General features: G+C 71.8%; 51 protein-coding genes, 1 tRNA gene, 1 pseudogene and 1 riboswitch (2 of these 54 only partly in view). Of the genes and pseudogenes, 23 read left to right on the top strand and 30 right to left on the bottom strand.

The features are described from left to right. From O3597_RS24315 to O3597_RS24325, 3 genes are all read left to right on the top strand, one after another. Window positions 1-176, top strand: partial view of a cation:proton antiporter regulatory subunit gene (locus O3597_RS24315; RefSeq protein ID WP_164446722.1) — the final stretch only. Its footprint begins 325 nt before the window's first position; the window shows 176 of its 501 coding nt (coding positions 326-501); the start codon falls outside the window, past its left edge; the stop codon is at window positions 174-176. Between the two features lie 7 nt (window positions 177-183). Further along, a complete protein-coding gene (locus O3597_RS24320; RefSeq protein WP_164446723.1) occupies window positions 184-1,395 on the top strand; it encodes a cation:proton antiporter in 1,212 nt (403 codons plus the stop codon). A 169-nt stretch (window positions 1,396-1,564) separates the two neighbouring features. Further along, window positions 1,565-1,993, top strand: a complete 429-nt coding sequence (locus O3597_RS24325; RefSeq protein WP_164446724.1) for a hypothetical protein — start codon at window positions 1,565-1,567, stop codon at window positions 1,991-1,993. A 56-nt stretch (window positions 1,994-2,049) separates the two neighbouring features. Here O3597_RS24325 and O3597_RS24330 read toward each other — a convergent pair whose 3' ends face one another. The 5 genes from O3597_RS24330 to dnaK form a co-directional block, all read right to left on the bottom strand. Then, window positions 2,050-2,277 (bottom strand): hypothetical protein, encoded by a 228-nt coding sequence (locus O3597_RS24330; RefSeq protein WP_281602489.1) that lies wholly within the window; start codon window positions 2,275-2,277, stop codon window positions 2,050-2,052. A gap of 181 nt (window positions 2,278-2,458) precedes the next feature. Further along, window positions 2,459-2,896 carry a MerR family transcriptional regulator gene (locus O3597_RS24335; protein ID WP_164446726.1) on the bottom strand — a complete coding sequence of 146 codons (438 nt, stop codon included), beginning with the start codon at window positions 2,894-2,896 and terminating at the stop codon, window positions 2,459-2,461. Between the two features lie 28 nt (window positions 2,897-2,924). Then, window positions 2,925-4,097, bottom strand: coding sequence for a molecular chaperone DnaJ (dnaJ, locus tag O3597_RS24340; protein ID WP_164446727.1), 1,173 nt, complete (start codon window positions 4,095-4,097; stop codon window positions 2,925-2,927). 85 nt (window positions 4,098-4,182) lie between these two features. Next, window positions 4,183-4,944: a nucleotide exchange factor GrpE gene (grpE, locus tag O3597_RS24345; protein WP_164446728.1), complete on the bottom strand. Its 762-nt coding sequence runs from the start codon at window positions 4,942-4,944 to the stop codon at window positions 4,183-4,185. A 46-nt stretch (window positions 4,945-4,990) separates the two neighbouring features. Then, on the bottom strand, window positions 4,991-6,868 hold the full coding sequence (dnaK, locus tag O3597_RS24350; protein ID WP_281602490.1) for a molecular chaperone DnaK: 1,878 nt from the start codon (window positions 6,866-6,868) through the stop codon (window positions 4,991-4,993). Between the two features lie 220 nt (window positions 6,869-7,088). On the opposite strand from dnaK, the gene O3597_RS24355 reads away from it, so the two are divergent. From O3597_RS24355 to O3597_RS24400, 10 genes are all read left to right on the top strand, one after another. Next, complete coding sequence (locus O3597_RS24355) at window positions 7,089-8,954, top strand: GTPase domain-containing protein (RefSeq protein WP_281602491.1); 1,866 nt, start codon at window positions 7,089-7,091, stop codon at window positions 8,952-8,954. Window positions 8,955-8,959: 5 nt separating this feature from the next. Next, on the top strand, window positions 8,960-10,636 hold the full coding sequence (locus tag O3597_RS24360; RefSeq protein ID WP_281604626.1) for a GTPase: 1,677 nt from the start codon (window positions 8,960-8,962) through the stop codon (window positions 10,634-10,636). A 51-nt stretch (window positions 10,637-10,687) separates the two neighbouring features. Further along, a complete protein-coding gene (locus O3597_RS24365) occupies window positions 10,688-11,908 on the top strand; it encodes a hypothetical protein (protein WP_281602492.1) in 1,221 nt (406 codons plus the stop codon). 82 nt (window positions 11,909-11,990) lie between these two features. Continuing rightward, window positions 11,991-12,806, top strand: a complete 816-nt coding sequence (locus O3597_RS24370; protein WP_281602493.1) for a hypothetical protein — start codon at window positions 11,991-11,993, stop codon at window positions 12,804-12,806. A 636-nt stretch (window positions 12,807-13,442) separates the two neighbouring features. Then, window positions 13,443-14,618 carry a pyruvate dehydrogenase (acetyl-transferring) E1 component subunit alpha gene (gene pdhA, locus O3597_RS24375; protein WP_164448689.1) on the top strand — a complete coding sequence of 392 codons (1,176 nt, stop codon included), beginning with the start codon at window positions 13,443-13,445 and terminating at the stop codon, window positions 14,616-14,618. Continuing rightward, the gene (locus tag O3597_RS24380; protein WP_164448690.1) at window positions 14,618-15,607 is read left to right on the top strand and encodes an alpha-ketoacid dehydrogenase subunit beta; all 990 of its coding nucleotides are present in this window, start codon (window positions 14,618-14,620) and stop codon (window positions 15,605-15,607) included. Before pdhA ends, O3597_RS24380 begins: the two co-directional genes overlap by 1 nt. Before the next feature lie 5 nt (window positions 15,608-15,612). Next, window positions 15,613-17,085, top strand: a complete 1,473-nt coding sequence (locus tag O3597_RS24385; protein ID WP_281604627.1) for a dihydrolipoamide acetyltransferase family protein — start codon at window positions 15,613-15,615, stop codon at window positions 17,083-17,085. A gap of 217 nt (window positions 17,086-17,302) precedes the next feature. Then, on the top strand, window positions 17,303-17,440 hold the full coding sequence (locus O3597_RS24390; RefSeq protein ID WP_165521953.1) for a hypothetical protein: 138 nt from the start codon (window positions 17,303-17,305) through the stop codon (window positions 17,438-17,440). Window positions 17,441-17,782: 342 nt separating this feature from the next. Then, window positions 17,783-20,263, top strand: coding sequence for a hypothetical protein (locus O3597_RS24395; protein WP_281602494.1), 2,481 nt, complete (start codon window positions 17,783-17,785; stop codon window positions 20,261-20,263). A gap of 212 nt (window positions 20,264-20,475) precedes the next feature. Further along, a complete protein-coding gene (locus tag O3597_RS24400; RefSeq protein ID WP_164448691.1) occupies window positions 20,476-22,311 on the top strand; it encodes an NHL domain-containing thioredoxin family protein in 1,836 nt (611 codons plus the stop codon). Between the two features lie 29 nt (window positions 22,312-22,340). Here the strand turns inward: O3597_RS24400 and O3597_RS24405 are convergent, their stop codons facing one another. From O3597_RS24405 to O3597_RS24415, 3 genes are read right to left on the bottom strand one after another with little or no spacing between them, the layout of a single operon-like run. Further along, the gene (locus O3597_RS24405) at window positions 22,341-23,090 is read right to left on the bottom strand and encodes a 5-oxoprolinase subunit PxpA (RefSeq protein ID WP_281602495.1); all 750 of its coding nucleotides are present in this window, start codon (window positions 23,088-23,090) and stop codon (window positions 22,341-22,343) included. Next, window positions 23,074-23,931, bottom strand: a complete 858-nt coding sequence (locus O3597_RS24410) for a biotin-dependent carboxyltransferase family protein (RefSeq protein ID WP_281602496.1) — start codon at window positions 23,929-23,931, stop codon at window positions 23,074-23,076. Before O3597_RS24410 ends, O3597_RS24405 begins: the two co-directional genes overlap by 17 nt. After that, on the bottom strand, window positions 23,928-24,605 hold the full coding sequence (locus tag O3597_RS24415; RefSeq protein WP_281602497.1) for an allophanate hydrolase subunit 1: 678 nt from the start codon (window positions 24,603-24,605) through the stop codon (window positions 23,928-23,930). Before O3597_RS24415 ends, O3597_RS24410 begins: the two co-directional genes overlap by 4 nt. A 106-nt stretch (window positions 24,606-24,711) precedes the next feature. On the opposite strand from O3597_RS24415, the gene O3597_RS24420 reads away from it, so the two are divergent. Then, window positions 24,712-25,389, top strand: a complete 678-nt coding sequence (locus tag O3597_RS24420; protein ID WP_164448695.1) for a hemolysin III family protein — start codon at window positions 24,712-24,714, stop codon at window positions 25,387-25,389. Between the two features lie 73 nt (window positions 25,390-25,462). Here the strand turns inward: O3597_RS24420 and O3597_RS24425 are convergent, their stop codons facing one another. Continuing rightward, entirely contained in the window at window positions 25,463-25,747 is a 285-nt protein-coding gene (locus O3597_RS24425) for a DUF6458 family protein (RefSeq protein ID WP_164448696.1), read from the bottom strand. Window positions 25,748-25,864: 117 nt separating this feature from the next. On the opposite strand from O3597_RS24425, the gene O3597_RS24430 reads away from it, so the two are divergent. Beyond that, entirely contained in the window at window positions 25,865-26,404 is a 540-nt protein-coding gene (locus tag O3597_RS24430; protein ID WP_164448697.1) for a histidine phosphatase family protein, read from the top strand. Window positions 26,405-26,432: 28 nt separating this feature from the next. On the opposite strand, the gene O3597_RS24435 is transcribed toward O3597_RS24430, so the two are convergent. From O3597_RS24435 to O3597_RS24450, 4 genes are all read right to left on the bottom strand, one after another. Continuing rightward, a complete protein-coding gene (locus tag O3597_RS24435; RefSeq protein WP_043961115.1) occupies window positions 26,433-26,702 on the bottom strand; it encodes a DUF6458 family protein in 270 nt (89 codons plus the stop codon). 199 nt (window positions 26,703-26,901) lie between these two features. Next, window positions 26,902-28,758 carry an acyl-CoA dehydrogenase gene (locus tag O3597_RS24440; RefSeq protein WP_281602498.1) on the bottom strand — a complete coding sequence of 619 codons (1,857 nt, stop codon included), beginning with the start codon at window positions 28,756-28,758 and terminating at the stop codon, window positions 26,902-26,904. 145 nt (window positions 28,759-28,903) lie between these two features. Beyond that, window positions 28,904-30,031, bottom strand: a complete 1,128-nt coding sequence (locus tag O3597_RS24445; RefSeq protein WP_164448699.1) for a PP2C family protein-serine/threonine phosphatase — start codon at window positions 30,029-30,031, stop codon at window positions 28,904-28,906. Between the two features lie 100 nt (window positions 30,032-30,131). Beyond that, a complete protein-coding gene (locus O3597_RS24450; protein ID WP_281602499.1) occupies window positions 30,132-30,761 on the bottom strand; it encodes a septal ring lytic transglycosylase RlpA family protein in 630 nt (209 codons plus the stop codon). A 179-nt stretch (window positions 30,762-30,940) separates the two neighbouring features. Here O3597_RS24450 and O3597_RS24455 point away from each other — a divergent pair, with 179 nt between their 5' ends. Continuing rightward, the gene (locus tag O3597_RS24455) at window positions 30,941-31,492 is read left to right on the top strand and encodes a phosphoribosyltransferase family protein (RefSeq protein ID WP_281602500.1); all 552 of its coding nucleotides are present in this window, start codon (window positions 30,941-30,943) and stop codon (window positions 31,490-31,492) included. Window positions 31,493-31,592: 100 nt separating this feature from the next. On the opposite strand, the gene O3597_RS24460 is transcribed toward O3597_RS24455, so the two are convergent. Then, window positions 31,593-32,108, bottom strand: a complete 516-nt coding sequence (locus O3597_RS24460; RefSeq protein ID WP_164448702.1) for an alpha/beta hydrolase — start codon at window positions 32,106-32,108, stop codon at window positions 31,593-31,595. A gap of 117 nt (window positions 32,109-32,225) precedes the next feature. Between O3597_RS24460 and O3597_RS24465 the strand changes: the two genes are divergently transcribed. Next, window positions 32,226-32,657 carry an ASCH domain-containing protein gene (locus O3597_RS24465; RefSeq protein WP_281602501.1) on the top strand — a complete coding sequence of 144 codons (432 nt, stop codon included), beginning with the start codon at window positions 32,226-32,228 and terminating at the stop codon, window positions 32,655-32,657. Window positions 32,658-32,709: 52 nt separating this feature from the next. On the opposite strand, the gene O3597_RS24470 is transcribed toward O3597_RS24465, so the two are convergent. From O3597_RS24470 to O3597_RS24480, 3 genes are all read right to left on the bottom strand, one after another. Next, window positions 32,710-33,612, bottom strand: a complete 903-nt coding sequence (locus O3597_RS24470; protein WP_281602502.1) for an LLM class flavin-dependent oxidoreductase — start codon at window positions 33,610-33,612, stop codon at window positions 32,710-32,712. A 98-nt stretch (window positions 33,613-33,710) separates the two neighbouring features. Next, window positions 33,711-34,631, bottom strand: coding sequence for a hypothetical protein (locus tag O3597_RS24475; RefSeq protein ID WP_281602503.1), 921 nt, complete (start codon window positions 34,629-34,631; stop codon window positions 33,711-33,713). A gap of 476 nt (window positions 34,632-35,107) precedes the next feature. Continuing rightward, a tRNA-Gly gene (locus tag O3597_RS24480) sits at window positions 35,108-35,178 on the bottom strand. Window positions 35,179-35,491: 313 nt separating this feature from the next. Between O3597_RS24480 and O3597_RS24485 the strand changes: the two genes are divergently transcribed. Continuing rightward, complete coding sequence (locus O3597_RS24485) at window positions 35,492-36,496, top strand: zinc metalloprotease (protein ID WP_281602504.1); 1,005 nt, start codon at window positions 35,492-35,494, stop codon at window positions 36,494-36,496. Window positions 36,497-36,564: 68 nt separating this feature from the next. On the opposite strand, the gene O3597_RS24490 is transcribed toward O3597_RS24485, so the two are convergent. After that, on the bottom strand, window positions 36,565-37,101 hold the full coding sequence (locus O3597_RS24490; RefSeq protein ID WP_164448707.1) for a pyridoxamine 5'-phosphate oxidase family protein: 537 nt from the start codon (window positions 37,099-37,101) through the stop codon (window positions 36,565-36,567). Between the two features lie 77 nt (window positions 37,102-37,178). Between O3597_RS24490 and dcd the strand changes: the two genes are divergently transcribed. Further along, complete coding sequence (dcd, locus tag O3597_RS24495) at window positions 37,179-37,757, top strand: dCTP deaminase (protein ID WP_093409429.1); 579 nt, start codon at window positions 37,179-37,181, stop codon at window positions 37,755-37,757. A 12-nt stretch (window positions 37,758-37,769) separates the two neighbouring features. Here dcd and O3597_RS24500 read toward each other — a convergent pair whose 3' ends face one another. From O3597_RS24500 to O3597_RS24515, 4 genes are all read right to left on the bottom strand, one after another. Beyond that, a complete protein-coding gene (locus O3597_RS24500) occupies window positions 37,770-38,804 on the bottom strand; it encodes an NlpC/P60 family protein (RefSeq protein WP_281602505.1) in 1,035 nt (344 codons plus the stop codon). A 12-nt stretch (window positions 38,805-38,816) separates the two neighbouring features. After that, window positions 38,817-38,951: riboswitch (cyclic di-AMP (ydaO/yuaA leader) on the bottom strand. Between the two features lie 192 nt (window positions 38,952-39,143). Beyond that, window positions 39,144-40,139, bottom strand: a complete 996-nt coding sequence (locus tag O3597_RS24505; RefSeq protein WP_164448709.1) for a C40 family peptidase — start codon at window positions 40,137-40,139, stop codon at window positions 39,144-39,146. Between the two features lie 268 nt (window positions 40,140-40,407). Beyond that, window positions 40,408-42,603, bottom strand: a complete 2,196-nt coding sequence (locus tag O3597_RS24510; protein ID WP_164448710.1) for a (Fe-S)-binding protein — start codon at window positions 42,601-42,603, stop codon at window positions 40,408-40,410. Window positions 42,604-42,878: 275 nt separating this feature from the next. Then, on the bottom strand, window positions 42,879-43,145 hold the full coding sequence (locus O3597_RS24515) for a cell division protein CrgA (RefSeq protein ID WP_093409169.1): 267 nt from the start codon (window positions 43,143-43,145) through the stop codon (window positions 42,879-42,881). Window positions 43,146-43,372: 227 nt separating this feature from the next. Here O3597_RS24515 and O3597_RS24520 point away from each other — a divergent pair, with 227 nt between their 5' ends. From O3597_RS24520 to O3597_RS24535, 4 genes and pseudogenes are all read left to right on the top strand, one after another. Continuing rightward, the gene (locus tag O3597_RS24520) at window positions 43,373-44,182 is read left to right on the top strand and encodes a DUF881 domain-containing protein (protein WP_164448711.1); all 810 of its coding nucleotides are present in this window, start codon (window positions 43,373-43,375) and stop codon (window positions 44,180-44,182) included. 1,528 nt (window positions 44,183-45,710) lie between these two features. Beyond that, window positions 45,711-46,640: pseudogene (locus O3597_RS24525) on the top strand (class E sortase); the annotation flags it as partial. Window positions 46,641-46,642: 2 nt separating this feature from the next. After that, on the top strand, window positions 46,643-46,945 hold the full coding sequence (locus O3597_RS24530) for a hypothetical protein (RefSeq protein ID WP_164448713.1): 303 nt from the start codon (window positions 46,643-46,645) through the stop codon (window positions 46,943-46,945). 5 nt (window positions 46,946-46,950) lie between these two features. After that, window positions 46,951-47,601 (top strand): aminodeoxychorismate/anthranilate synthase component II, encoded by a 651-nt coding sequence (locus O3597_RS24535; RefSeq protein WP_164448714.1) that lies wholly within the window; start codon window positions 46,951-46,953, stop codon window positions 47,599-47,601. Between the two features lie 41 nt (window positions 47,602-47,642). On the opposite strand, the gene O3597_RS24540 is transcribed toward O3597_RS24535, so the two are convergent. The 8 genes in view from O3597_RS24540 to O3597_RS24575 are tightly spaced (at most 26 nt apart) and all read right to left on the bottom strand, a layout consistent with a single transcriptional unit that may run on beyond the window. After that, window positions 47,643-48,311, bottom strand: coding sequence for an ElyC/SanA/YdcF family protein (locus O3597_RS24540; protein WP_281602506.1), 669 nt, complete (start codon window positions 48,309-48,311; stop codon window positions 47,643-47,645). A 26-nt stretch (window positions 48,312-48,337) separates the two neighbouring features. Continuing rightward, a complete protein-coding gene (pknB, locus tag O3597_RS24545; RefSeq protein WP_281602507.1) occupies window positions 48,338-50,158 on the bottom strand; it encodes a Stk1 family PASTA domain-containing Ser/Thr kinase in 1,821 nt (606 codons plus the stop codon). Continuing rightward, the gene (locus O3597_RS24550) at window positions 50,155-51,525 is read right to left on the bottom strand and encodes a serine/threonine-protein kinase (protein ID WP_281602508.1); all 1,371 of its coding nucleotides are present in this window, start codon (window positions 51,523-51,525) and stop codon (window positions 50,155-50,157) included. The genes pknB and O3597_RS24550 overlap by 4 nt, the downstream gene beginning before the upstream one ends. Window position 51,526: 1 nt before the next feature. Further along, the gene (locus O3597_RS24555) at window positions 51,527-53,032 is read right to left on the bottom strand and encodes a penicillin-binding protein 2 (protein ID WP_164448717.1); all 1,506 of its coding nucleotides are present in this window, start codon (window positions 53,030-53,032) and stop codon (window positions 51,527-51,529) included. After that, on the bottom strand, window positions 53,029-54,516 hold the full coding sequence (locus O3597_RS24560; protein WP_164448718.1) for an FtsW/RodA/SpoVE family cell cycle protein: 1,488 nt from the start codon (window positions 54,514-54,516) through the stop codon (window positions 53,029-53,031). The genes O3597_RS24555 and O3597_RS24560 overlap by 4 nt, the downstream gene beginning before the upstream one ends. 26 nt (window positions 54,517-54,542) lie before the next feature. Further along, a complete protein-coding gene (locus O3597_RS24565; protein WP_281602509.1) occupies window positions 54,543-56,018 on the bottom strand; it encodes a protein phosphatase 2C domain-containing protein in 1,476 nt (491 codons plus the stop codon). Continuing rightward, complete coding sequence (locus O3597_RS24570) at window positions 56,015-56,503, bottom strand: FHA domain-containing protein (protein WP_111242783.1); 489 nt, start codon at window positions 56,501-56,503, stop codon at window positions 56,015-56,017. The genes O3597_RS24565 and O3597_RS24570 overlap by 4 nt, the downstream gene beginning before the upstream one ends. 6 nt (window positions 56,504-56,509) lie before the next feature. Further along, on the bottom strand, window positions 56,510-57,097 hold the 3' portion of the coding sequence (locus O3597_RS24575; RefSeq protein ID WP_093409193.1) for a DUF3662 and FHA domain-containing protein. 222 nt of this gene lie beyond the right edge of the window; the window shows 588 of its 810 coding nt (coding positions 223-810); its start codon lies beyond the right edge, outside the window; the stop codon is at window positions 56,510-56,512.

Raw genomic sequence — 57,097 nt, forward strand, 5'->3', positions numbered from 1 at the left:
AGGCCCGGACCCGCACCGGCGCCTCGATCGTGGCCGTGCTGCGCAACGGCGAGGTGAACGTCTCGCCGGCTCCATCGTTCCGGTTCGCCGCGGGCGACGTGGTGGTCGTCGTCGGGACCCGTCACGGCCTCGACGCCGTGACGGCCATCCTCGCCGACGGCGATCCGGACGGCTGAGGCGCGGATGCACGAGACCACGACCCTGCTTGTCGAAGTCGGCGCCCTGCTGTTCCTGCTCGGTCTGCTCGGGCGGCTCAGCCGCCGGATCGGCCTGTCACCGATCCCGCTGTACCTGCTCGCCGGACTCGCCTTCGGCCACGGCGGCATCGTGGAACTCAACGCCAGCGAGGAATTCTTCGCCGTCGGCGCGGAAATCGGCGTGATCCTGCTGCTGGTGATGCTCGGCCTGGAGTACTCGGCCACCGAACTAGTCGGCAACCTGCGGGCGTCCGCGCCCGCCGGGCTGATCGACGCGCTGCTCAACGCCTTGCCGGGGGCGGCCTTCGCGCTGCTGCTCGGTTGGGGCTGGGTGTCCGCGGTGGTGCTCGCCGGGATCACCTGGATCTCGTCCTCGGGGGTGATCGCCAAGATCCTCGCCGACCTGGGCCGGCTCGGTAACCGAGAGACACCCGTGGTCCTCTCGGTGCTGGTGATCGAGGATCTGGCGATGGCGTTCTACCTGCCCCTGGTGACCGCCCTGCTGGCCGGCGTGGGTGTGGCGAAGGGCGGCGTCGGCCTGGGTATCGCGGTGGTGACCGTCATCGCGGTCCTTGTGGTCGCCGTCCGGTACGGCAAGCAGATCTCCAGACTCATGTCGGCCGACGACGCCGAGGCGCTGCTGCTCGGTGTGCTCGGGCTGACCCTCCTGGTGGCCGGCATCGCGGCGAAGCTCCAGGTCTCGGCGGCGGTCGGCGCGTTCCTGGTCGGCATCGCGCTGTCCGGCCCGGTCGCCCACCACGCCACCGAACTGCTCACTCCGCTGCGGGACCTGTTCGCCGCCGTGTTCTTCGTCTTCTTCGGCCTGGTCACCGACCCTCGGGGCATCCCGCCGGTGCTGCTGCCGGCGCTGCTGCTCGCCTTCGTGACGATGGGCACGAAGACGTTGACCGGCTACCTGGCGGCCCGGCGGGCCGGGATCGCCGAGCCGGGACGCTGGCGGGCCGGGTTGGCACTCGTGCCCCGGGGCGAGTTCTCCATCGTCATCGCCGGGCTGGCGGTGGCCGCCGGCGGCGTCGATCCGCAGTTGGCGGCGCTCGCCACGGCGTATGTACTGATCACGGTGGTGACCGGGCCGATGCTCGCCCGGTTGCCGGATCTGGGCTGGTTCAAGCAGTGGCTGCGGGCGCGGGCCCGGGCCCAACGGGCGCGACCGGCACCGGTGGCCGACCGGGCGTGACCGCTCACCGGCCGGTGAGACCGTCCGGACGGCCCCCGTCGACCAACAGATGCCGAATTGCTTCCCGCAGGGTCTACCGGTACTCACCGGTACCGCGTTAACGTGTCGCCCCAGCAGCCAGGTTCCCGGTGGGCGCACGTCCCTGCGGGCGGAAGCGGAAGGTTGGCCGGTGAGCGTGCAGGAGTCAGCGTTCCACGGCTTCGCCAACCCCGTCGATCCGAGCCCGGCGGAGTTGCGAGCGTGGGCCTACCAACCCGACTCGGTCCCGTTGACGTCGATGCCGCCGGACTGGGACCTGCTGGTCTCCGGTGACCGGCTGGTGACGACGCTGTTCGATCTCGCCATGGACACCCGCTGTCCGGCGCGTCGGTTCGCGCTGCACTGCCTCTACATCTACGCCGCCGACGGGATCCGGACGAACTTCCGGGCACACCCGAAGCGTCGCTTCCGGAAGCTCGTCGACCAGGCCGAGCGCAACGGCGACGAGTTGATGCGTACCTGGGCGCACAACAGCCGGGTACTGCTGACCCGGCCGGAGCTCTTCGTGTACCGGGAGTGGTGCGAGGGTGGGCTGGTCCGGGAGAATCGCCGACTCTGAACGTGCCGAACGGGCCGGGACCCCCCGTGGCTCCCGGCCCGCACGTCGGCGGATCGTCAGCGCGACCCGCCCCGCTCACGACGGTGCTGGTCACTGCGCACCTGGCCGGCACCACGACCGACCCGGCCGCGTTCCGTGGCGCCCCGGTCGACGGATCTGTCCGCCTGGCTCTGGCCGGAGAGACGTCCCTTGGTGATCCGGTCGAACCGGTGCTGGACGCTCTCAGCCAGGTCGTCGAGGCGTTGCTCCGTCTGCTCGGCCACCTTCCTCGCCGCTTCCGTCATGGCTCCCCCCGCCAGATCGGAGTCCGGATTGAGTTGGTTTAGACGTTATTTCTGAAGGCTAGTCGGGACAACCCGTCCGGCGCTCGGGTTTGCGGAAATACCAGCAGCGCAGGGTCGGCGGACACGCGGAAAGGGTGTGGCTCCGCCTGGCGGAGCCACACCCTTTCGGCGATGGCGGGCGTCAGCGCCCGGGGCTGCGTCGGGGACGCCAGACCACCAGGGCGGTCGAGGTCTGGTTGGTGGGTACGAGATCCCGGCCGGGGAAGCGGGCCAACGACTCCAGCTCGGCCATCCGGCGGTACGCGGCGTCGAGCTCGGCCTCCAGCTGGGCGACCCGCTGCTGCGCCTGCTCCAGCAGTCGCTCCAGCCCGATGATCCGCTTGATCCCGGCGAGGTTGACGCCGTCGTCCTGGCTGAGCCGCTGCACCTCGCGCAGCAGCACCACGTCCCGGACGCTGTACCGCCGACCACCACCGGCCGCCCGGCCGGCCTGCACCAGGCCGAGCCGGTCGTACTGGCGCAGCGTCTGCGGGTGCATCCCCGCCATCCGCGCCGCGACCGAGATCATCAGCACCTTGGCCTCGTATGCCGGGTCATCCGAGCCGACGAACCCGTCCATCCCGTTCACCTCCGCACCGCTTCACCGATCAACCGAACCGACGCACCCGCGCGTCGAGATGTTCCCGGGCCGCCGGCGGGGTCTGCTCGGCGAACGTCTCCAGAGCGGCCCGTGCCTCGTCCGAGATCCCCGCCGGCACCACCACGTCGAGGGTGACCAACAGGTCACCGGCCTGGCCGTCCCGGCGGCTGACACCCTTGCCCCGGGCACGCAGGATGCGACCGCTCGGCGTACCCGGCGGCACCCGCAGGGTCACCGGACCGTCGAGCGTCGGTACCCGCAGATCGGTGCCGAGGACGGCCTCCGCGAACGTGATCGGCACGGTGAGCGTGAGGTCGTCGCCGGTGCGCCCGAACACCTCGTCCGGCCGGACCTTCACGTGCACGAACAGATCACCCGCCGGGCCGCCGCGCTCACCCGGCTCACCCCGGCCGGCCAGCCTGATCCGCTGGCCGTCGGCCACCCCGGCGGGAAAGCGGACGTTGAGCGTACGGGTCTTGGTGACCCCGCCGGTGCCCTGGCACTCCGGGCACTTCTCGTCCACCACCGTGCCCACGCCCTGACAGTTGCGGCAGGGCTCGGAGAAGCTGAACGCGCCCTGGTTCCGGTTGGTGACCCCGGCGCCGTGGCAGACCGGGCAGGTGCGTGGCACGGTGCCGGGCTTGGCGCCGTTGCCGTGGCAGGTGTCGCAGACACCGGGTGCCCGCAACGTCAGCGGCAGGGTCACGCCGCGTACCGCGTGGTCGAAGTCGAGCGCCACTTCGGTCTCGATGTCCCGGCCCCGGGCCGGACCGGGCGCGCCCGCACCCCCGCCGCCGGAGAAGATCGAGCTGAACAGGTCGGAGATGTTGCCACCGGCGAACCGGCCGCCACCTGCCTGCGCGCCACCGAACAGGTCGGAGACGTCGAACGGCACGCCGCCCGGCTGGCCGCCCTGCCGGGCACCACGCCGGAACGCGCCCGAACCGAACAACGAGCGCATCTCGTCGTACTCGCGGCGCTTGGCGTCGTCACCGAGCACCGCGTACGCCTCGGACACCGCCTTGAAACGCTCCTCGGCCTTGGCGTCACCGGGGTTGTGGTCCGGGTGCGACTCGCGGGCCAGCTTGCGGTACGCCTTCTTGATCTCATCAGCCGGCGCGGCCTTCGCCACGCCCAGGACCGCGTAGTAGTCCTTCTCGATCCAGTCCTTCGAACTCACCCGTACACCTCCTCCCCACCGCCGGGCCCGGTCCGCCCCGCCCGCCGGGTCTCGGCGGGCGGGGCGGCCAGGTCACCGTCGCGCACTATTCCGGGTCGGCGACCGCGACCAGCGCGGGCCGCAGCAGTCGCTCACCGACCTGATAGCCCCGACGCATCACCTGTACGCAGGTCGGCTCGGTGACGTCGGCCGAGGTCTGGTGGGCCACCGCCTCGTGCCGCGTCGGGTCGAACGGGTCGCCCTGCTCACCGAACGGGGTCAGCCCGAACTTGCCGAGCGCGGTGACGAGCTGCTCGGCCACTGAACCGAAGGGGCCGACCAGGTCGCCGTGCTCCCGAGCGCGGTCGAGATCGTCCAGGATCGGCAGCAGCGCGGCGAGCACGGACCCGGTCGCCTGCTCGGTCACCAGGCCACGGTCGCGCTCGACCCGCTTGCGGTAGTTGGCGTACTCGGCCGACACCCGCTGCACGTCGCGGGTGCGTTCGTCCAGCTCGGCGCGGAGCGCCTCCAGCTCGGCACCCAGCCCGCCGGCGGCCGGCTCGGACGGCTCCCCGACCGGCTGTGCCGGCGCGTCCACGACCGGTGGCCCCTCGGTGGACGCGTCGCTCAGTGCGCTCGCCTCGACCTCGATCGAGTCGACCACGACCTCGGCCTCTTCGACCAGACCCTCCGCCGGCACGTCCGGCCCAGCGTCGGCGGCCGTGCCGTCCGGTTCACGGATTTCACTGATCTTGCGGTTGTTGCGGATGACGACCCGCGGCGCGTCGCCGGTGGCCGGCTCGGACGCCGAGCCACCCGGCGCCGACCCGGTATCACCCGGGTCGGCGGCTCGTGGCTTCTCCGTCATACGACTACCTCATCCCTCTGCCCGTGCGCTCGGGTGGCCAGGACCGTCACTTCTTGTCCTCGTCCACGATCTCCGCGTCGACCACGTCGTCCGCACCGGGCCGCGCGCCACCGGCCTGCGCGCCACCGGCCGCACCGGCACCGCCGGCCGGACCGTCGCCGGCCTCGCCACCCGGCTGGGCCTGCTCGGCCTGCTGGGCGTAGAGCAGCGAGCCCGCCTCCTGGGAGACCTGCGCGAGCCGCTCGTGCGCCGACTTGATCTTCTCGATGTCACTGCCACCGAGAGCGCCACGCAGCTCGCCGAGGGCCTCGTTGAGCTTCTCGCGGTTCTCGGCGGGGAGCTTGTCACCGTTCTCGGCGAGGAACTTCTCGGTCTGCCACTGCAGAGCCTCGGCCACGTTGCGGGTCTCGGCCTCCTCGCGGCGGCGCTTGTCCTCCTCCGCGTGCTCCTCGGCGTCCCGGCGCATCCGCTCGATGTCGTCCTTCGGCAGCGACGAGCCGCCGGTGATCGTCATCTTCTGTTCCTTGCCGGTGCCCAGGTCCTTGGCGTGGACGTTGACGATGCCGTTGGCGTCGATGTCGAAGGTGACCTCGATCTGCGGCACGCCGCGCGGGGCCGGCGGGAGGCCGGTCAGCTCGAAGGTGCCGAGCTTCTTGTTGTACGCGGCGATCTCACGCTCGCCCTGGAAGACCTGGATCAGCACCGACGGCTGGTTGTCGTCGGCGGTGGTGAACACCTCGGAACGCTTGGTCGGGATGGTGGTGTTGCGCTCGATGAGCTTGGTGAAGATGCCACCCTTGGTCTCGATGCCCAGGCTCAGCGGCGTCACGTCGAGCAGCAGGACGTCCTTGACCTCGCCCTTGAGCACGCCGGCCTGCAGGGCAGCGCCCACCGCCACGACCTCGTCCGGGTTGACGCCCTTGTTCGGCTCCTTGCCGGTGAGCTGCTTGACCAGGTCGGTCACCGCGGGCATCCGGGTCGAGCCACCGACGAGGATCACGTGGTCGACGTCGGAGACCTTGATCCCGGCGTCCTTCACGGCCTGCTCGAACGGGCCCTTGCAGCGGTCCAGCAGGTCCTGCGTCATCCGCTGGAACTCGGCCCGGCTGAGGGTCACGTCCAGGTGCAGCGGACCGGCCGCCCCGGCGGTGATGTACGGCAGGTTGATGTTGGTGGTGGTGGCGGCGGACAGCTCGATCTTGGCCTTCTCGGCGGCCTCCTTGAGCCGCTGCATCGCCATCTTGTCCTGCGACAGGTCGATGCCGTGCTCGCCCCGGAAGGTCTTCACCAGGTGATCCATGATCCGCTGGTCCCAGTCGTCGCCACCGAGGAGGTTGTCACCGCTGGTCGACTTGACCTCGATGACGCCCTCGGCCAACTCCAGCAGCGACACGTCGAAGGTGCCGCCACCGAGGTCGAAGACCAGGACGGTCTGCTCCTTGGAGCCCTTGTCCAGCCCGTACGCCAGGGCTGCCGCGGTCGGCTCGTTCACGATCCGCAGCACGTTGAAGCCGGCGATCTCACCGGCCTCCTTGGTGGCCTGACGCTGGCCGTCGTTGAAGTAGGCCGGGACGGTGATCACCGCGTCGGTGATCTGCTCGCCCAGGTAGGCCTCGGCGTCCCGCTTGAGCTTCATCAGCGTCCGGGCCGAGATCTCCTGCGGGGTGTACTTCTTGCCGTCGATGTCGACGGACCAGTTGGTGCCGATCTCCCGCTTGACCGAGCGGATCGTCCGGTCCGGGTTCGTCACCGCCTGGCGCTTGGCGACCTCACCGACGAGCACCTCGCCGTTACGGGCGAACGCGACGATCGACGGGGTCGTCCGCGAGCCCTCAGCGTTGGCGATGACGGTGGGCTCACCGCCCTCCAGAACGCTGACGCAGGAGTTCGTCGTGCCGAGGTCGATACCGACCGCACGTGCCATCTTCGCTTCCTCGCTTCGTTACGTTGAGCAGGTGACGGGCCCTCCCGTCCCGCTGCGCGGCACCTGCCGTCCGCAGCGACCCCACCTCAAGTTGAGTGAACTTGACTCAATAGTGCCACGCCCTCGGAAATCGTCAAGTCAAGGTTGAGTCGGATCGACGCAACCCACCAGTCCTACCGACCGGTTGTCTTACCTTGTGTCGGTCGGGCACGCTTTAGCGGTGACGACGCACGGCGATTCCGCCTCACCGTCCGGCGCGCCCGCCGTCGCAGCCCGCACCGGGTCCACCGGCGCCGGCGAGGACCGGCCCGCGCCCACCGGGGACGACACTCTGCCAGACGCCCTGACCAGCCTGCGCGCCGCGATCGGGGCGGCCCGGTTCCCGCTGGCCCTGCCCTCGGCCGAGCTGGCCGCACGCACCGTCGCCGCCCTCGCCGACCAGCTCGACGACTACCTGCTGCCCCGCCTGGCCCGCCTCGACGCACCGCTGCTCGTGGTGGTCGGCGGATCCACCGGTGCCGGCAAGTCGACCCTGGTCAACAGCCTGGTGCAGGCCCGGGTCAGCGCGGCCGGCGTGCTGCGACCCACCACCCGGTCGCCGGTACTGGTCTGCAACCCGGCCGACTCGGCCTGGTTCCGCCGGGGCGAGCTGCTGCCCGGGCTGACCCGCACCAACCAGCCCGGCGACGATCCCCGCACCCTGCACCTGGTCACCGCCCCGGCGCTACCCCCGGGGCTGGCGTTCCTGGACGCCCCCGACATCGACTCGGTGGTCGACGCCAACCGGGCCCTGGCCAGCCAGCTGCTCGCCGCCGCCGACCTCTGGCTCTTCGTCACCACCGCCGCCCGGTACGCCGACGCCGTCCCCTGGGAGCTGCTGCACAACGCCCGGGCCAGGGGTGCGGTCCTCGCCCTGGTGCTCAACCGGGTGCCCGCGGAGGCGACCGACGAGGTGGCCGCCCACCTCGCCGAGATGCTCGCCGAGCAGGGCCTCGACGCCGCGCCGCTGTTCGTGCTCCCGGAGACCTGGATCGACGGGCAGGGGCTGCTACCGGGCCGCAGCACCGCACCGCTGGCCGACTGGTTCGCCCGGCTCGCCGCCGACGCGGAGGCCCGTGCGGCGGTGGTCCGGCAGACCCTCGGCGGCGCGCTGGCCCTGCTGCAACCCACCGTCGAGAGCCTGGCCCTCGCCGTCGACGAGCAGGTCACCGCCGCCGACGCGCTGGACGACCGGGTACGCGCGGCGTACCGGGCCGCGCACCGGACCGTCGAGCAGGGGCTGCGCGACGGTCGACTGCTCCGTGGCGAGGTGCTCGCCCGTTGGCAGGAGTTCGTCGGCACCAGCGACCTCTTCCGCACCCTCGAGGCGCGGATCGGCCGGCTACGGGACCGTGTCATGGCCTCCTTCTCCCGCCGCCCGGCCCCCGCCGTCGAGCTGCGCGACGCGATCGAGTCGCAACTGGTCACCCTGCTGCGCGGGGTGGCCGCCGAGGCGGCCGAGCACGCGTACACCGGTTGGAAGGCGCACCCGGCCGGCGCGGCCCTGCTCGAACCCGACCTGGCGCACCACGCCGCCGACCTGCCGCAGCGCGCCGAGCGGCTGGTGCGCGACTGGCAGCGCGGCGTGCTGGAGCTGGTCCGGGCCGAAGGTGGCGACCGACGCTTCGTGGCCCGGACGGCGGCGTACGCGGTAAACGCCACCGGACTGGCCGTGATGATCGCTGTCTTCGCCTCCACCGCCTTCATCCCGACCGGGCTGGAGGTCGCCACCGGGGCCGGCACCACCCTCGCCGGTCAGGCGGTGCTTCAGGCGATCTTCGGCGACCAGGCCGTCCGTACGCTGGCCAGAAAGGCCCGCGAGGACCTGCTGGAGCGGGTGACGGTGCTGCTGGACGACGAGGCCACCCGCTATCTCACCCGGACCCGGCAGACCCGACCGGCGGCCCGGACCGCGACGGCGTTGCGCCAGGCGGCCGAACGGGTCGAGGCGGCCCGGTTGCGCAGCGGCTTCGCCGACGCCGCGCCCGTGCTCAGCGCCCAGACGACGGGCGTCGACGCCCCGGTGACCGATGGGGAGCGGCCGTGACCGGCATGGGCGGACGCCTCCGCGAGGCGTTGCGGATCGCCGACGGGCGGGTGGACGCCGACCAACTGGTCGCCCGGCTGGAGGCAGTGCGGCGCTTCCTCGGCATCGTCGACGGGCACCTGCCGGACACCCCGCTGGTACCGGCCCGCACCCTTGTCGAACGGGCCGGCACCCGGCTCGCGCTGTCGCGCGACCACACCGTGGTGGCGCTGGCCGGAGCCACCGGCAGCGGCAAGTCGAGCCTGTTCAACGCGATGGCCCGGATGGACCTCTCACCCGTCGGGGTACGCCGACCCACCACCGGGGTTACGCACGCCTGCGTCTGGGGCCCACTCGACGGGGGCACCCGGCTGCTCGACTGGCTCGGCGTGCTGCCCCGCCACCGGTTCGTCCGGGAGAGCCTGCTCGACGGCGACGACGAGTCCACGCTGCACGGGCTGATCCTGCTCGACCTGCCGGATTTCGACTCCGTCGAGCACTCGCACCGGCTGGAGGTGGACCGACTGCTCGGCCTCGTGGACCTGGTGGTCTGGGTGGTCGACCCGCAGAAGTACGCCGACCGGGTGATGCACCGCGGCTATCTCCGCGAGTTCCACCGGCACCGGGACGTGACGGTGGTCGTGCTCAACCAGACCGACCGGCTGCCGCCGGCCGAGGTGCCCCGGGTACTGGCCGACCTGCGCCGCCTGCTCGACGCGGACGGGCTGGCCGAGGTGCCGCTGCTGGCCACCACCGTCGCCGACCCGGACGGCCCGGAGCGGCTGCGGGCGGCGCTGGAGCGTACCGTCGCCGAACGACAGGCCGCGCTGCGTCGCCTCTCCGGTGACGTCGACGCCGTCGTCGATGCGCTGGACGACATGGTCGGCGCGCCCCGCACCGCGCTCGCCGCCGACGATCCCGCGGTCACCGCGCTGGACCGTGCCCTGTGCAGGACAGCGGGAGTGCCGACGGTCGTGGCGGCGGTCGAGCAGGCGTACCGGCATCGCGCCGCGGCGGCCACCGGCTGGCCCCTGCTGCGGCTCTGGCGGCGGCTGCGGGCCGATCCGCTGCGCCGGCTGCATCTGCCCGACCGGCGGGCCGGCGGTGACCCGGCGGAGAGCCTGGTGGCCGCGACCTCGGTGCCCGAGCCCAACGCGGCCGACAAGTCGGCGTTGGCGTTGGCCCTGCGGACGGTGGCCGAGCGGGCCGGGGCCGGGCTGCCGAACGCCTGGCCGGACGCGATGGCCGCGGCGGCCCGCTCCCGCCTCGGCGACCTGCCGGACGCCCTGGACGGCGCGCTGGCCAGCACCGATCTCGGCGTCGACCGTCCCCGTGTCTGGTGGCGACTGGTCGGCGGGGTGCAGTGGCTGGTGACGCTCGCCGCGGCGGCCGGGCTGGGCTGGCTGGTCCTCGGCTACGCGATGCGGGCACTCGGGTTGCCGGAGCTGCGGCACCCGATGGTCGGTGAGGTACCGGTGCCGACCCTGCTGCTGCTCGGTGGACTGCTGACCGGGGCGCTCGTCGCCGCCCTGACCCGACCGCTGGTGAGGTGGGCCGCGCGGCAGGCTCGCCAGCGGGCGGAGGCGCGGCTGACCCGGGCCGTCGCCACCGTCGGTGAACAGCAGGTGCTGGCCCCGGTGCGGGCGGTGATCGCCGCGCACGCCGACGCACGTACGGTCCTCGAGGTGGCCCGACACCGCTGACCCGGCCGCCGAACGTTCCTGGACACCGCGCGATCGGCGTAGGGTCGAGTCATGGCCACGCCACAGACCCCTTACGACGCGGTGCTGCACGCCGCACGCGACGTGACCAAGCTCGACTCGGCCCTCGACGCGGAGATGCTCGGTGCGGCCCTGCTCGGCAGCGTGTACGAGGTCGCCGAGACGGACCGGGAGGCGGCGGTGCGCGACTTCGTGGGCGAGTTCCTCGCCGCCACCTCGCGACGACGGGCGGTCGCGGCGACGACGGTCCGCGCCGTCTTCGCGGCCCTGGTGCCGGACGCGGCGGGTGCGGACCGGGTGCGACCCGGTGCGACCGCACCGGCCTGGTCCGGGCAGCTCGGCAAGGTGCACGTCACCGGCACCTGGGCGTACGGCGACGTGTACGGCGACCAGACCTCCTACCTGGCCACGTTCGCCTACGACGATGCCACCGGTGGGCCGGAACACGCCCTGGTCGCCCTGATCGACCACAACATCGGCATCACCAAGGACGTCTTCGTCGGCGGTCCGGCCGGCCGGATTCTGGAGCAGGTCCGGCAACTGTGCGCCGAGGACGAGCTGACCTGGTTCCGGGAGGAGAGCCCGACCCGGATGCGCGACCAGGTGAGCCGGCATCTCGCCGTGACCGACCATCTGGGCCAGCTGCCCGGTGCCGCCTCACTCGCCACCGACCGGGCGCTGGTCGGGGCCCGGCTGGCGGTGCTGCCGGCCGCGACCGCACCCCCACCCCGGCAGGCCGACGACCCGTTGCCCGACGCCGAGCGAGCCGCGGAGATCCGCCGTTTCCTGGGCTCACCGGACGCCGCCCGGGCCGGACTTGACGCGGTCGACGATGCCGAACTGGCCTCGCTGCACTTCTGTCTGGGCCTGCTGCTCGACCACGCGGCCACCTTTCCCGACGCCGACCCGCTGCGGTGGAGCCCGACGGTCGCCGGCCTCTTCCTGCTCGACTGGGTGCACCGCCGTGCCGTACTCGACATGGACGACGCGGCGATGCTGCCCCGGGTACTGCGCGCCTGGGCCGGATACGCGGCCCACCGGCGTGGGCTGCCCGAGTCGGCGGCTGCCGCCACGGACGCGGCGATCGAGGAGATGGTGCCGGAGTTCGTCCGCCTCTACGCGACCGGCGAGCGGCGCAGCCCGGCCACCGCCGCGGTGGCCCAGTTGATGGCCGACGGCATCGACCCGGACGATCCGGCGGCTCTGGACGCCTGGATCGAGGCCAACCGGCACCGTCTCGCCGACGACGGCTGACCCGCACCCACGCTCACCGGACCGCCCCGCGTCCGGCACCGCCGGTCAGGCCGGCACCGCCCGTTGAGCCGGCGGGCCGGCAGTGCCCCCGCAGGCGGAACGCGTCCGGGTGCGGGCGCTGCCGGTGCGCTCGGATGTGCCGGGCGACAGCGGCCCGGCCACGAGGGTGGCCGGTGGGGGCTCCGGCGCGGACCCACCGCCGCTCGGGGTGGCCGACGGACCGCCCGGCGCGGTCGGCGCGGCGGACGCGGAAGGGCCGCTGGATGTGCTCGGGTCGGTCGTCGGCGACGGGTCACCCGACGTGGTCGGTGCGGCGGACGCCGTAGGACCGTCCGACGAGCCCGGATCGGCGGACGCCGAGGGATCGGTTGACGGGCCCGGGCCCGCGGTGGGCGGGTCGTTGGACGCGGTCGGATCGGCCGAGGCGGTCGGATCGGCCGAGGCGGTCGGATCGGCCGAGGCGGTCGGATCGGCCGAGGTGGTCGGCGTGGGCGAGCCGCTGGTCGGGGCCGGCGAGGGTGTCCGGGTCGGGACGGGCGCCGGGCGAGGGGCCGGTGTGCTGGTGGGTGTCCGGGGGGCCGGCGCGGTCGTCGGCGCGCCGGGGCGACGGGCCGGCGTGTGCTCGACCGGTGGACCGACGATCGTCGGTCGGGGCGTCGGCAGCACGGGGACGACCGGCGGCGCCGCCGGTTCGACCGAGGGCACCGCGGTCACGATGGAGGTCGGCGAGCCGCTGGGTGGCGGTGGGACCACCACCGGTCCGACCGAGGGTGTCGGGATGAACGGCGTGCTGCCGTCCGGCAGCGCCGTACTGCCGACGGTCGCGGAGCCGGTGCTGATCGCGGCGAGGACCGGCATCGAGGCGGTGCCCGCGAGCAGCGCCACCGTCAGCAGATAGCCCCGGGTGGGCCCGGCGGTACGCACGGCCCGGTGCGCACCCACCACGCGCCGGTAGCCGGGCGCCCGATGCCGGCCGAGGATCGGCGCACCGGGGCCTTCACCTGGTTCGGACACCACGCACCCCCTCGTCGTCACCCCTGGTCGAAGCCGCCCTCCGGGCACCCTCGCGGGCCTTTCGGAAGCTGGAGCCGACCCGCGCGATCAGCCTGGGGCAGTGACTCTGCGTCAGCCAAGACCACACCGCGTGTCGACACGCGTATCTGGCCGAATGGTGACGAACCACCACCGCAACGGCCGCGAGTCGCTCGACCCGACACTGCGGCACTTCGGGTAACGAAGCGGGCTGGCCACCGGATGCGGGGCGGGCGGGGTGTGGGACGCCTCACCTCTGATGCGAAACTGGAGTTACGGCGGCAGCGCAGCCGCGACCTCCGCGCACCCACGCGGTAGGCGCGACTGGGCACCGGCGCTCCCGAACCGGGTTCGGCCAGAATCCGGCTCATGCCGCGCGGCAACCCCTACCGGGGTCAGGCGCGGCCGCCAGGAACCATCCCGGCACCAGCCGGGACGGGCGCACGAGTCGCGCGGCCGGGTGACCCCCCGGTGCCGACGCAGACACGACAGGGAGAGACGGATGGCAAAGGGCGACCCCGGGGCTCCGGCCCGCGGCCGGCGAGCCGCACCCCGATCCAGGAAGGCCACCACCGGCGATCCGGAGCTGGTGCAGTTGCTCACGCCCTCCGGCGAGCGGATCGAGAGCGTGACCGGCCCGGACGGCACCGAGTACCGCGTCGACTTCACCGACGAGGAGTACCGCGGCCTCTACCGCGACCTGGTGCTCGTCCGGAAGCTGGACGCCGAGGCGACGGCCCTGCAACGGCAGGGCGAGCTGGGCATCTGGGCGAGCCTGCTGGGCCAGGAGGCGGCGCAGGTCGGTTCCGGCCGGGCGCTGCGTACGCAGGACATGGCCTTCCCCACCTACCGCGAGCACGGCGTGCTCTACTGCCGTGGCATCGACCCGATCATGCCGCTGGGCCTGTTCCGCGGGGTCGACCAGGGTGGCTGGGACCCGAACGAGTTCAAGTTCAACATGTACACCATCGTGATCGGCGCGCAGACCCTGCACGCCACCGGCTACGCCATGGGCGTCGCGATGGACGGCAAGACCGGCACCGACGACGGCGAGGCGGTGATCGCCTACTTCGGCGACGGTGCCACCAGCCAGGGCGATGTCAACGAGGCGTTCGTCTGGGCCGGCGTGTTCAACTCACCGCTGGTGTTCTTCTGCCAGAACAACCAGTACGCCATCTCCGAGCCGCTGGAGCGACAGACCCGCATCCCCCTCTACCGGCGGGCCGCCGGCTTCGGGTTCCCCGGCATCCGGGTCGACGGCAACGACGTGCTGGCCACGTACGCGGTGACCCGGCACGCGCTGGACAACGCCCGGCACGGGCAGGGCCCGAGCCTGATCGAGGCGTACACCTACCGGATGGGCGCGCACACCACCTCCGACGACCCGACCCGCTACCGGATCGCCAGCGAGGTCGAGGCGTGGCAGGCCAAGGACCCGATCGCCCGGATGAAGGCGTTCCTGGAGCGGGAGAAGATCGCCGACGCCGGGTTCTTCGGCGAGGTCGACGAGCAGGCCCGCCGGGAGGCGGTGGACCTGCGTGAACGGGTGCTCGCCATGCCGAACCCGGATCCGGACACCATGTTCGACCACGTCTACCCCAACGGGTCGCCGCTGCTCGACGAGCAGCGCGCGCAGTTCAGCCGGTACCTGGAGTCGTTCGAGGGGAGCGCGCACTGATGGCCACGGAGACGCTCACCCTCGGCAAGGCCCTCAACGCCGGCCTGCGCAAGGCACTGGAGAACGACCCGAAGGTCGTCATCATGGGCGAGGACGTCGGCAAGCTCGGCGGCGTCTTCCGGATCACCGACGGGTTGCAGAAGGACTTCGGTGACCAGCGGGTGATCGACACCCCGCTGGCCGAGTCCGGCATCATCGGCACCGCGGTCGGCCTGGCCATCCGGGGCTACCGTCCGGTCTGCGAGATCCAGTTCGACGGCTTCGTCTACCCCGCGTACGACCAGATCGTGTCGCAGGTGGCGAAGATGCACTACCGCTCGCGGGGCAAGCTCAACATCCCGATGGTGATCCGGATCCCGTTCGGCGGCGGCATCGGCGCGGTGGAGCACCACTCCGAGTCGCCCGAGGCGTACTTCGCGCACACCGCCGGGCTGAAGGTGGTCTCCTGCGCCAACCCGCAGGACGCGTACGTGATGATCCAGCAGGCCATCGCCTCGGACGACCCGATCGTCTTCCTGGAGCCGAAGCGGCGTTACTGGGAGAAGGGGCCGGTCGACCTGGACGCCCCGCTGTCCGAGGCGTACCCGCTGCACGCGTCCCGGGTCGCGCGGGCCGGCACCGACGCCACCCTGCTCGCGTACGGCCCGATGGTGCGTACCTGCCTCGACGCGGCGACCGCCGCTGCCGAGGACGGACGGAACCTGGAGGTCATCGACCTGCGCACGCTCTCCCCGCTGGATCTCGGTGTGGTGTACGAGTCGGTGCGTCGTACCGGTCGCGCGGTGGTGGTGCACGAGGCGCCGTCCAACCTGGGCATGGGTGCGGAGGTCGCGGCCCGGATCACCGAGGAGTGCTTCTACTCGCTGGAGTCGCCGGTGCTGCGGGTGGCCGGCTTCGACACCCCTTACCCGGCGGCCCGGGTGGAGGAGGAGTACCTTCCCGACCTCGACCGGGTGCTCGACGCCGTCGACCGCACCTTCGGCTGGTGAGCGGCATGTCGCGGATCAAGGAATTCAACCTGCCCGACCTGGGCGAGGGTCTGACCGAGGGCGAGATCCTCGCCTGGCTGGTCAAGGTGGGCGACACGATCGAGCTGAACCAGCCGATCGTCGAGGTGGAGACGGCGAAGGCGGCCGTGGAGATCCCGGCGAAGTGGGCCGGCCAGGTCCAGGCGATCTTCCACCCGGAGGGCTCGACCGTCGAGGTCGGCACCCCGATCATCGCGATCGACACCGAACCGGGCGCCGGCCCGGTCGAGCAGTCCACCACCGGTGCGCCAGCCACTGACCTGCCCACCCCGTCGGCGGCGTCGTTGGCCGCCGTCGAGGTCGCGCCGACCGAGGGTGCGGTCGAGCCGGGCCTGATCGGTGGTCCCGCCCCGGGTGGCCGTACCGCCGTTCTCGTCGGGTACGGCCCGCGTACCACGGCGGCGAAGCGTCGCCCCCGCAAGGGCGCGGCTCCGGCCGCTTCCGCACCGGCGGCGGTACCGGCCGCACCGGTCCAGCACAGCCCGGTGCCGGTCGTCCCGGCACCGGTGCAGCCCCCGCCTCCGGCGGTCAACGGCAACGGCCGGAGCAGCGGACCGGTGCTGGCCAAGCCGCCGGTGCGCAAGCTCGCCAAGGACCTTGGGGTCGACCTGAGCACGCTCACCGGGTCCGGCCCGTCGGGCTCGATCACCCGGGAGGACGTACAACGGGCGGCGGCCCCGGCGGCGACCGAGCCGCTGACGGTCACCAGCCCGGTCAGCTCGGCCGCGAGTTTCGGCGCGGATCGCGAGCAGCGCATCCCGGTCAAGGGCGTACGGAAGCTCACCGCCGAGAACATGTCCCGCTCGGCCTTCACCGCCCCGCACGTCACCGAGTTCCTGACCGTGGACGTGACCCGCGCCATGAAGGCGCTGGACCGGCTGCGCGGGCGGCGGGAGTGGCGTGACGTACGGGTCTCGCCGCTGCTGCTGGTCGCCAAGGCGGTGCTGCTGGCGGTCCGGCGGCACCCGATGGTCAACTCCAGTTGGGCCGGCGACGAGATCGTCGTCAAGGAGTACGTGAACCTCGGCATCGCGGCGGCCACCGAACGCGGCCTGATCGTGCCGAACATCAAGGACGCTGGCCGGTTGACCCTGCGTGAGCTGGCCGACGCGATGACCGACCTGGTGCAGACCGCCAAGGCCGGCAGGACCTCGCCGGCCGACATGTCCGGCGGCACTCTGACCATCACCAACGTCGGGGTGTTCGGGGTGGACACCGGAACGCCGATCCTGCCCCCGGGTGAGTCGGCGATCCTGGCGTTCGGTGCGGTACGCGAGCAGCCCTGGGTCCACAAGGGCAAGGTCAAGCCGCGCCTGGTCACCACGCTCGGCCTCTCCTTCGACCACCGGATCATCGACGGTGAGCTGGGGTCGAAGTTCCTCCGTGACGTGGGCGACTTCCTCGCCGATCCGGAGGCGGCGCTGCTCGCCTGGACCTGACGCGTCCGTACGGCTACGGCCGGTGTGCCACGGGTTGCCGCCCGGCGCACCGGCCGTTTCCGTTGGGCGAAGAAAAGGTTGCCGACACGGGTTGCCGACCTAAGATTCGTAGGCTGGTGGCTCAGCTCACCTAATAATCGCTGGAAAATCCGGCCCCACTGCGCTTCAATTGAGGAGACGACGGGACGACAACCGAATAGCCAGGAGGAGAGACACCATGAGCATGATCGAGCGAATCCGCAACCGCCGCGACGCCAACCGCCGCGCCCGTGCCATCGAGCGGGCCCTGCGCTCCGCCAGTTCGCCCGCGGTCCGCGACGAGATCCTCGCCATCGCCCAGCGTCACATGCACTGACGCCACACGACGTTATCCGCCTCCTCCAGATCGACGACCCGCCCGGGCACACCGGGCGGGTCGTCGGCGTTACGACCGGCCGCTGACACCGGGATACCGCCCCGACGCAGCGCCCGGTACGGTGGGGCTCGGTCGTCGTCCGCGCTCGGGGCAGGCCGAGGCGATAGAAGCACCTCGACACCGCCCGGCGACGGACAGTGACGATCGAAGCTCCCCGGAAGCCCACCAGCGGCTACCGGGATACGGTGCGGGGAGCCGGCATCGCCGGTACGCCGGCACCGCCGGCTGCCCTGCCGAGACCATCGGCGACGGCGGCCGACATGTGATGGAGGAGGCGCACGCATGACGTCCGAGGGCCCGCACCGCCCCGGCCAGGAGCCGGACGAGGCGCCGCCGGGCGGCGGCGGACCGGCGCCGTACGGCGACCGTCCGACTCAGCAGGACAACGGGTACGGCGCATCCGCCCCCGACCTCGGTTGGGCTCCGCCACCACCCGCCCGCCCGGACACGTCCGCACCAGCGTGGGCGAACCAGCAGGGCAACGCGTGGGGCAGCGCCCAGGCGACCCGTCAGGCGGAAGCCGTGCCCGGCAACTGGGACCAGCCCGCCGGCAGCCAGCAGCCCTGGGCACCCCCGGGAGACCAGCCGCAGCAGCCGACCCCGGGTTGGGCGCCGGCCGGTCCGCCCACATCGGAGGGGTCCGCCTGGGCGAACGGCGACCAGACCGCGCCCGCGTGGGCCACCGATCCCGCCACTGCGGACACCGCGCAGCCGGCAGAGTGGACGCCGAACCAGCCGGCCGCCGGCCAGCCCGACCGCGCCAACGGTCAACCACCGGCAGGCCAACCGGACTGGACCACCAGCCAGCCGGGCTGGGCCAGCGGTCAGGCCGGCGCGGGCCAGTCCAACTCGGCAGCGCCCAGCGGCTGGGGCGGTCAGCAGCCTGACTGGGCCGGCGTGCCCCGCAGCGACGATCAGACCCCCGGCTGGGCCTCGACCCCCGGTCAGCCCGAGCCGCCCCAGCCGGCCTGGGCGCAGAACGACCAGCCGACGCCCGCCCGCGAGCCGGCGGCCCGGGCCAGCGCTCAGGTGCCCGTCGCCGACGCGGGTCAGCAGCAGCGGCCCACCGACGGGTCGTCCCCCGCCGAGGCGTGGCCCGCCGAGCAGTCGGAGCAGCCCGGCTGGGCGGCCGGCCAGCGGCGGGAACCCGCTGGCGGATGGGCCAGCGACCAACCGGTGGAGGGCTGGCACGCGGGCGGTGACCGGCCGTCGCAGCCCGACTGGGCCACCCCCGCCCGGGAGGAGTCGCCCGGTTGGGCTGGCGGCAACCCGGCTGCCGGGCCGCCGCCGTCCTGGAGCCCGTCCGCCGAGCCGCTCCCGTCCCGTAACGCCGCCGACCGAAGCGCCATGCCCGACATCCAGCCGTGGGCGCCCGGAGAGGCGTGGGGTCAGCCGGCCGCGGAGCCCGGGGCACCCCGAACCAACACCGAGCCCGATCCGGGTCGGTCCGACGATCCGGTCTATCAGCCGGCACCCGCACCGGGCATCTCCCCGGCCAACATGGTGCCGTTGCCGCCGCAGGAGCAGCGAGTGCCGGGTGCCAGCCTGGCCGCCACGCCGCCCGCGGACTTCGCGCAGCCCTCGCCGTTCAACGACGACCCGGCCGGGTCGGCCGGTGGCCCGGCCTGGGGTCACCCCGAGCCCCGACACGACGAAGCGCAGTCCCCGGCGATCCCGGCGCCCCGTACCTCTCCCGAGGCCGAGGGCCGGCCCGCGTCGCCGGCCGGCGGTGCTGTCGCGGCAAGCGCCTCCGTGCCACTGTCCAGTCGGGTCATGCCCCCGGCCGACCACCCGGTTCGCCCGGCCGGTTCGCCCGCGCCACAACCACGGGTGTACGGCCGGCCGGCCCGCACCGAGCACACCGAGGAGCCGGCACCGGAGCACGACGAGCAGCCGCTGGTGCCCCGCTTCGACCAGGGTCCGGGTCGGTTCGACGTGGACCCGGGCGCGGCGCGCGGCGATCAGGGCCCGGAGCGGTACGAGCCGACCCCGGAGCCCCGCTTCGCCGACCGGGAGCCGCCGATGGGCGGGCCGAATGCCTTCGCCGGTCCGGCCGCTCCGGCGTCGCCGGCTGCCCCACCTCCCTTCCCGCCGGGCATTCCGTCCTTCGTCGACGCGCCGCCAGCCAACCGGCCGGTCAACGGCGTACGGCCGCACCCCGAGCCGGACCGCCCGGCCGACCCGTTCGGCGGCGCGCCGCGTGACCCGTTCGGTGCGCCGGGCAACGACCCGTTCGGCGGGCCGTCCGAACGCCCGGGTGGCACCCACGGCGCCCCCTTCCGGTCCGAGCCGGGCGGCGAGCACAATCCGGCGTACCCTCCGCCGCCGCAGTCCGCACCGCCGTGGAGCCCGGGTCCGGGCAGCGGATCGGGCGAGGCGGAGCAGGGCCGCTTCGACGCCTTCAAGCCGGTCGCCGAACCGGCTGCGGAAACCCCGGCACCGAAGGTACGCAACGGACGGGTACTCGCCGCGGTACTGGTCGCCGCCGTGCTCATCCTGGCCATTCCGCTCGGCCTGCTGATGCTGCTCGGCATGATCGGCGGGTCGGACGACGCGAACGCCTTCGACCCGCCGATCGGCTCGTGCGTCAAGCGTTCCGGCAGCACCGCGGTGGCCGCCGACTGCGCCGAACCGGAGGCGTTCAGCGTGGTGTCCAAGGTCGAGTCGAAGGACAAGTGCCCCGACCCGGCCATGCCGCATGTGGACCTCCGTGGCGCCACCGCCAACCCGGTTCTTTGCCTCAAGGAGGCGACCGGCGGCTGAGCCGGCCTACCCGACGGCGGGGTCACGGCTCGTCCGTGACCCCGCCGCCGCTGTTTCGGGGCTCGCCCTGCCCGCCGGCCAAGCTCCCAGTTCGCGGCACGTCGCGGCGTCCGGCCGGCGTGAGGGCCCGCGTTGCCGCAATCCGTGTCCGTCGCCGCGCCGGCCCACCCCTTCACGCTGGTGGGCGTCAGCCGGTAGGGCACGATGGGGTCATGAGTGCACGCGTGCGGGCTCCCGAACTGCGGGGTCGAGCCTGGTTGAACACCGGCGGGCGGCGGCTGACGCTCGCCGACCTCCGGGGCAAGATCGTCATAGCGGACTTCTGGACCTTCTGCTGCATCAACTGCCTGCACGTGCTCGACGAGCTGCGTCCCCTTGAGCAGAAGTACGCCGACGTCCTCGTGGTGATCGGTGTGCACTCGCCGAAGTTCGAGCACGAGAAGGACGCCGACGCGCTGGCCGCCGCCGTCGAGCGGTACGGCGTGCACCACCCCGTCCTCGACGACCCCGAACTCGACATGTGGCAGCAGTACGCGGCCCGCGCCTGGCCGACCCTTGCCGTGATCGACCCGGAGGGGTACGTGGTGGCCACCATGGCGGGCGAGGGCCACGCCGACGGGCTGGCCCGGCTGATCGACGACCTGATCGCCACCCACGAGGCCAAGGGCACGCTGCACCGGGGCGACGGCCCGTACGTCCCGGTCACCGAGCCGGAGACCACCCTCCGCTTTCCCGGCAAGGCGGTGGCCCTGCCCGACGGCGGCCTGCTGGTCTCCGACTCGGCGCGGCACCGCCTGGTCGAGCTGGCCGCCGACGCCGAGACCGTCGTCCGGACCATCGGCACCGGTGAGCGGGGCCGGACCGACGGTGGTGCCGGTGCCGCGACCTTCTCCGAGCCGCAGGGGTTGTGTCCCCTGCCGCCGCACGTGGCCGAGGTCGCCGGCTACGACCTGGTGGTCGCCGACACCGTCAACCACCTGCTGCGGGGCGTCCGGCTGGCCACCGGCGAGGTGCTCACCGTGGCCGGCACCGGGCGGCAGTGGCGGTCGACGGTCGACGACCACGCGCACGACGCCCGCTCGGTCGACCTCTCCTCTCCCTGGGATCTCGCCTGGTACGACGACAAGATCGTCATCGCCATGGCCGGCATCCACCAGCTCTGGTGGTTCGACCCGATCAAGCGCACCGCCGGCATGTACGCCGGCACGACGGTCGAGGCGCTGCGCGACGGGCCATTGGCCGAAGCGTGGCTGGCCCAACCGTCCGGGCTCGCCGTCTCCACCGACGGCAGCCGGCTGTGGGTCGCCGACAGCGAGACCAGCGCCATCCGCTACGTCGAGAACGGTGTCCTGGGCACCGCCGTGGGTCAGGGCCTGTTCGACTTCGGGCACGTGGACGGGCCGGCGGCGCAGGCCCTGCTCCAGCATCCGCTCGGCGTCTGCGCCCTGCCCGACGGCTCGGTCCTGATCGCCGACACCTACAACGGCGCGGTACGCCGGTACGACCCGGCCGATGACCGGGTCGCCACCGTCGCCGCCGGTCTGGCCGAGCCCAGCGACCTGGTACTCACCGCCGACGGCGCGGTGCTGGTGGTGGAGTCGGCGGCGCATCGGATCACCCGGCTGGCTCCCGGTGCGCTCTCGGCGGCCGGCGCGGAGACCGTCGACGGTCCCCGGCACCGTACCGAGCGCAGGCCGACGGAGTTGAGCGCGGGTGAGGTGGTGCTGGACGTCGTCTTCACCCCAGCCCCCGGGCAGAAGCTGGACGACACCTTCGGACCGTCCACCCGGCTCGTCGTCTCGGCGTCGCCGCCGGAGCTGCTGGTCGAGGGGGCGGGCACCGGCACGGAGCTGTCCCGACGGCTGGTGATCGACGGATCGGTGCCCGACGGGGTGCTTCAGGTCACCGCCCAGGCAGCCACCTGTGACGCCGATGTGGAGCACGCGGCCTGCCACCTCACCCGGCAGGACTGGGGCGTACCGGTGCGGGTGGTCGACGGCGGCGTCGGCCGGCTGCCGTTGGTCCTGCGCGGCATGGACGCCGGCTGACGCCCGACCACGGTGCTCCGCCTCGCGCCTCAGGCGAACGGGGCGGGGGTGACGCCCGCGTCGACGAGGGCGGCGCGGACGAGTTCCGCGGCGGCCACCGCGCCGGGGCTGTCGCCGTGCAGGCAGACCGACTCCACCACGCACGGGACCGTACCGCCGTCGACGGTGACCACGACCCGCTCGGTGGCCATCCGCACCGCCCGGCGGGCCACCTCCTGCGGGTCGGTGACCAACGCGTCCGGGGAGGTACGCGGTACCAGTCGACCGTTGGGCAGGTAGTTGCGGTCGGCGAAGCCCTCGGCCACCACCCGGATCCCGGCGCCCTGGGCGAGCTGGGCGAGGACCGAGCCGGGTGGGCAGAGGACGGGCAGCTCCGGGTCGTAATCCTCGATCGCGGCCAGCAGGGCCGCCGCCGGCAGTTCCTCGCTTGCGGCCGCGTGGTAGAGCGCCCCGTGCGGCTTGAGGTAGCGCACCCGGGTGCGGTACGCCCGGCAGAAGGCGTTGAGCGCCCCGAGTTGGTAGAGCGCCTCGTCACGCAGCTCGGCGAACTCGTACTCGATGTGTCGCCGGCCGAAGCCGGCGAGGTCCCGGTAGCCGACCTGGGCTCCGACGGCGACTCCCCGCTCGGCGGCGGCGGCGCAGACCCGGCGCATCGTGGCCGGGTCGCCGGCGTGGAAGCCGCAGGCGACGTTGGCCGAGGTGACCAGGTCCAGCAGGGCCTGGTCGTCGCCGAGACGCCAGATGCCGAAGCCCTCGCCGAGGTCAGCGTTGAGGTCCATGAAATCTCACCGTAGTGCCTGGGCGGGCCTGCGCGAGCGGGGTCACGTCCGCCACCACCGCGATGACCGGGTATCCGCCGGTGGTGGGATGGTCGGCGAGGAAGACGAGTGGTTGACCGTCCGCCGGCACCTGCATCGCGCCGAGCACGAGTCCTTCGCTCGGCAGCTCCCCGGCGACCGAGCGGGGTAGCGGCGCGCCGCTCAGGCGCGCGCCGACCCGGTTGCTCAACGGACTCACCTGGTACGCCGTGCCGAGCAGCCGGTCCAGTGCCGCCGGGGTGAACCAGTCGTGCCGGGGTCCGAGTCGTACGGTGAGCCGCAGCTCCGTCGGGTACGCCACCGGCACGGTGAGGTCGACGGGGGCGGGCGGGCCGGCGGGGGCACCCAGCGGCAGCTGGTCGCCGTCGCGTAGCGGGGCCGGCCCGAGCCCGGCGAGGGTGTCGGTGGAGCGGCTGCCGAGCACCGGTGCGACGGCGATGCCACCGGCCACCGCGAGCCAGCAGCGCAGGCCCCGTCGGGCGGGACCGATGCGCAGCACCGCTCCGCGCGGGACGGCCAGTGGGCGACCGGTGTCGCCGGGACGCTGGCCGACCCGCACGTCGGCGTCGGCACCGACCACGGCGACGGTGGTGGCCCGGGTGGGTCGCAGCTCGCAGCCGGTCAGGGTGATCTCCAGCCCGGCCGCCTGCTCCGGGTTGCCGACCAGGCGGTTGGCCAGGCGCAGCGCCGCCGGGTCGAGGGCACCGGAACGGGGTACGCCGAGGTGTGCCCAGCCCGGCCGGCCGAGATCCTGCACGGTGGTCAACGCCCCGGCCCGGAGCACTTCGAGGCGGCCGCTCACCGGTCCACCAGCCGGACCCGGGTGCCGGGACTGAGCAGGGCCGGCGGGTCCGCCGTCACGTCGAAGAGGGTCACCTCGGTGCGTCCGACCAGCAGCCAACCGCCGGGGGACGCGGTGGGGTAGATGCCCGCGTACGGGCCGGCAAGCGCGACCGAGCCGGCCGGCACCCGTGGCCGGGGTGTCGGCAGTCGGGGCACCGCCAGTTCGGCGGGCAGCCCGGTGAGGTACCCGAAGCCGGGTGCGAAGCCGCAGAAGGCGACCTGGAACTCGGTGACCCGCAGGCGACGTGCGACCCCGGGTGCGTCCGTGCGCCAGTGATCGGCCACCCGGGCCAGGTCTTCCCCGTCGAAGGTCACGGGCACCTCGACGAGACGGGCGGGTGCGCCGGCGGTTGGCACGCTCGCGGCCCTTTCGGCAGGTGGCGCGGTGGTGGTCCAGGTGGCGATCCGGGCCGCGGTGGCCGGTGGGTCGGGTACGCCGTCGAGCAGCACGGTGGCGGCGGCCGGCACGATCTCGACGGCGACCAGTTCGCCGAGTTCCCGGCGGCGCCACAGCTCGGCCCGCCACGCCTCGACGGCGGCGGCCACGTCGGTTACCGGTCCGGCGGCGCCAGCGTCCTCCGGCCGGGCGAGGTCGAGCAGGAGTGCCTGGGTGCCGACCGTTCTGATCCGCATCCCGCCATCCTCCCGGACGAGCGGAAACGTCCGCGTCGGCCACTTGTCGGACGGCGTGACCAGTTGCACTACCCGAAAGTAACCTACGCTGCCGTAACCTATGGGCGTGACCACCTCCGCACGCCCCCGGCTCAAGCCGGTCGACATCGGGAAACCCCGGATGCGCGGCTGGCTGCACACGTACGCCTTCTTTGTCGCCCTGGTCTGCGGCATCGTGCTCTGTTCGATCGCCGCCACCCGCCCGGGCTGGACCCCCCTGATCAGTTCCGCCGTCTACAGCTTCACCGTCTGCGGTCTCTTCGGCACCAGCGCGTTGTACCACCGTCGGGTGTGGTCGACCCGCGGATACGCGGTCATGCGCCGGATGGACCACTCGATGATCTTCCTGTTCATCGCCGGCACGTACACACCGTTCTGCCTGCTGCTGCTGGAGACCCGGTCCGCCGTCATGATGCTGTCGATCGTCTGGGGCGGCGCCCTGGGCGGCGTGGCGCTCAAGCTGATCTGGCCGCACGCCAACCGGTGGATCTCCGCGCCGCTGTACGTCGCCCTCGGCTGGGTCTCGGTGGCGATGCTGCCCGACATCCTGCACCAGGGCGGCGTCACCGCCCTGGTGCTGCTCGCGGTGGGCGGCGCGATCTACACCGTGGGGGCGGTCTTCTACGCGCTGCGCCGCCCCAATCCGTGGCCCACCGTCTTCGGCCACCACGAGTTCTTCCATGCCTGCACCCTGGTCGCCGCCATCTGCCACCACATCGCCATCTACTTCGCACTGTTCGCCTGAAGCCGGCGTACGACGACAGCGGGGGTGGTGAGCCTCGTCGCTCACCACCCCCACTGGGTCCGTCGGGTGCGGGTCAGATCGTGGGACCGGGCCGGCGCACCTCGCGGTACTCCTGGACCACCCGGTCGTCCCGGACCGGCACGGCACGCTCGGCCACCACCCGTTCCTCGCGCACCGGCGCAACGACCGCACGGCGACGCGAGTTCCAGAAGTAGAGGGTCACGATCAGCCCGGCGACACCCGCGAGCATCAGCACCCAGCCGACGACGCTCAGGTTGAGCCAGCCCAGGTCCGCCTCCACGGCGAACGCGAAGATCGCACCCAGCGCGATCAGGAAGATACTGCCACCGATGCCCATCTCGTCGTCTCCTTGGCTATCGAAGCTGGCATTCCACTCCGCCGCGGCCACGGATGAGGTTGCGGCACCGACCGACTTACCCCGGCACGGAGATCGCCAATCGGGCAAGCTGGAGACATGACGGACAGCCCGCCACACGAGCGGACACTGGTGCTGCTGCGGCACGCCAAGGCCGAACCGCCCACCACGGACCGTCCCGACGTCGAACGTCCGTTGGCCGCTCGCGGCCGGGCGGACGCCACGGCGGCCGGGGCGTGGCTGGCCCGGCAGGGGCTGCTGCCGGACGTGGTGCTCTGCTCGGCGGCCGTACGAACCAGACAGACATGGCACGACGTCCAGTCGGGCATCACCGGCGCATCACCGGAGAGCGGGCCGGCCGGCCCGGCTCCGGCGATCCGCTACGAGCCGGACGCCTACGAGGCGCACCCGGAGGATCTGCTGCACCTGCTCCGACAGGTGGCACCTACCGCGACGACGGTCCTGCTGATCGCCCACAACCCGGGTGTCTCACTGTTGTCCGAACTGCTCGATCCGGTCCGGGCGGATCCGGAGGGGTTGCGTACCGGTGGCCTCGTGGTGCACCGCACGGCCGCGCCCTGGGCGGAACTGAGCCGCGGCACGGCCCGGATCGAGACACGACACACCGCACGCGGCTAGCAGGGCCACGTGCGGTGTATGTGGTCGCTCAGCTCGGTGGCGCGGTCGGTGGTGGTGGATCGGGCGGTGGCGGCATCATCGCGGTCGGATGCGAGAGCCGGTTCTCCTCCACGATCAGGGTTCGGGCCCGCTTGCGCCGGTCCTGCCAGAACCAGAGCGTGGTGAGCAGCACGGCCAGCCCGGCCAGGATGAAGACCCAGCCGACCGCCCGCAGGTCGACCCACCAGACGTTGGCCCGGATGGCGAAGGTCAGGATCGCGCCGATCGCGATCAGGAAGATCCCACTACCAATGCCCATGTGCGCGGCACTCCCCCGTGCGGTTGCTCTGGGCGTACTCGGACTGGCCCGCCACGCATACCCACCCACCCCCCAGTTACCCCCACCCAACCCCCACCGACCACCCGTTGATCATGAGGTTAGCGGCAGTTCTGGAGATCAACTTCGCCGCTAACCTCATGATCAATAAGACGGGGAGTGGAGTGGGGTGGGGTGGGTGTTAGAAGGCTTCCTCGGGGAGGTCCATGATGTCTAGGTCGGTGGATTCGATGATGCGGCGGTCGGCGCCGATGCGGGGCAGCACCTCGCGGGCGAAGAATCGGGCGGCGGCCACCTTTCCGGTGTAGAACGCCTTGTCCGCCGCGGTCACCTCACCGGTGAGGGCCTTCAGCGCCACGTCGGCCTGCTTCTGCAGCAGCCAGCCGACGACCAGGTCACCGAGGGCCAGCAGGAAGCGGCGGCTGCCGAGCCCGACCTTGTACAGCGCCCGGGTGTCCCCGCTCTGCGCCTCACCCAACCAGCCGGTCATCACGCCGAGGATGTTCTGGATCTCGGCGAGTGCCTTGCCGAGCGCCTGACGCTCCTCCTTGAGCTGGCCGTTGCCCGCCTCGGTGGCGATGAACTCCTGGATCTCGCCGGCCACGGCCATCAGCGCCCTGCCGTTGTCCCGGACGATCTTCCGGAAGATCAGGTCGAGGCTCTGGATCGCCGTGGTGCCCTCGTACAGGGTGTCGATCTTGGCGTCCCGGACGTACTGCTCCAGCGGGTAGTCCTGGAGGAAGCCGGAGCCGCCGAAGGTCTGCAGTGACTCGTGCCCGAGCAGCTCGTACGCCCGCTCCGAGCCGACGCCCTTGACCAGCGGGAGGAGCAGGTCGTTGACCCGCTTGGCCAGCTTGATGGCCTTCTCGTCACCGGCCGCCTCCGCCATGGCGACCTTGTCCTGCCAGGTGGCGGTGTAGAGGACCAACGCCCGCAGGCCCTCGGCGTACGACTTCTGCAGCAGCAGCGAGCGACGCACGTCGGGGTGCGCGGTGATGGTCACCCGCTCGGCGGTCTTGTCCGCCATCTGGGTCAGGTCGGCGCCCTGCACCCGGTTCTTGGCGTACTCCAGGGCGTTGAGGTATCCGGTGGACAGGGTGGCGATGGCCTTCGTGCCGACCATCATCCGGGCGTACTCGATGATCATGAACATCTGCCGGATGCCGTCGTGCTTCTCGCCCAGCAGCCAGCCCTTGGCCGGTACGCCGTGCTCGCCGAAGGTGATCTCGCAGGTGTTGGAGACCTTCAGGCCCATCTTGTGCTCGACGTTGGTGGCGAAGACGCCGTTGCGCTCGCCCAGCTCGCCGGTGTTCTCGTCGAAGTGGTACTTCGGCACGACGAACAGCGACAGGCCCTTGGTACCCGGGCCACCCACACCGTCCACCCCGACCGGGCGGGCCAGTACGTAGTGGACGATGTTGTCGCTCAGGTCGTGCTCGCCCGAGGTGATGAAGCGCTTGACGCCCTCGATGTGCCATGAGCCGTCCGGCTGCGGAATCGCCCGCGCCCGGCCGGCACCCACGTCCGAGCCGGCGTCCGGCTCCGTGAGCACCATCGTGGAGCCCCACTGCCGGTCGATGAAGAGCTTGGCCCACTTCTTCTGCTGCTCGGTGCCCTCGACGTGCAGCACGTGCGCGAAGGACGGGCCGGAGGCGTACATCCAGACCGGCGCGTTCGAGCCGAGCACCAGCTCGGCGAGCGCCCACCACAGCGCCCGGGGGGCGTTGGTGCCGTCCAGCTCCGAGGGCAGGTCCAGGCGCCAGAACTCGGACTCCATGAAGGCCCGGTACGACTTCTTGAACGACTCCGGCAGCGGTGCGGTGTGCGTGGCCGGGTCGAAGACCGGCGGGTTGCGATCGCTGTCCTGGTAACTGGCGGCCAGGTCCTGTCGAGCCAGCCGGTCGACCTCGGCGAGGAAGCTCCGCGCGGTGTCGACGTCGAGGTCGGAGTACGGCTCCTGGCCGAACGCCCGGTCCGCCCCGAACACCTCGAACAGGTTGAATTCGAGGTCCCGAAGGTTGCTCTTGTAGTGGGTCATCTCGCTGGCCCCGCTTCCGGACAGGTGTTACCGATCAGTAACCCTGACTCTATTACTCGCGGGTAGGCAGCGACAAGCCGGTTCCGCCAGTGACAGGCATTACACACCTGCCGTTCGGGTCCGCCGGCCCCCTCCCCTCGATTTCTCACCCTTCGGCGGCGCCGACCTCCCAGCTCGGCACCGCCGCCGTCGTCTTGCCAGGTGAGCCGGTGTACTCCATGAGGACCAGCGCGATGTCGTCGTCGAGCCGGCCGTGCACCCACTCGACGAGGGCGGTCTCCAGCGAGGCGAGGCCGTCGCCGACCGTACCGTGGCCGAGCAGCCGCCAGGCCCGGTCCGCGGTGGGGAAGAATTCGCCGTCCCGCCGGGCCTCGCCCAGCCCGTCGGTGAACAGCAACAACCGGTCACCCGGCTCCAGCCGTTCGACCCTCGGCCGGACCGTGGGCATGAACCCCAGCGGAGGCGCCGGCGCCGGTGGCTCAAGAGAGATCACCGCGCCCCGGCGCAGCAGCAGCGGTGCGGGGTGCCCGCAGTTGACGATGGTGAGCGTGCCGCCGCGCTCCTCGACCAGGGCGGCGGTGACGAAGTCCTCGTCGCCGACGTTGCGCGCCACCGCCCGGTCGAGATCCGCCACCACGGCCCGCAGGTCGGCCCGCTCGTACGCCACGTGCCGGTACGAGCCCAGGACGATGCTCGCCAGCCGGACCGCCTCCAGGCCCTTGCCGCGCACGTCCCCGATGATCATCCGAACGCCGTACGGGGTCTCGATCGCCTCGTAGAGGTCGCCGCCGATCTCGGCCGTGGCGGTTGACGAGATGTACCGGCCAGCCACGGAAAGAGCGCCCACCCGAGGACCGAGCGGACGCAGCACCGCCTGCTGGGCGACCATGGCCAGCTTCGACAGCTCGGCGATCTGCTCCGCCTGCCGCTGCCGTACCGCCGCCACCGCCCCCGCGATGCCTGTGCCCAGCGCGATGCCGGCCACCGCGACCGCGGTGGAGAGCGAGACCGTCCGCTCGGCCAGGGCGAAGGTCGCCCCCAGCACGGAGGCGGCCGCACCAACGCCCAGCACGATCCGCCACGAGGCGAGCGCGGCGGCCAGGAACGGCGCGGCGACCATCAGCGCGATGTAGTTCGCCGTACGGCCGTCCGCCAACTCGACCGCCGAGACGATTGCGAGCAGGACGAGGGCCGCGCCGAGGCCGGCGCGGGATCCGGGGCTCAGCGGGCCGCGGCCCGGCTGGAGGAGTTGCGTGCGTACATCCGACAGCATGCCCGATGTAGGTGAGCGAAAGAATGAGCCAGGCCCCTCGGACCAGACGGATCTTGTCGCGAGGAGCCGGAGCCGGAGCCGATCCCGACGCTGCACCGGCTCAGCCGAGCACCTCGTAGCGGACCTCGATGTGACCGAGGTCGAGCGACGCGATCTCGGCGAACGCGGCCCGCGCCAGGTCCAGGCAGCGCCCTTCGATGAACGGACCACGGTCGTTGATCCGAACGGTGACCGACTCGCCGTTGGCCGGGTTCGTCACCCGCACCTTCGTGCCGAACGGCAGGGTCTTGTGGGCGGCCGTCAGGCCTTCCGGATCGAACGTCTCGCCGTTGGCGGTCAGCTGACCCTGCCAGTAGAAGGACGCACCGCAGGAGCCGGTGTCGACCACCGGGCGGGACGTCGTCTTCTTGGCCGTCGGCTTCGGCTTCGGGCTGGCCGTACGCTGCTTGCTGCGGGACGGTGCCTGCGCGGTGCGGCTCGGCTTCGGGCGGGCCGTCGGGCTCGGCGAGGCGCTGACGCCGGGGGTCGGCGACGCGCTCGGCGAAGCGGGGACACTCGTCGCGGTGGTGGGCGACAGGTCGATCGCGGCCGGTCGCACCGGCTCCGACTCGGCGGTCAGCCGAACGGCACCTACGGTGCCGCCGACGGCGAGCGCGACCGCCACCACGGCGCTGGCCGTGAGCCCGGCCGGCGAGGTGAACCTGCGGGTACGGGAGTGCCTACCAGCCACCAGCCCGGTCCTTTCTCAGCGGGTCAAACCGGGTCGGACCATAACGAGAGAAGCACTTCCGAAGTCAACGTGATCATGGCGCTATGCCCGCAATTGTGGCTATACGTGCAGCCGATCATCCGATCCGGCGTGGGCCGGGCGGGCGGGTGTCCGGCAGGTGCCTGGCGCAGGATGGTGTCATGCCCGCTGAGCTGAGAAGACGTCTCGTCGAGCTGTTCGAGTGGGTCGATCCCGGACCGGGGGCGAGTCACCTGGTCAGCGACACCTCCGGGTGGTGGCGGGATCCGGGGACGCTCGCCGCGCTGGGACCGGCGTTGGTGGCGCCGTTCCGGGCCACTCGACCCACGGTGGTCGTGTCCCCGGCGGTCACCGGGTTCCTGCTCGGGCCGTTGGCCGCCACCGCTCTCGGCGTGGGGTTCGTGGCAGCACACAAGCCCGGTGACGGACGGTTGCCCACCGGCTCGCTGACCTGGGCGCAGAGTCCCCCCGACTTTCGCGGTCGCCGGGTGGACCTCGCGGTGCGAGACCGGCACCTGGGTCCCGGAGACCGGGTACTGGTGGTCGACGACTGGGTGGACACCGCCGCCCAGGTACGCGCCGTCTACGACATCTGCGCGGCCCGCGGTGCCGACCCGGTGGGCACCGCCGCCGTGGTCGCCACCTGTCCGCCGGCAGTAGCAGCCGACCTACGACTGACCGCCCTCCTAACCACCCCCGACCTCCCCACCTGAACCCCCGGCCGATCCGGCTGATCATGAAGTTGTTGCCCCTCGCTTCGGCGTGGCGTGACTACAACTTCATGATCAACGGGGTGAGGGATCGAGGTGGGGGTCAGCGGACGAAGTCCTCGACCACGCTGCAGACCTGGCCGAGCGCCTCGGCGGAGCGGGCCAGCGGCCCGGGCACCATCAGCGCGTGGTCGGCGCCGGGGATCTCCAACACGTGCGGGGTGAGCCGCCGGGCGACCCCGCCGTCCCAGGACGAGTCGGCGGTGCCGCCGACCAGGATGAACGGGGCGGTGGCCCGGCGCAGCGCGTCGACCAGGTCACCCCGGTGCAGCAACGGGGTGAGCCAGACGGCGGGCAGCCCCCGCCCTGCCGCGAGGGGCGCGGCGAGGGTGCCGAGCGACTTGCCGACCAGCAGGTCCGTCCGCTCGGTCAGGGTCGGGGAGACCTGATCACACACCCACCTGCCGATGGTGTCGATGTCGAAGTGCTCCGGCACCTGCCAGGAGATCCCGTGCAGCCCGAAACCGACCCGGCGCAGCGCCTCGCCCAGGTAGAGGAAGAGGGGGTACCGGGTGTCGTACCCGCGTCCCGGGATGAGCACCGCGCGTCGGTCCGCCATGGACATCTCCTTGTCGTCGGCCATCGACCGTACCCCCAATCGCACCCCCGCGGGCCGGCTCGGCGCACCGGGAACGTCGGCGATGTCGCGCCGGGACCGGGCGGTAGCCTCGACAGGATGTGGCCACGGATCGGCGGTCTCCGCGCACTAGCCCTCGGCACCCCCGGTGACCTGCGGTCGCGCCTCAACAGCCTGGTGCTGGGTGGCGTCAAGACCGCCACCGCCGGCCTGCTCGACGAGTACGCCGAGGAGGACGAGGAACTTGAGCACGTCGGCGAGCGGCTGGTCCTCGTGGACGACGCCGACTCGCTGGTGGCCGTCGTCGAGGTGACCGGCGTCGAGGTGACCCGGTTCGCCGAGGTGCCGTGGGACTTCGCCCGCGCCGAGGGCGAGGGCGACCGCTCGATCGAGGAGTGGCGGGCCGGACACGCCGCCTACTGGGCTCGCGTCGGCACCCCGGTCACCGACGACAGCGAGATCGTCTGCGTACGCTTCCGCCTGGTGTCCGCCGGAGCCGGCGGCATCGCCACCGGCGACCTCGGCACCTGAGCCATCCGGCTCGCAGTCCCGCGCCGCTGCACCGACCCGGCGGTGCGCCGGCTCATCGACGCAGCTCGGGCAGGAGACGGGTGGCGACCTCCACCAGGACCGCCTCGTCACCGGCGTACCAACTGCTCGCCCGTGGCCAGTGCGTGATCACATCGGTGAAACCTAGCTTCGTCGCCCGCTCCACCTGATCGGCGAAGAACTGCGCGCTGCTCAACGAGAAGACCGGTGCCGAGTCCAGCGAGAGGTAGCGGTCCAGGCTGGCCGGGTCCCGCCCCTGCGCCGCCAGGGTCGCGTCGAGCCGACTGGTCAACTCGGCCACCCCGGTCCACCAGTCGTCCAGGTCGTCGACGGCGGGCCCGGTGGTCACCCAGCCCTGCCCGAAGCGGGCCGCGATCCGCATCGACCGGGGTCCGTTGGCGGCCACCACGAACGGCGCCCGGGGTTCCTGCACGCAGCCCGGATTGCTCCGCGCGTCGACCGCCGCGAACCAGTCGCCCCGCCAGGTGGTGCCGTCCCGCCGCAGGATGGTGTCGAGCAACTCGGTGAACTCGGCGAACCGGTCCACCCGTTGCCGTGGAGGCAGCGTCTCACCGCCGAGGACGGCGGCGTCGAACCCGATGCCGCCTGCGCCGAGGCCGAGCAGCGTCCGCCCGTCGGAGACGTCGTCCAGCGCGGTCACCTGCCGGGCAAAGGCCGCCGGATGCCGAAAGTTCGGTGAGGCGACGAGTGTGCCGAGACGGATCCGCTTGGTCACCGTCGCGGCGGCGGTCAACGTGGTCATCGAGTCGAACCAGGGCCCGTCCACCAGATCGCGCCAGCCCAGATGGTCGTACGTCCAGGCGTGGTCGAACCCCCACTCGTCGGCTCGTCGCCACCGGTGCCGCGACACCGACCAGCGCTGGTCGGGCAGGATCACGATGCCTATCCGCATGATCGCCAGCGTACGCGGGGCCATGGTCGCACCTCCGGTTCACGGGCGGGGCCCGGCCCGAGGACCTCTCCTCGGACCGGGCCCCTGGTGGTTCATCGGCGGGCGCGTCAGTCCCGCCGCGCTCACATGAGGGCTTCGACAGCTGCCGGCGCCCGGGTCAGCGTCACCGTGGTCGCAGGAATCTCGACCTGCACGGTCTCACCCTGGTAGTTCGGGTCGTTCGCCCAGGCGCTGCCGGTGACCTCGACCTTCCCCCGCTGGAACGGGGTGGTGCCGGTCGGGTCCGCCGTGGCGGACCACGACGCCGTCTCACCCTGGACGCAGTCGACCCGGCCGCTGAACGGGCCACGAATGATGACCTTGTTCTTGACCTGGGTGACCAGGCCGCTGAGTTGCACCGTCGCGTCCGCGTTGCAGACCACCGTGCCATGCACCGTGGCCTTGCCGTTCAGCTTGCTGAAGACGCCGTCCGCAGCTGGCGTGACGGTGAACTCCAGCGGAGCCGGCGGCGGCGGATTGCCGATCACGACCCGCCCGCGCAGAGCCGGCGTGCCGCCCTCGCAGTGCTGCTCGAAGGTGGCGTCGAGCCGCTCCACGTAGCCGTGCGGGCCGAAAGCCACGTCGGCGACCACGAACGAGCCCGTGATCGTGTTGCAGCCCCGACCGTTGCCGCTGATGTCGATGCCGGCACCCGCACCACTGAACGGTGCGCGGGTGGCGTCCGGGTAGTTGCCCACGGCGAGCTGCTGCCCAGCCGGCGCCTTTAGGTCCATCGACCACCAGTCACCGTTGCTGCCCTCGATCGACAGGTAGACGCCGCGAAGCTGGTCGTCGGCGCGGATCGACATCCGGTCGCCTGCGGCGACGTCGTAGCTGTAGGTGGCGCCTCCGGTGATGTAGTCGCCCGGATCACCGGTCATCGTGAAGGTGCCGGCGATCACCGGCTCCGCCTGGGCCGCAGCCACCCCCGTCAGCAGGCCGGTCGCGGTCACGACGCCCGTGATGAGCGTTGCCGCGATGGCCCGCCTGGTGCGCATGGTCATGGATGCCTCTTTCTCCAGGGAATAGGCGTTCCTCGCTGGAGAGCCTAGGAACGGCGGGCCGGCCGCATGACCCCGAGGGTCAAAGTGGACAGTTGGCTCTCTTCGGCGCTTCGGCACCAATCCGACGCCAGACTGCCGGCCGACGCGCAGGTCCTCAGCGACGGTCACGAGATTGACTGACCGCCCAGACACCACCGGCGATGGCCACCGCAGCCGGCAGGAGGCAGCAGAACGTCAGGACGATCAGGTGCCACGGCTTGAGAGCTCCCATGACCGTGAGGATAGGAATTCCGGGCAATGAGGGACGCGACGCGCCGCAGACCGAGTGCCAGCAGACCGGGATGCCGGCGGGCTATGGGACCACCGCGTCATGAACGACACCGCAGGGCGCTACCGAGTGGCCCGTGGGGTGCTCGGGGCGGCGGAACGTCGAAGGCCCCGGCGGACATGCGTCCTGGCCAGGGCCTTCAGATCCGAGCGGGTGACGGGAATCGAACCCGCACTGTCAGCTTGGGAAGCTGATGTTCTGCCATTGAACTACACCCGCAAGCGAAATCACTCTACCCGAGCCGCCCACGCTGATGCATCCAGGGCTCCACCCCCGCGCGCTGCGCGTCGCGGTCGGTCCGAGACAGCAGGATCCCCGATGTTGCTGCGTCGCGGCGGGCCGGAGGCAGCAACATCACCGAAAGTGCGTGGATCTTGGACTCCGGGCGAGGTGGCCGGACGGACCGGCAAGAAGTTTCAACACCGCAACATATGGCCATGTTCAAATCTGTCTATCGGTTGTAACGTCTGCCCCACGTTTTCCGCACGGCGCGACACAACCCCCGGTCGCGTCGCCAGAAAGAGGTGGGCATATGGGACTGCGTCCCGTCCTGCTGAACCGGCGTACGGCCGGCATCGCATCGACGTCGCTCGCACTGGTGCTCGGCGTGGCCACGGTCGGCCTCCTGCCGGCCGCCACCACGACCGCGAGCCCGGCGGCGGCCGCCCTCACGGCCGACGAGGTGTGTGAGGATCCGACGGGCACCCTGGCCCGGGCCAAGGGTGGCAGCGCCGTCAAGCACGATCCGAACCAGTTGACCCTCGCCCAGGTGCACCAGCGCGAGGCCGAGTTCGCCGACATCCTGCAAGAGCGCGCCAAGCGAGTTGGCCAACGCACGCTGAGCGCCCAGGCCGCTGCGGCCTCGGTCACCATCCCGGTGGTGGTGCACGTGATTCGCCGCGACACGACCCGGGCCGGCGGAAACATCCCCGACTCGATGATCCAGTCCCAGATCAACGTGCTGAACCAGTCGTTCAGCGGTGCGACGGGTGGCGCCGCGACCGCCTTCGCGTTCCAGTTGCAGAGCATCAACCGGGTGACCAACTCGTCGTGGTACCCGATCCGGCAGGGCTCGTCGGCCGAGCGGCAGATGAAGACCCAGCTGCGGCAGGGCAACAAGGCGACGCTCAACATCTACCTCGGCGCGCTCAGCAACAACCTGCTGGGCTGGGCGACCTTCCCGCAGCGCAGCCTGAACGTGATGGACGGCGTGGTCGTGCTCAGCGAGTCGCTGCCCGGCGGCACCGCCACCAACTACAACCAGGGTGACACCGGCACCCACGAGGTCGGCCACTGGCTGAACCTGTACCACACCTTCCAGGGCGGCTGCTCCGGCAGCGGTGACCAGGTGTCGGACACCCCTGCCGAGGCCTCGCCGGCCAGCGGCTGCCCGACCGGCCGGGACACCTGCTCAAGCTCGGGCCTGGACCCGATCACCAACTTCATGGACTACTCGTACGACGGCTGCATGTACCAGTTCACCCCGGGCCAGGCCACCCGCATGATCAACGCCTGGAACTCCTACCGCGCGGCATAGCGCGTTCACCGCACCGCGTACCGCAGGTGCCGGCTCCGTCGAACGGGGCCGGCACCTGCGCGTGTGGGTCAGGCGGCGCGGCTGTGGTGCCGCCCGGAGTGGGCCGGCACCGGGCGCGCGGCCTGGGGCGTGGCGCCCGCCGGGTCGAGCCAGACCTGGACCGCCGGACGGGCCGCCAGCTCGCTCGGCCCAGCCACCGACTGCTCCCGTCGGGCCAGCATCGCCACGTCGACCGTGAACTCGAACAGGCGCCAGTCGGCGTGCGGGGCGGCCCGCGCCGCGAACGCCAGCCGGGCGACGGTGGCATCGTCCGTGACGGGCCGGGCGCGCCCGGCGACGTACGCCTCGTCGTCGCTCTCCTCCGGCGGGAACGAGTGCAGCGCGTAACGGCCGTCGCGCTCCAGGTCGCGCCGCTTCGGTGAGTCGATCACGAAGCAGTAGAGACCGTCGTCGGTGATCACCGGAGAGACCGGGTGCACCCGGGGTCCGCCGTCGGCGCGGACCGTGGCCAGGTAGCCGAAGCCCGGGCCGTACTGCTGCATGAGAAGGCGGATCCCGTCGGCGAGTCGAGGCTCGTCAGCGGCGAATTCGGACCAGGAAGCCATGCCGACATCCTATCGAACACACGTTCGAAGCGGGTAGTCCGGCACGCGTGTCGCATACCGGCAGCTATGGTGTGGCGATGCTGCTCTCCGACCGCGACCTGGTCTCCGAGATCAAGGCGGGCACCCTGGCGCTCGAACCGTTCGAGCCCACCCTGGTGCAGCCCTCCAGCATCGACGTACGTCTGGACAAACTCTTCCGGGTCTTCAACAACCACCTCTACACCCACATCGACCCGGCCACCCGACAGGACGACCTCACCTCCGCGGTCGAGGTGCCCGACGGCCAGGCGTTCGTGCTGCACCCGGGCGAGTTCGTCCTCGCCTCCACGCTCGAGGTCATCTCGCTGGGCGACCAGCTCGCCGGCCGCCTCGAAGGCAAGTCCAGCCTGGGACGGCTCGGCCTGCTCACCCACTCCACCGCCGGCTTCATCGACCCCGGCTTCTCCGGTCACGTCACCCTGGAACTGTCCAACGTGGCAAACCTGCCGATCACCCTCTGGCCGGGGATGAAGATCGGGCAGCTCTGCATCTTCCGGCTCTCCTCGCCGGCCGAGCATCCGTACGGCTCGGCCGTCTACGGCTCCCGCTATCAGGGTCAGCGCGGCCCGACGCCCAGTCGTGCCTGGCAGAGCTGGCGCACCTGGCCCACCCGCTGACACCGCAGATCCTCAGCCGGGCCGGCCGAAACTGTGCACCGGGCTGCTGTCCAGCCGCTTCATCTTGACCGGTTGACCCGCCCGGGAGGCGTGCACCACCCAGCCGTCGCCGACGTACATCCCGACATGGTGCAGGTCCCGGTAGTAGAAGACCAGGTCGCCGGGGCGCAACGCGCCGCGACTGACCGACTCGGTGACCCGGCGCTGTCTCGCCGCGTTGTGCGGCAGTGCGACACCGGCCCGCGACCAGGCGGCCAACGTCAGCCCGGAACAGTCGTACGCGTCGGGCCCCTCGGCGCCCCAGGAGTACGGCTTGCCGATCTGGGCGCAGGCGAAGGTCACCGCCTCGCCGGCCGCACCACCCGGGTAGCTGGCCGGGCAGGGCGCCGGCCGTAGCGGCCCACCACCACCCTTCCCGTACGCCCGCAGCCGGAGCCGTTGCAACCTGTCGATCTCGGCGTCGATCTGTCGCCGCCGCTCGGCGAGATCAGCCTCGGTACGGGTCAGCTCGCCGATCGTGCGGTCCAGGCCGGCCTTGGCGGCGGCGAGTTCGTCGCGCAGGTCACTCGCGTGCCGCACGTCCTGCTGCTGCACGCGGGCGTACCGGTCGAGCAGCCCGAGCTGCTCGACCACCTCGCCCGGCGACCGGCTGCCGAGCAGCGTGTTGACGACCCGGACCTGTTCGCCCTTGTACGCGCGGGCGGCGAGCTTGCCGACCCGGTCCATGGCCTCGTCCACCTGGCGTTGCAGCGGTGCCATCCGGGCGGCCAGCGCGTCCGCCTCCCGCCGCTTGCCGGCCAGGTCCTGCCGGGTCGCGTTGTGCTGCTCGATGACGGGTTCGAGCCGATTCCAGTCCTCGTCGATCTGGCGCTCGATGTCGGCGACCGTGGGCTCGGCCCGGGCCTGCGTCGCGCCGCCGACCAGCATCACAGCGGTCGCGGCCAGGCCGGCGAGAATGCAGCGGTACCAGCTGGAACGCGGCGCCGCCGTCGGTCGGCCGGGCATCCCCGGCCGCAGTGACGGTGGCCGCGGGGCATGGTCTGCCACCGGGCTCAGCACTCCTTCTTCCGCTACCGCCTACCGGGTTAGCTGACGGGTTCGGGCGGGAAGGGACGCCCTACCGTGACCGTCACGGATTCACCCCGGGTACCTGGTTCCCCGGCTCGCTGACGAGCGATTCGGCGGTGTCGGACCGTTACCGCCCGGGCTGGGCGGACCTGCCAGCGGCCGACGATTGCCCAGCGTAGGGACGATCGGCGTCGATACGCAACACAACCGCACCGTTACCGTGGGTGCTGATACCCGACAACGGCGAGGGCCCCCGTCGACTTGACCGGGGGCCCTCGGGCGTTCCTACGCGACCGCTCAGCGGACGCTGGTGGCGGCTCAGCCGGGGCGGCGGAAACCGGCGACCGGCATGGTCGTGATGGGCGAGACGTTCACCGGCTTGCCGGCGCGAGCCGCGTGCACCATCTGGTTGTTGCCGAGGTACAGCCCGACGTGGCTCACGTCGCTGCGGAAGAAGACCAGATCGCCGGGACGGGCATCGGCGCGGGAGACGGCCTTGCCCTCGTTCCACTGGGCACCGGTGAAGTGGGTGAGGTAGATCCCCGCGGCCTTGTACGCGTACTGGGTCAGACCCGAGCAGTCGAACGAGTTCGGGCCGGTGGCACCCCAGACGTACGGCTTGCCGACCTGGGCGCACGCGGTCCGGATGGCCGTGCGGGCGGCGTCGCTGACCACACCGTTGATGGTCGGGCAGTTGGTGGTCTTCACCGTCGTCACCGGCAGCGACTTCTCCAGCCGCTTGATCTCGGCGTCGATCTGCTTCTTCTTGGCCGCCAGCTGCTTCTGCTTCGCCTCCTGGTCGGCGATCAGGGCGTCGAGCTTGGCCTTCTGGTCGTCGTACTTCTTGCGGATCTTCATGACGCCTTCGAGCTCGCGGCGCTCCTGCGAGGCGAGCCGGTCGAGAAAGGCCATCTGCTCGCCGAGCTCGTTCGGCTTCGAATTGAGCAGGACGACACCGATCTCCTTGGACGGGCCGGTGATGTAGTACCGGGAGGCGAGATCGGCCACCCGGTTCATCGCCAGCTCGGTCTCCAGGGCCAGCGGCTGGATCTTCTTCTCCAGGCTCTTCGACTTCTGCTTGTTGACCCGCAGCTGGGAGCGCACCTTGTTGTACTGCTCGATGGTGGGTTCCAGCTTCTGCCACTGCTTGTCGATCTGGGCCTCGATCTCGTCGACCGAGGGCTCGGCGTACGCGGGGGCGGCGAGCAGGCCGGCACCGACCGCGGCGGCGGCGACCAGGACGACCAGCCCGCGGGCGGCCCTACGCAGGCCACCCGGACGGGATCGTCCCGGCGCACGACGATGGAGGGGCATGGTTGCCACCGGCAGCGTCTCCTTTGCAACCGACCACCGGGCGTCCCGCGAGAGGTATGTGGCGGGATCCGACGACCCATGGCGGTCGGTGCCCCACATTAGGGAACGGTAGGTGGGGAATCAAGGCGACCAACGGCTCATTCACCTTTGCGCGACGGTACGCACACAAAGGGTGTCGGCCGATTCGTTATAGTTACGTACGCCAATACAAAACCGGGCGGGGCGGCACTGGATAGGGGTGCCGCCCCGCCCGGTGTGTTCGGGCCGGTCAGCCGGCCACCGGCGTGGTCTCCTCGGCGCCGCCGACCTGCTCGGGCTTGACCGAGCGGAGCAGAACGCTGGCCACGTCGATGACCTCGACCTGCTCTCCGGCACCCTTGCCGTTCACCCCGTCGGTGAGCATCGTCGAACAGAACGGACAACCGACGGCGACCGTCCTCGCCCCGGTGGACATGGCCTCCTCGACCCGGTCCACGTTGATCCGCTTGCCGATGCGCTCCTCCATCCACATGCGGGCACCACCCGCACCGCAGCAGAAGGAGCGCTCGCTGTTGCGGGGCATCTCGGTCAACTCGCCCTGGATCGCACTGCCGAGCACCTCACGCGGCGGGGTGAAGACCCGGTTGTGCCGGCCGAGGTAGCAGGGATCGTGGTAGGTCACCCCGCCGTCGACCGGCTGCACCGGGGTGAGCCTGCCGGTGGCGACCAGGTGGGCCAGCAACTGGGTGTGGTGCACCACCTCGAACTCGCCGCCCAGCTGGCCGTACTCGTTGCCCAGGGTGTTGAAGCAGTGTGGGCAGGTGGCCACGATCTTGCGCTTGGCCTTCTCCCGGCCCTCGAACGCCTCGTTCAGGGTCTCGACGTTCTGCTGGGCGAGCATCTGGAAGACGAACTCGTTGCCGATGCGGCGGGCCGGGTCACCGGAGCAGGTCTCCCCCTCACCGAGGATGGCGAACGAGACACCCGCCTCGTTGAGCAGGGTCGCGACCGCCCGGGTGGTCTTCTTCGCCCGATCCTCGAACGCGCCGGCGCAGCCCACCCAGAACAGGTACTCGAAGTCCTCGATCTCACCGACCCGGGGCACCTCGAAGTCGAGCCCCTTGGTCCAGTCCTCCCGGGTGTTCTGCGGCGCGCCCCACGGGTTGCCCTTGTTCTCCAGGTTGCGCAGCATCACGCCGGCCTCGGAGGGGAAGCTGGACTCGATGAGCACCTGGTAGCGACGCATGTCGACGATGTGGTCGACATGCTCGATGTCCACCGGGCACTGCTCCACGCAGGCACCGCAGGTGGTGCAGGACCAGAGCACGTCGGGGTCGATGACGCCACCGGACTCGGCGTCACCGATCAGCGGCTTCTCCGCCTCGGCGAGAGCCAGCACGTCGAGGTGGGCGAGTTGCGCCGCGGTGGCCTTCTCCTCACCGGTCAGGTCCTTCCCACCACCGGCCAGCAGGTAGGGCGCCTTGGCATACGCGTGGTCACGCAGGCTGAGCACCAGCAGCTTCGGCGACAGCGGCTTTCCGGTGTTCCACGCCGGGCACTGCGACTGGCAGCGGCCACACTCGGTGCAGGTGCTGAAGTCCAGCAGCCCCTTCCAGGTGAACTGCTCGACCTGGGCGACGCCGAACTGATCCTTCTCCGGGTCGGCCTCCTCGAAGTCGAGCGGCTTGCCGTCGCTCATCATCGGCCGCAGCGCGCCGAGACCCGAGCCGGCCGCACCCGGCCTGCGCTTGAAGAAGATGTTGGGGAAGGCGAGGAAACGGTGCCAGGCGACACCCATCGTCACGTTCAACGAGATCACGATGACCCAGACCATCGAGATCGAGATCTTGACGAGCGCAGCGACGCTGACGCCGGACTCCCAGCCGGGGAGCGCGGCGCCGACGGCGTGACTGAGCGGGGTGGCCCAGGTGGGGTACTCGAAGTGATCGGTGGCCACCTTGAAGCCCCGGATCAGAAACCCCATGACCAGTACGGCGAGGACGACCGCCTCGACGAAGTAGCCCTGCCACATGGTGGAGCCGGTGAACCGCGACCGGCGTCCCGCCCGGTTCGGCCGATTCGCCAGCCGGATCGCGATCAGGACGCCGATGCCGACCACGCCCAGGATGCCGATCCACTCGGTGACCAACCCGTAGAGCGTCCAGCCGCCGATCAGCGGCAGCCCGCCGGTCGGCGACACCACCTCGAAGTACGCCTCGAGCACCAGCAGCGACAGCACGACGAAGCCGACCATCACGAACCAGTGCGCCGCACCCACCACGCTCCAACGGAGCATCCGGGTGTGCCCGGCGGTCTCCGCCAGCATGGTCCTGGTGCGGCTGATCTTGTCACCGGAACGGGTCGGATCGGGCTGACCCAGCCGGATGACGGCCACCATCTTCGAGACCGCGCGTACCGCAAGCCACACCGCAACGGCGGTGATGGCGGCCGCGAGGATCGTGGTGACGATCTGGACGCTGCCCATCGAGTTGGCCTCCCGGTCTGCTGCCTGTCGACGGCTCGGCGACCGGCGGCGTCGGTGCGATCGTCGACCAACGCCGCCGCACCTCAACCTGATCGGTCGATGACCTCGCTCCGCTCGGTCATGCAGTGCAGCCTACGCGCAAGGTTACCCAGCAGTAACGTGAGTCATCTCGCACCCGGGGCCACGCTGCCCTTGGCACACCTTAGGAGGCCGGCGGCACCGCCGCTCGGGCGGGCCGCCGGAGGTGCCGGGCAGTCACGGCCTTGAGCTGCGGGTCAGCGCCAGCGGGAGAGCACGATCAGGGAGGCGACCATCGCGCCGAACCCGACCGCCAGGTTCCAGTACCCCAGCTCCATGACCGGGTACTCCTGCTCGGAGAGGTAGTAGACCACCAGCCAACCGATGCCGAAGACGATCAGCGACACCGCCAGAACCGGCAGCCACACCGGGCTGGGCTTGTTGGTTGCCGCGGTCGTCGCCGTCGGGCGGACGTCCGTGGGCGGGGTGTACACCTTCTTCTTGCGGACCTGAGACTTGGGCACGGCGCTCTCCAGAGGGGTTACGACCTCGTCCGGCCTGACAACCGGGCGCGAGGGCGACGGTCCATGGCCAATAATGTTCGACAGCTAGCGTAGTCCGGAACACCCGTCCGATCCACGAATGAGGTGAGACCGGTACCGGGCAGCACCGGAAAACGGCAGCAGGACGACCGACGCCGCGCCCCGCACCGGGTAGCGTCGGAGCGCGACGAGCAGGGGGGGACTGGCCCGTGGAGTACACGTCCGGCGCAGCGTCGTGGCAGAAGGCGCTGCGACGACTCGTCGCCGGGTTGCTGCCCCGGCGGCCACGTCAGCGCCGCCCGTTCTGGTCGGTAGGTGTGCCGCTGATCGCCCTGGCGGCGGGCCTGCTCTTCACCACGACGGCCACGACGGCGGGCGGCACCGCCCTGCGTGAGGATCGCCGACCCCAACTGACCGAGCTGATCGAGGATCGCCGCGCGCAGGTGGCGGCGAACGAGCAGCGGGCCGCCACGCTGCGCGGCGAAGTGGAAAGCCGGACAGCCGTCCTGGCCAACTCGAACGGCCCGATCCGGGAACAGCAGCAGCGGGCCGACGCCAACCGGGCCGCCGCCGGCTTCACCGCCCTCACCGGCACCGGCCTGACCGTAGAGCTCAACGACGCACCGCAGTTGAGCAATCTGCCCGAAGGTGCCTCCAACGACGACCTGGTCGTCCACCAGGGCGACGTGCAGGCGGTGGTCAACGCGCTCTGGGCCGGCGGTGCCGAGGCGATGTCAATCATGAACGTGCGCGTCCTGACGACCAGCGCGGTACGCTGCGTGGGTAACACCCTGCTGTTGCACGGCCGGGTGTACTCCCCACCTTTCAAGATCGTAGCAATTGGCGATCCCGCCGCACTCCGGCAGGCCCTCGCCGCTTCCGAGGGAGTCCGGTGGTTCAGGGACGCGGTCGACAACTACCAACTCGGCTACTCAGAGACCCCTGGCACCGTCACGGTGCCCGCCTTCGAGGACTCCACCACCCTGCGTTCGGCGACGGTGCCGGCGGTGCCGCAGTGAGCCCCCGGTGAGCCCGCAGTCAGACGGTCGGCACCGCGACCAGACCGACGAGCCCACCGCCTTCCTGCCCAAGGTCGACCGGGCCGAGTCCGCCGACGCCCGGACGGCGGGTGCCTGGCCCGACCCGGTGCTGCCCACCCGGTCCGGACCATCGCCGGCACCGCACGATCCGTCGCCGACCCCAGCTCGGCGGCCGACCGATCAGGCTGCCGCCGGGGGTCGGCTGCCGGACGGCCAGCGGCCGACCAACTCCGGCCGTTTCGACGGGACCGCCGAGCCCACCTCGCCCGCCGGCTCCGGCCGATGGGACCCGGCACCGCCGGCGCACCAGTGGGACACCGCCGCGACCACCGGTCGTGGCGCCAACCAGTGGGATCCGGCACCCGGCGCGCAGCGTCCAGCGGATCCCGACCGCACGGCCAACCAGTGGGACTCCGTGCCCGGTCCGGTTCGTGGCGCATCCGGTCCGCCGCAGAGCGCGGGAGACAACGACCAGTGGCATGGCGTGCCCCTGCCGTCGGGTCAGCCGGACATTCCGGTAGGGCCCACGCCGTGGCACGGCGCCTTCCAGCCCACCCGGCGCCCGAGCGACCCCCAACAGCAGCCACCGAGCGGCAGCCGCCCAACAGCCCCGGACGGCGGTCACGCCGGATCCGGTCATCCGGGCGTCACCGGCACCCCACCGCCCTGGCCCGGCACCCAAACGCCCGGTCCGAGCCGGGCCGGGACCGCACCGACGCCACCCAGCGGTGGCGCGACCTGGCCCGACCGCGAGCCGCCGAGGCAGCCTGGCGGGGCCACGAACCCCGCCACCGTACGCCCGGCCACGCCACCGACCGGTCCGTCACCACAGCCGTCGCCAGCCACGCCGAACCCGCAGTTCGGCGCACCCCACGGTGAGCACGCGCCGCGTCCCGGTGCCGGCCAGGCCGGCACCGCAGCGTCGGCACCGCAGCCGCCACGCCCCGGGTCCGGGCAGCCTGCCGGCGCAGCGCCAGCATCGCAGGCGCCGTTCGTCGGACCGGCGAGCACCAACGGCCCGGTCCAGCCGCCGCGTCCCGGCCAGCCAAGTCAGGACAGGTCGGCACCGCAGTCGCCACATGCCGGGCAGGCCGGCCAGGACAGGCCCGCCGGGAACGGTTCGGCGTACCCGGTGCCGGGCCAGCCGCCGGCCGTACCGTCCTGGTCCGCCGAGAGTCGGCGCGCAGCGGGCGTCGAGCCGGCACGGCAGTCGCCGGAACGCGCACCCGGTCAGAGTGACTGGTCCGGTGAGGGCCCGACCGCGCTGATACCGAAGGTCGGCGACGTCGCCGGTCCGGCAGCCGGCCGGGGGACGGAGTCGACCAGGGCGACTCAGGCGACGAACGGCCATCCCGGCACTGCGGCCGTCCCGGGCAGCCCGGCGGCCACGGACCGTCCGGTCAACTCCACCTCGGGTCAGCAGGCCCGCCCGGCGGCACCCGGCCAGCCGACGGCACCGGGGCAAGCTCCCGCACCCGGCCAGCCGTCCGCGCCGGGCCGGTCGGCCGACCCGGCGGCGACCGCCCTCATCCCGGCGGTCACCGCCGCCAGGCCGAGCGCTCCGCCGGTCCTGGACTCGACCGCCCTGATGGGTGCCGTACCTCGGCCGCCCAGGAGCGAGGAACCGTCGGACGGTGCCGACCAGCCCGCCGAGGCACCGAAGCCGCGGCGTGGCGACCGGGTGGTGCAACTACGCCCCCACCAGACGGGTGAGGGCTACAAGAGCGTCTACTCGGAGCTGACCCGACCGTCGCTGTGGTCCCGGGTACGCACCGGTCTCCGGTTCAGCGGCGAACTGCTGATCACCTTCGGCCTGGTGGTGCTGCTCTTCGCCGGCTACGAGATCTGGGGCAAGTCGGCGATCGTCGACGCCCACCAGGGCGAGCTGAGCGAGCAGTTGGCCCAGGCGTGGGCACCCGAGCCGGTGACGGACCCGACGGTGTCCGCGTCGGCCAGCCCGTCCGTCAAGCCGAAACCTGCGGTGCAGGGCACCCCGATCGCCGGCCTCTACATTCCGAAGTTCGACAAGGAATGGATCGTGGTCGAGGGGGTCGGCCAGCAGGACATCCGGTACGCGCCGGGGCACTACCCGGACAGCGCCATGCCGGGCCAGGTGGGCAACTTCTCCGTGGCCGGGCACCGGAACCGGGCCACCTTCTGGCGGCTGGACGAGCTGCGTGAGGGCGACCCGATCCTGGTCGAGGGCCGCAACGAGTGGTACGTCTACCAGGTGACCGAGAGCCTGGTCGTGAAGCCGACCCAGGTCGAGGTGGTGGCTCCGGTGCCGGGTCGTCCGGGCGAGAAACCGACCAAACGGATGCTGACCCTGACCACCTGCAACCCGAAGTTCGACAACTACGAGCGGTTGATCATTCACGCCGAGTTGACGCGTACCCAGCCGAAGGCCGAGGGACGCCCGGCGGAGCTGGGGACCTGACGATGTACGCCTGGATCTGGCGCAAGCTGCCCTTCGGGCTGCCCGGCAAGCTCGTCGGCAGCCTGCTGCTCGCCACCACCATGGTGGCGTTGCTGTGGTACGTGGTGTTTCCCTGGGCGGAACCGCTGCTGCCCTTCGACGACGTGCAGGTGACCCAGGAGGACTCCGGCGTACCGGGCGGGCCGGACGGCGACGTCGGGCCCGGGGACGACGGCGCGGTCGAGGACGCCCCACCGGGCGACGAGCACGACCTGCCGTACGACACCGACCGGAACAACACCCCGCCACCGGACGAGGACGAGTGAGCCCGATGCGCGTCCTGGTGATCGACAACTACGACTCGTTCGTCTTCAACCTCGTGCAGTACCTCGGCCAGCTCGGCGTGGAGTGCGAGGTGCGCCGCAACGACGAGATCGAGGTGGCCGAGGTGGGCCGGGTCGGTGCGGCCGGCGTCCTGCTCTCCCCGGGACCGGGCACCCCCGACCGGGCCGGCGTCTGTCTCGACGTGATCCGCGAGTACGCCGGCAAGCTGCCGATCTTCGGGGTGTGCCTGGGTCACCAGGCCATCGGCGAGGCGTTCGGAGCGACCGTCACCCGGGCTCCGGAGCTGCTGCACGGCAAGACCTCGGAGGTCCGGCACGACGACACCGGCGTCCTCGCCGGGCTGCCCGACCCGTTCACGGCGACCCGCTACCACTCGCTCGCCGTGCTGCGGGAAACCCTGCCGACCGAGCTGGAGGTGACCGGCTGGACGGCCTCCGGGATCGTGATGGCGATGCGACACCGCACGCTGCCGATCGAGGGCGTCCAGTTCCATCCCGAGTCGGTGCTGACCGAGGGCGGGCACCTGATGCTGGCCAACTGGCTCGCCGCCTGCGGTCACCCCGAGGCGCTGGAACGCGCCCCGGAACTGGCCGCCGAGGTCGACGCCCGCCGCCGCGCCGCCTTCGCCACCACCTGAGAATCAGGTCTCGGGGTCGTCACTCCGGTCCCTGGCGGCGGTCAGCGGGTCAGCGCGTCGGAGACGGCGGGATCGGCGGGTGAGGTGACGGCCGGTGGCCGGTCGCGGACGGCGTCCCAGGCCGCCTTGCCGCTGGCGAGGTAGTCCCGGGCCGCCTTGCGCACCAGCAGGCCGGTGCCGCAACCCGAGCAGCGGGCGGTCACCCCGTCGGCGTCGATGCCGACGTGCCGGCACAGCGTCACCGCCCGGGACAGGTGATACGACTGGGTGACGACGAGGGCACGCTCGATGCCGTACACCTGGCGGGCCCGCAGGCAACTGTCGTACGTGTCCAGCCCGTTCGGGTCGGCGACGACGCGCTGGGGTTCGACGCCGAGCTGCTCGGTCAGGTGAGCGGCCATGATCGCCGGTTCGTCGCCGGACTGGCCCGCACCGTCGCCGGATACGAGCACCACCCGGGCCTTACCGCTGCGCACCAACTCGGCGGCGGTCTCCAAGCGGCCGGCGAGCCGGACGCCCGGCAGTCGACCGTCCTCCGTCACGGCCGTACCCAGCACGATCACCACGTCGGCGGTCGGAGCCTGCGCCGCCGGGTGGACGTGGCCACGCGCACCGACTGTCGTCCAGAGCCAGGGCAGGCTGACGGTCAGCAGCAGCGCGACAAAGACCGGTACGGCCAGCCGCAGCAGGCGTCGCCGCCGGCGCTTCACCAGGTCGACCGGAGGGGTCGGCGGCGTCACTCCCCGAGACGGAACGGAGAGAAGGAGGGCAGGAGCCCGCCGCCACCACCCTCGTCGTCATCGTCCGGCGGCGGCGTGGTGGGAGCACCGGAGGTCGGCGGGGTCTGGGTCGGCGGATCCGGATCCTCCGGCTCCGGCACCGACACGATGATCTTCACCGTGCTGCCCTTGGTGCGCTCGGCGTTGCCGTTCGGACTCTGGTCGACCACCCGCCCGGCCTCGTCGGCGGGCACCTCCGGACCAAGGTCGGTTTCGACGTCGAAGCCGGCGCGCTCCAGGGTCCGCTCCGCCTCCGCCTGGGGCAGGCCGACCACCGACGGCACCGTCGCCACGTTGCCCCTCGATACGGTCAGGGTGACCTGGGTGCCTTCCGCGACCTTCTCGCCCGAAGGCGGGTCGACCTTCAACACCTGGCCTTTTGTGGCCGAGTTGTCGTCCTCCTCGATCTTCACCTTGAGTTTGAGGTTCTTGAGTTGGGTCTCGGCGGCCTCCTGGGTGCTGCCGACGAGGCCGTTGGGGATCTCCACCTCGGGCTTGCCACCGCAGATGCGTACGGTCACCGTGCTGTTCGGTGCCGCCCGCTCGCCGGGGGGTGGGGACTGGTTGGTGACCGTCCCCTCCTTGCAGTCCGAGGTGAACTCCGGATCGCCGAGTGCCGGCACGAAGCCGTCCCGCTCGATCTGGGCGAACGCGTCGGCCCGGCTGAGCCCGGTGACCGTCGGCACCGCGACGTCCTGCGGCTCGTCGCGCTGGTTCAGCAGCAGGGCGGCGACCAGGGCGATCACCGCGAGCACGCCGAGCGCGGCGAACGTGGCGATCAGCCAGGACGACGCCTTGCGCTGGCGCGGATCACCCACCCGGGCGGGGATCTGCCGGGTCTGCGTCGCGCCCCCCGCCGGGTAGCCCGGGTGGCCGGCCGCGGCCATCGCCACGGTCTCGTCCTCGCGCATCACCGGGGTCGCCAGCACCGGCCGGCCGGCCGCCGCGCGGAGCAGGTCCGCCCGCATCTCGCCAGCGCTCTGGTAGCGGTTGAGCGGATTCTTCGACAGTGCCTTGAGCACGATCGCGTCGACCGCCGGGTTGACATCCGGATTGATGTCGCTCGGGGTCGGCGGAGCCTCCCGCACGTGCTGGTACGCCACGCTGACCGGGCTGTCGCCGACGAACGGCGGATGCCCGCAGAGCAGCTCGAAGAGCACGCAGCCGGCGGCGTACACATCGGAACGGGCATCGACCGCCTCGCCGCGCGCCTGTTCCGGGGAGAGGTACTGCGCGGTGCCGATGACCGCGCTGGTCTGCGTCATCGTGGTGGCGCCGCTGGCCAGCGCCCGGGCGATGCCGAAGTCCATCACCTTGACCTGGCCGGTCTGGGTGAGCATCACGTTGCCCGGCTTGATGTCGCGGTGGATGATGCCGTGCCGGTGGCTGAAGTCCAGCGCGGCGCAGATGTCGGCGGAGATCTCCAGCGCCCGCCGGGGCTGCAACCGGCCCTCGGCGCCGAGCACCTCCTTCAGCGTGCGCCCGTTCACGAACTCCATCACGATGAACGGCAGGGTCTCGCCGGTCGGCGCCTGCTCCTCACCGGTGTCGTAGACGGCGACGATGGCCGGGTGGTTGAGCGAGGCGGCATTCTGCGCCTCCCGCCGGAAACGCATCTGGAAGGTGGCGTCCCGGGCCAGGTCGGCGCGGAGCATCTTGATCGCGACGTCCCGACCGAGCCGCAGGTCACGGCCGCGATGCACCTCGGCCATGCCGCCGTACCCGAGCAGCTCGCCGACCTGGTACCTGCCACCGAGCAGGCGGGCCTGCGCTGTCATCGCGTCTGTCGTCCTTCGCTCGTCGTCGTCACGTCGCCGCCCGGTCGGGGCTGATCCAGTCGACGGTACGCCGTATCGACCAGATCGTCTCGCCCGTCAGGCCGCAGCGCGTCGGACGTCACCGTTGGCACGGAAACTGTCCCCGGCGTGCCCGCGCCGAGGTTGTTCCGCAGTTGGTAGGAAATCACGCCGGAGCAGATGAGGACCAGTGCGCCAAGCATGATGACCAGGAAGACCATGCCGGATCGTGACCGTCGGGGTACCGGGCGTGACGGTCCGGGCTGCGGAGCGTACCCGGGCGGGACCGTGGCCGCCCCGCGCGGGTAGCCGGCGGCGGCCGGTGCCACTGCGGTGGGACGGTGCGGGGCAGCCGGTGGGTGGCTCGGCGGCGGTCGGTGCCCCATGGCCGGCGGATGCGCCGGGGCCGGGGAGTGCGGGGCCGCCACCGGACGCGGTGCCTGCGGCGGCGGAACCTGCGCGCGGCCGGGTGCCGGGGAGGCCGGCGCGGCGGAGATCGGTGCGGCCTGCCCACCGGCCCGGGCCTGCCGGGACAGCGCGGTCTTCAACTGCCGGGCCGCACCGGCCAGCGTCGCGGCGCTCGGCCAACGATCCTTCGGGTCCTTCGCCAACGCCCGCTCGACGAGCGCGCGGACCTGGGGCGGGATGTCGGAGGGCAGCGGCCGGGGCGTCTCCCGGACGTGCCGCATCGCGATGTCGAGAGGGTTGTCACCCTCGAAGGGCCGCCGGCCGGCGAGGCACTGGTAGGCGACCACGCCGAGCGCGTAGACGTCGGAGGCGGGGGTGGCGACCTGGCCGGTGGCCTGCTCCGGCGAGATGTACGACGCGGTGCCGAGCACCGAGCCGGCCGCGGTGAGCTGCCCGACCAGGTCCGACCGGGCGATGCCGAAGTCGGTGAGCACCAGCGTGCCGTTGGGGCGGACCAGCAGGTTGCCGGGCTTCACGTCCCGGTGCACGATGCCCTTCACGTGCGCGGCGTGCAGCGCGTCGGCGGCCTGGGCGACGAGCGCCATGGTCCGCGCCGGGGTGAGCCGGCCGACCCGACTCAGCGTCGCCGAGAGGGGATCGCCCTCGACGTACTCCATCACCAGGAAGGCGATGTGCTGGTCGTTGCCGAAGTCGTAGACGTCGACCACGCCGGGGTGGTTGATCGTGGCCATGGTGCGGGCCTCGCCGCGGAACCGCTCGGCGAAGCCGGGCTCGTCCAGCAACGCCGGGAGCAGACTCTTGACCGCCACCGTACGACCGAGCACCTGGTCGGTGCCGCGCCAGACGTCGCCCATGCCGCCGCTGGCGATCCGCTCGTCGAGGCGGTAGCGGTTACCGAGTTGGACCCCCGGACTGAGCATGTCAGCGCCCCCCGGGCTCGGCGATGGCGGCCCGCATGATCTGACCGGCGATCCGGGCGGCCTCGGCGCTGCCGCCGCTGCCCGCCTCCTCCAGGACGACACAGACGGCGGAGACCGGCTTGCCCTCGGAGTCGAGCGCGAAGCCGATGAACCAACCGTGGTCCGGGCGGTCCGGCGCGGACTGTGCGGTACCGGTCTTGCCACCGACGGTGTAGCCGTTGATCCGGGCGTTGCGGCCGGTGCCGTTCTCCACCGCGCTGACCATCATGTCCCGCAGGTCGGCGGCGACCTGATTGCTCACCGGCCGGCGCAGCTCGCGCGGGTTGGCGGTGTCGTAGACGGTGGTGCGGTCCGGTGCCAGCAGCTGACGCACCAGGTACGGCCGCATCTGGCTGCCGCCGTTGGCCACCGCGGCAGCGATCATGGCGCCCTGCAACGGGGTCATCCGCACGTCCCGCTGCCCGATGGAGGACTGCGCCAGCGCCGCCGGGTCGGGGCCGCCGTCCGGGTTCTCCATGCTGCCCGTCCGGCTGGCCGCCACGCTCAGCCCACCCTCGCCGAGCCGGCCGACGGTGAGGTCCTCCTGCTCGAACCCGAACTGCCGGGCCTTCTCCTTGAGCACGTCGGGACCGAGCTGGACGCCGAGCTTGGCGAAGCCGGTGTTGCAGGACTCGGTGACCGCGTTCATCAGGGTCACCTGGGACTCGGGGCAGATCGACGGCGCGGCGTTGCGGATCGGCTCGCCGGAGGTGGGCGGGGTGTAGCTCGATCCGGCCGGGATGTTCGTCTCCTTGGTGATCCCGTTCTCCAGCGCCGCCGCGGCCACCACGATCTTGAAGGTGGAGCCCGGCGGCAGCACCTCGCCGAGCGCCCGGTTCCGCAGCGGTCGTCCCGCCTCCTGTTCGAGCCGGTTGTACGCGGCGGTCGCCTCGTCGGTGTCGTGGCTGGCCAGCGGGTTGGGATCGAAGCTGGGAATGGAGACCAGTGCCTGCACCGCCCCGGTGGCCGGGTCGAGGGCGATCGCCGCGCCCTTGGTCGCCCCGACGTTGTTGCCGCGCAACTCGTCGTACGCGGTGTCCTGCGCCCGCTTCGACAGGGTCAGCAGCACGTTGCCGCCGGCGGTGGTGTCGCCGGTGACCATGTCCCGCAGCCGGTTGACGATGAGCTGGTCGCTGGTGCCGGCGAGGAAGTCGTTCTCGGCGCGCTCCAGCCCGGTGGCGGCGCCGTTGACCGGCTCGTACCCGAGCACGTGGGCGTACTTCGCGCCGCCCGGGTAGGTACGCAGGTACTTCAGCTCGCCGTCGGTCTCCTTGCTGACCGCCAGCGCGGTGCCACCGGCCTCGATGTTGCCGCGCTTGCGGTCGTACTTGGCGACCTGGACCCGACCGTTGTAGTCGCTGGTGCGGTACTCGTCGGCCTTGTAGGCCTGGATCCAGTTCAGGTTTGCGAAGAGCAGCCCGAACAGGACGATCACGACGACGCCGACCCGACGCAGCGGTGCGTTCACGGCTTGATCACCTCCGTGGGGGCACCGTGCAGCTGCTCGGGCGGCCCGGATGGGCGGGTCACCTTGCCGCCGGCACCGTCGACCGGCCGGCGACCGGCGTCGGAGACGCGCAGCAGCACCGCGATGAGCAGCCAGTTCGCCATCAGCGAGGAGCCCCCGGCGGAGAGGAACGGGGTGGTCTGACCGGTCAGCGGGATGAGCTTGCTGATCCCGCCGACGATCACGAAGACCTGGAGCGCGAGGGTGAAGGCCAGGCCACCGGCGAGCAGCTTGCCGAACGAGTCCCGGACCGCCAGGGCGGCCCGCAGACCCCGCTCGACGATGAGCAGGTAGATCACCAGTAGCGCGGAGAGACCGAAGAGGCCGATCTCCTCACCGATGCCGGCGAAGATGAAGTCGTTCTGCACCTCCGGCAGCATCAGCGGCTGACCACCGCCCGGCCCGGCACCGAACAACCCGCCGGAGCCGAGCGCGAGCAGCCCCTGCACCAGTTGGTAACCGTCGTCGTAGGGCTGGGCGAACGGGTCGAGCCAGATCTGTGCCCGCAGATAGAAGTTCGCGAACGGACCGCCCACCGCCTCGCCGAGCACGTACGCGAGGTAGGCGCCGCCGAAGAAGAGGACCAGGCCGATGAGCAGCCAGCTGACCCGCTCGGTGGCGATGTAGACCGTGGCCACGAACATGCCGAAGTAGAGCAGCGAGGTGCCCAGGTCCTTCTCGAAGACGAGGACCAGCAGGCTGATCACCCAGACGACGAGCACCGGGCCGAGGTCGCGCCCGCGCGGGAAGTCGATGCCGAGGAACCGGTGGCTCGCCAGCGACAGCACCTCGCGCTTGCGCACCAGGTAGTAGGCGAAGAAGACCAGCAGGGCGAGCTTGGCGAACTCGCCGGGCTGGATCGAGAAGCTGCCGATGCGTACCCAGAGCTTCGCGCCGTTGATCTCGGAGATGCTGGCCGGCAGCACCGCCGGCAGCATGACCAGCACGATGCCCGCCAGACCCAGGGTGTACGCGTACCGGGAGATCGACCGGTGGTCGCGCATCAACGCCAGCAGGCCGCCGGCGAGGACCACCGAGATCAGCGTCCAGGCGAGCTGGCGGCCGCCGGTGCCGGCGAAGATGGCCAGGTCGGCCCGCTCCTCGGGGGCCGCGTTGGCGAGGTCGAGCCGGCGCAGGAAGCCGACGCCCAGCCCGTTGAGCAGGGCCACCGCCGGTAGCAGCGCCGGATCGGCGAAGGGCGCCAGAAACCGGATCACCAGGTGCATGCCGAGGAACACCGCGGTGAGCGTGGCGGCCGGCACCCAGAAGCCCGGCGTGACCGTGTCGAGCACGTTCGCCTCGACCATCGCCCCGTACGCGGCCACCAGCGCCATCGCCAGCAGCAGCAGCGACAGCTCGGCGTTGCGGCGGGACCGGGCCATGCGTACGCCGGGTCGCTCGCCCGCGGTCGCGGGCGAGGATGCCGGGGTGGCCGCTGCGGTCACGATCGTCCTCGGGTGGGAGCCGGTGCCTACTCGGGCGACCGGCAGGCCGCCGGGTCGACCGTGGGCGTGAAGGTGTCGACGGGGGGCGCGTCGGGAGTGCTGTCCGGCGCGGCGGCGGAGGCACCGCTCGGGGTGCCCGTCGCCGCGCCGCTCGGTGACGACGAGACGCCACCCACCTTGCTCGGCGAGCCGGCCGGGGCGCTCGGCGATCCCGTCGGCGCGCTCGGCGTCGGGGACGGCGATCCGACGAGCGAGGGCGTGGGGCTCGGTGTCGGCGGACAGATCGGCTTGAGGTTCACGTTCGTCGGGCTGTCCATCGTCAGCTCCGCCAGCCGTCGTTCCGCGTCCGGCTCGCTCTTGGCCGGAATGCCCTGTTTCACCTGCTCCTGCGCGGCCAGGGTGAGGTCGTCCAGTTGGGCTTCGCTCTCGGAGTGCACGCTGGAGAGGTCCATCCCGGCGATCTGACCCTGGACGCCACGGAACACGGCCACCTGGCCGTCCTCGGTAGCGCCCACGTAGTACTGGCGCTGCGTGTAGCTCCACCCGGCGAAGACACCACCGCCGACGATCACCAGCAGGGCGGTCGTCATCGCGAGCGCACGCAGTGGGCGCCGGCGCGCCTCGGGCTCGTCGTCGGCGTTCGCGGCGGAATCGTCGGGCGTCGGCGGCCGGGGCGCGGAGAGCGCCGAGGCACGGGCCGCCGGGGTGGAGACGTCGGCCGAGGTGGCCATCCCCCGGTCCCGGGCCGCCGCACCGCCGACGATCGGGGCCGCCTCGACGATGTCCCGGTCGGTGGCGTCGGCGATGATCACGGTGATGTTGTCCGGACCGCCGCCGCGCAGGGCGAGCTGGACGAGCCGCTCGACACACTGCTGCGGGTCCGCGTACTCCCGCATGGTCTCGGCGATGGTCTCCGCGCTGACCACGCCGGAGAGCCCGTCGGAGCAGATCAGATACCGGTCGCCGGGCAGCACCTGCCGGACCGAGTACTCCGGGTCGATGTCGCGGCCGTCCAGGGCCCGGGTGAGCAACGAGCGCTGGGGGTGGCTGCTCGCCTCCTCCGGGCTGATCCGGCCCTCGTCGACGAGCATCTGGACGTAGGTGTCGTCCTTGGTGATCTGCGCGAACTCTCCGTCGCGCAGCAGGTAGGCCCGCGAGTCGCCGATGTGGACCATGCCCAGCTTGCTGCCGGAGAACAGGGTCGCGGTGAGCGTGGTGCCCATCCCCTCCAACTGGGGGTTGGCCTCCACCGTCTCGCGGAGTTGCTGGTTGGCGGTGCCCACGGCGGAGCGGAGCGCGTCGACCAGGGCGTCGCCCGGGACGTCCTCGTCCAGTGGCGCCATGGCACCGATGACAATGTTGCTGGCGACGTCACCGGCGGCCATACCGCCCATGCCGTCGGCAACGGCGAGTAGCCGCGGCCCGGCGTAGACGGAGTCCTGATTACCGTCTCGGATCAGACCGCGGTCGCTGTGGGCCGCATAGCGCAGGGTCAGAGTCATGGCCGTAATTCGAGAGAGGTGCGGCCGATCCGGATCGGCACGCCGAGGGGGACGGGGGTCGGTCCGGTGACCTTAGCGCGATCCAGGTACGTCCCGTTAGTCGAACCCAGGTCCTCGACGAACCACTGCCCGTCCCGCGGCACCAGCCGGGCGTGTCGCGCGGACGCGTAGTCGTCGGTGATGACGAGGGTGGAGTCCTCGGCCCGACCGATCGTTATCTGCGCCTCACCCAACGTGATCCGCGTGCCGGCCAACTGGCCCGCGGTCACCACCAGCTGGTGCGCCGCCCGCCCCCGCTTCACCTTCGCCGGCTTCGCCGTCGCCTGACCTGTCGACGCGCCCACCGCCCGGGGCGCGGCCACCAGCCGACCCGAGCGGGCCCCCGCGAAGAGGTCCCGCCGGATGACACCGACCACCGTGAACACGAAGATCCACAGCAGCACGAGGAATCCGAACCGGGCAACGGTGATAACGAGTTCCGGCAAGGCGGATCAGCCGTCCACGCGGAAGGTCAGAGTGGTCGTACCGAGCTGGATCATGTCACCGGGGTTCAACGCCACGGCGGAGACCCGCTGGCCGTTGACCATGGTGCCGTTCGTCGAGCCGAGATCGGTGAGCACGACCTGCCCGCCGTCGAAGTCCAGCCGGGCGTGTCGGCGGGAGATGCCGACGTCCGGCAGGCGCAGGTTGGCCTGGTCGCCTCGACCGATCACGGTCGAACCCATCTGCAGCGGATAGGTGCGGCCGTCACCGGAGACCAGCCGGATGTTGCGCCCGCCGCCGTGACCCGGCGGCGGGCCGTAGCCGCCACCCTGGTCGTAGGACGGGTAGCCGGGCGGGCCGGCGTCGTATCCGGGCGGACCGGCGTCGTAACCGGGCGCCGAGACCGGGGCGACCTCGCCACCGGTGTAGACCTCCGCAGTGACCCGGAACATCCCGGTGTCCAGTCCTTCACCGCGCTCGATCTCGACGATCACGTCCCCGTAGACCGTCCAGGCCTGCTCGCCGATGAACTCCGCCTGCGACTGGGCCAACTCCTGGGCCAGCGCGGCGGCGTACGGCGCCAGCCGACTGTGGTC

The sequence above is a fragment of the Verrucosispora sp. WMMA2044 genome, assembly GCF_027497155.1.
In the GTDB taxonomy this organism is placed as follows: Bacteria; Actinomycetota; Actinomycetes; order Mycobacteriales; family Micromonosporaceae; genus Micromonospora; species Micromonospora palythoicola.

Bases quoted from the DNA above. Each gene is read 5' to 3' on its own strand.
- O3597_RS24320 (WP_164446723.1), top strand. From the start codon at position 184: ATGCACGAGACCACGACCCTGCTTGTCGAAGTCGGCGCCCTGCTGTTC.
- O3597_RS24330 (WP_281602489.1), bottom strand. From the start codon at position 2,277: ATGACGGAAGCGGCGAGGAAGGTGGCCGAGCAGACGGAGCAACGCCTC.
- O3597_RS24335 (WP_164446726.1), bottom strand. From the start codon at position 2,896: ATGGACGGGTTCGTCGGCTCGGATGACCCGGCATACGAGGCCAAGGTG.
- grpE (WP_164446728.1), bottom strand. From the start codon at position 4,944: ATGACGGAGAAGCCACGAGCCGCCGACCCGGGTGATACCGGGTCGGCG.
- dnaK (WP_281602490.1), bottom strand. From the start codon at position 6,868: ATGGCACGTGCGGTCGGTATCGACCTCGGCACGACGAACTCCTGCGTC.
- O3597_RS24360 (WP_281604626.1), top strand. From the start codon at position 8,960: ATGGGCGGACGCCTCCGCGAGGCGTTGCGGATCGCCGACGGGCGGGTG.
- O3597_RS24365 (WP_281602492.1), top strand. From the start codon at position 10,688: ATGGCCACGCCACAGACCCCTTACGACGCGGTGCTGCACGCCGCACGC.
- pdhA (WP_164448689.1), top strand. From the start codon at position 13,443: ATGGCAAAGGGCGACCCCGGGGCTCCGGCCCGCGGCCGGCGAGCCGCA.
- O3597_RS24380 (WP_164448690.1), top strand. From the start codon at position 14,618: ATGGCCACGGAGACGCTCACCCTCGGCAAGGCCCTCAACGCCGGCCTG.
- O3597_RS24385 (WP_281604627.1), top strand. From the start codon at position 15,613: ATGTCGCGGATCAAGGAATTCAACCTGCCCGACCTGGGCGAGGGTCTG.
- O3597_RS24390 (WP_165521953.1), top strand. From the start codon at position 17,303: ATGAGCATGATCGAGCGAATCCGCAACCGCCGCGACGCCAACCGCCGC.
- O3597_RS24395 (WP_281602494.1), top strand. From the start codon at position 17,783: ATGACGTCCGAGGGCCCGCACCGCCCCGGCCAGGAGCCGGACGAGGCG.
- O3597_RS24400 (WP_164448691.1), top strand. From the start codon at position 20,476: ATGAGTGCACGCGTGCGGGCTCCCGAACTGCGGGGTCGAGCCTGGTTG.
- O3597_RS24405 (WP_281602495.1), bottom strand. From the start codon at position 23,090: ATGGACCTCAACGCTGACCTCGGCGAGGGCTTCGGCATCTGGCGTCTC.
- O3597_RS24415 (WP_281602497.1), bottom strand. From the start codon at position 24,605: ATGCGGATCAGAACGGTCGGCACCCAGGCACTCCTGCTCGACCTCGCC.
- O3597_RS24425 (WP_164448696.1), bottom strand. From the start codon at position 25,747: ATGGGCATCGGTGGCAGTATCTTCCTGATCGCGCTGGGTGCGATCTTC.
- O3597_RS24430 (WP_164448697.1), top strand. From the start codon at position 25,865: ATGACGGACAGCCCGCCACACGAGCGGACACTGGTGCTGCTGCGGCAC.
- O3597_RS24435 (WP_043961115.1), bottom strand. From the start codon at position 26,702: ATGGGCATTGGTAGTGGGATCTTCCTGATCGCGATCGGCGCGATCCTG.
- O3597_RS24440 (WP_281602498.1), bottom strand. From the start codon at position 28,758: ATGACCCACTACAAGAGCAACCTTCGGGACCTCGAATTCAACCTGTTC.
- O3597_RS24445 (WP_164448699.1), bottom strand. From the start codon at position 30,031: ATGCTGTCGGATGTACGCACGCAACTCCTCCAGCCGGGCCGCGGCCCG.
- O3597_RS24455 (WP_281602500.1), top strand. From the start codon at position 30,941: ATGCCCGCTGAGCTGAGAAGACGTCTCGTCGAGCTGTTCGAGTGGGTC.
- O3597_RS24460 (WP_164448702.1), bottom strand. From the start codon at position 32,108: ATGGCGGACCGACGCGCGGTGCTCATCCCGGGACGCGGGTACGACACC.
- O3597_RS24465 (WP_281602501.1), top strand. From the start codon at position 32,226: ATGTGGCCACGGATCGGCGGTCTCCGCGCACTAGCCCTCGGCACCCCC.
- O3597_RS24470 (WP_281602502.1), bottom strand. From the start codon at position 33,612: ATGGCCCCGCGTACGCTGGCGATCATGCGGATAGGCATCGTGATCCTG.
- O3597_RS24475 (WP_281602503.1), bottom strand. From the start codon at position 34,631: ATGACCATGCGCACCAGGCGGGCCATCGCGGCAACGCTCATCACGGGC.
- O3597_RS24485 (WP_281602504.1), top strand. From the start codon at position 35,492: ATGGGACTGCGTCCCGTCCTGCTGAACCGGCGTACGGCCGGCATCGCA.
- O3597_RS24490 (WP_164448707.1), bottom strand. From the start codon at position 37,101: ATGGCTTCCTGGTCCGAATTCGCCGCTGACGAGCCTCGACTCGCCGAC.
- dcd (WP_093409429.1), top strand. From the start codon at position 37,179: ATGCTGCTCTCCGACCGCGACCTGGTCTCCGAGATCAAGGCGGGCACC.
- O3597_RS24505 (WP_164448709.1), bottom strand. From the start codon at position 40,139: ATGCCCCTCCATCGTCGTGCGCCGGGACGATCCCGTCCGGGTGGCCTG.
- O3597_RS24510 (WP_164448710.1), bottom strand. From the start codon at position 42,603: ATGGGCAGCGTCCAGATCGTCACCACGATCCTCGCGGCCGCCATCACC.
- O3597_RS24530 (WP_164448713.1), top strand. From the start codon at position 46,643: ATGTACGCCTGGATCTGGCGCAAGCTGCCCTTCGGGCTGCCCGGCAAG.
- O3597_RS24535 (WP_164448714.1), top strand. From the start codon at position 46,951: ATGCGCGTCCTGGTGATCGACAACTACGACTCGTTCGTCTTCAACCTC.
- pknB (WP_281602507.1), bottom strand. From the start codon at position 50,158: ATGACAGCGCAGGCCCGCCTGCTCGGTGGCAGGTACCAGGTCGGCGAG.
- O3597_RS24550 (WP_281602508.1), bottom strand. From the start codon at position 51,525: ATGCTCAGTCCGGGGGTCCAACTCGGTAACCGCTACCGCCTCGACGAG.
- O3597_RS24565 (WP_281602509.1), bottom strand. From the start codon at position 56,018: ATGACTCTGACCCTGCGCTATGCGGCCCACAGCGACCGCGGTCTGATC.